At 63.5% G+C, this 49,984-nt stretch carries 46 protein-coding genes and 1 pseudogene; 39 read left to right on the top strand and 8 right to left on the bottom strand.

Annotation, left to right across the window (positions count from 1 at the left end):
* Nucleotides 1–223 (top strand): hypothetical protein (locus UNPF46_RS38115; protein ID WP_210248337.1); only part of this gene is annotated, 223 nt, incomplete at its 5' end.
* 145 nt (nt 224–368) lie between these two features.
* Here UNPF46_RS38115 and UNPF46_RS15690 read toward each other — a convergent pair.
* Entirely contained in the window at nt 369–917 is a 549-nt protein-coding gene (locus tag UNPF46_RS15690) for a PaaI family thioesterase (protein WP_181769950.1), read from the bottom strand.
* Nucleotides 918–1,454: 537 nt separating this feature from the next.
* Here UNPF46_RS15690 and UNPF46_RS15685 point away from each other — a divergent pair.
* From UNPF46_RS15685 to UNPF46_RS15655, 7 genes are all read left to right on the top strand, one after another.
* Entirely contained in the window at nt 1,455–1,874 is a 420-nt protein-coding gene (locus UNPF46_RS15685) for a tripartite tricarboxylate transporter TctB family protein (protein WP_210248336.1), read from the top strand.
* Nucleotides 1,874–3,394 (top strand): tripartite tricarboxylate transporter permease, encoded by a 1,521-nt coding sequence (locus tag UNPF46_RS15680; protein WP_142250595.1) that lies wholly within the window; start codon nt 1,874–1,876, stop codon nt 3,392–3,394. The genes UNPF46_RS15685 and UNPF46_RS15680 overlap by 1 nt, the downstream gene beginning before the upstream one ends.
* Nucleotides 3,395–3,473: 79 nt before the next feature.
* Entirely contained in the window at nt 3,474–4,112 is a 639-nt protein-coding gene (gstA, locus tag UNPF46_RS15675; RefSeq protein ID WP_142250594.1) for a glutathione transferase GstA, read from the top strand.
* An 80-nt stretch (nt 4,113–4,192) separates the two neighbouring features.
* A complete protein-coding gene (locus UNPF46_RS15670; protein ID WP_181769949.1) occupies nt 4,193–5,152 on the top strand; it encodes a Bug family tripartite tricarboxylate transporter substrate binding protein in 960 nt (319 codons plus the stop codon).
* A gap of 111 nt (nt 5,153–5,263) precedes the next feature.
* The gene (locus UNPF46_RS15665) at nt 5,264–6,301 is read left to right on the top strand and encodes a WD40/YVTN/BNR-like repeat-containing protein (RefSeq protein WP_142250592.1); all 1,038 of its coding nucleotides are present in this window, start codon (nt 5,264–5,266) and stop codon (nt 6,299–6,301) included.
* Nucleotides 6,302–6,313: 12 nt separating this feature from the next.
* Nucleotides 6,314–6,934 carry an amino acid synthesis family protein gene (locus tag UNPF46_RS15660; protein ID WP_142250591.1) on the top strand — a complete coding sequence of 207 codons (621 nt, stop codon included), beginning with the start codon at nt 6,314–6,316 and terminating at the stop codon, nt 6,932–6,934.
* Nucleotides 6,934–7,827 (top strand): alpha/beta fold hydrolase, encoded by an 894-nt coding sequence (locus tag UNPF46_RS15655; RefSeq protein ID WP_142250590.1) that lies wholly within the window; start codon nt 6,934–6,936, stop codon nt 7,825–7,827. Before UNPF46_RS15660 ends, UNPF46_RS15655 begins: the two co-directional genes overlap by 1 nt.
* Nucleotides 7,828–7,891: 64 nt before the next feature.
* On the opposite strand, the gene UNPF46_RS15650 is transcribed toward UNPF46_RS15655, so the two are convergent.
* The gene (locus UNPF46_RS15650) at nt 7,892–8,860 is read right to left on the bottom strand and encodes a Bug family tripartite tricarboxylate transporter substrate binding protein (protein ID WP_142250602.1); all 969 of its coding nucleotides are present in this window, start codon (nt 8,858–8,860) and stop codon (nt 7,892–7,894) included.
* A 94-nt stretch (nt 8,861–8,954) separates the two neighbouring features.
* Between UNPF46_RS15650 and UNPF46_RS15645 the strand changes: the two genes are divergently transcribed.
* The 6 genes from UNPF46_RS15645 to UNPF46_RS15620 all read left to right on the top strand — a co-directional run bounded on the left by UNPF46_RS15645 (nt 8,955) and on the right by UNPF46_RS15620 (nt 15,347).
* Nucleotides 8,955–9,986, top strand: a complete 1,032-nt coding sequence (locus tag UNPF46_RS15645; protein WP_142250589.1) for a Bug family tripartite tricarboxylate transporter substrate binding protein — start codon at nt 8,955–8,957, stop codon at nt 9,984–9,986.
* Nucleotides 9,987–10,022: 36 nt separating this feature from the next.
* Nucleotides 10,023–10,646, top strand: coding sequence for a glutathione transferase GstA (gene gstA, locus UNPF46_RS15640; RefSeq protein WP_142250588.1), 624 nt, complete (start codon nt 10,023–10,025; stop codon nt 10,644–10,646).
* 22 nt (nt 10,647–10,668) lie between these two features.
* On the top strand, nt 10,669–11,718 hold the full coding sequence (locus UNPF46_RS15635; RefSeq protein WP_349628172.1) for a cyclase family protein: 1,050 nt from the start codon (nt 10,669–10,671) through the stop codon (nt 11,716–11,718).
* 28 nt (nt 11,719–11,746) lie between these two features.
* The gene (locus tag UNPF46_RS15630) at nt 11,747–13,291 is read left to right on the top strand and encodes an acetolactate synthase large subunit (RefSeq protein ID WP_142250586.1); all 1,545 of its coding nucleotides are present in this window, start codon (nt 11,747–11,749) and stop codon (nt 13,289–13,291) included.
* Between the two features lie 64 nt (nt 13,292–13,355).
* On the top strand, nt 13,356–14,423 hold the full coding sequence (locus tag UNPF46_RS15625) for a Bug family tripartite tricarboxylate transporter substrate binding protein (RefSeq protein ID WP_142250585.1): 1,068 nt from the start codon (nt 13,356–13,358) through the stop codon (nt 14,421–14,423).
* Between the two features lie 87 nt (nt 14,424–14,510).
* Nucleotides 14,511–15,347, top strand: a complete 837-nt coding sequence (locus UNPF46_RS15620) for an IclR family transcriptional regulator (protein ID WP_181769948.1) — start codon at nt 14,511–14,513, stop codon at nt 15,345–15,347.
* 281 nt (nt 15,348–15,628) lie between these two features.
* On the opposite strand, the gene UNPF46_RS15615 is transcribed toward UNPF46_RS15620, so the two are convergent.
* Nucleotides 15,629–15,841 carry a hypothetical protein gene (locus UNPF46_RS15615; protein WP_142250584.1) on the bottom strand — a complete coding sequence of 71 codons (213 nt, stop codon included), beginning with the start codon at nt 15,839–15,841 and terminating at the stop codon, nt 15,629–15,631.
* A gap of 127 nt (nt 15,842–15,968) precedes the next feature.
* On the opposite strand from UNPF46_RS15615, the gene UNPF46_RS15610 reads away from it, so the two are divergent.
* From UNPF46_RS15610 to UNPF46_RS15585, 6 genes are all read left to right on the top strand, one after another.
* Nucleotides 15,969–17,627, top strand: a complete 1,659-nt coding sequence (locus tag UNPF46_RS15610; RefSeq protein WP_142250583.1) for a tetratricopeptide repeat protein — start codon at nt 15,969–15,971, stop codon at nt 17,625–17,627.
* Nucleotides 17,628–17,739: 112 nt separating this feature from the next.
* Nucleotides 17,740–18,780, top strand: a complete 1,041-nt coding sequence (locus UNPF46_RS15605) for a phosphatase PAP2 family protein (protein WP_246668665.1) — start codon at nt 17,740–17,742, stop codon at nt 18,778–18,780.
* Nucleotides 18,781–18,788: 8 nt separating this feature from the next.
* Entirely contained in the window at nt 18,789–20,984 is a 2,196-nt protein-coding gene (locus UNPF46_RS15600) for a S8/S53 family peptidase (RefSeq protein WP_142250582.1), read from the top strand.
* Between the two features lie 202 nt (nt 20,985–21,186).
* Complete coding sequence (locus UNPF46_RS15595) at nt 21,187–23,034, top strand: caspase family protein (RefSeq protein WP_142250581.1); 1,848 nt, start codon at nt 21,187–21,189, stop codon at nt 23,032–23,034.
* A 66-nt stretch (nt 23,035–23,100) separates the two neighbouring features.
* Nucleotides 23,101–23,928 (top strand): hypothetical protein, encoded by an 828-nt coding sequence (locus UNPF46_RS15590; protein WP_142250580.1) that lies wholly within the window; start codon nt 23,101–23,103, stop codon nt 23,926–23,928.
* Between the two features lie 324 nt (nt 23,929–24,252).
* Nucleotides 24,253–25,275, top strand: coding sequence for a hypothetical protein (locus UNPF46_RS15585; protein WP_142250579.1), 1,023 nt, complete (start codon nt 24,253–24,255; stop codon nt 25,273–25,275).
* 909 nt (nt 25,276–26,184) lie between these two features.
* On the opposite strand, the gene UNPF46_RS15580 is transcribed toward UNPF46_RS15585, so the two are convergent.
* The 4 genes from UNPF46_RS15580 to dctP all read right to left on the bottom strand — a co-directional run bounded on the left by UNPF46_RS15580 (nt 26,185) and on the right by dctP (nt 30,669).
* Entirely contained in the window at nt 26,185–27,708 is a 1,524-nt protein-coding gene (locus UNPF46_RS15580; protein WP_246668664.1) for a class I adenylate-forming enzyme family protein, read from the bottom strand.
* A gap of 38 nt (nt 27,709–27,746) precedes the next feature.
* The gene (locus tag UNPF46_RS15575; RefSeq protein ID WP_142250577.1) at nt 27,747–29,030 is read right to left on the bottom strand and encodes a TRAP transporter large permease; all 1,284 of its coding nucleotides are present in this window, start codon (nt 29,028–29,030) and stop codon (nt 27,747–27,749) included.
* A 104-nt stretch (nt 29,031–29,134) separates the two neighbouring features.
* A complete protein-coding gene (locus tag UNPF46_RS15570; protein ID WP_142250576.1) occupies nt 29,135–29,638 on the bottom strand; it encodes a TRAP transporter small permease in 504 nt (167 codons plus the stop codon).
* An 11-nt stretch (nt 29,639–29,649) separates the two neighbouring features.
* Complete coding sequence (dctP, locus tag UNPF46_RS15565; protein WP_142250575.1) at nt 29,650–30,669, bottom strand: TRAP transporter substrate-binding protein DctP; 1,020 nt, start codon at nt 30,667–30,669, stop codon at nt 29,650–29,652.
* Between dctP and UNPF46_RS15560 the strand changes: the two genes are divergently transcribed.
* The 19 genes from UNPF46_RS15560 to UNPF46_RS15470 all read left to right on the top strand — a co-directional run bounded on the left by UNPF46_RS15560 (nt 30,635) and on the right by UNPF46_RS15470 (nt 49,341).
* Nucleotides 30,635–30,877: a hypothetical protein gene (locus UNPF46_RS15560; RefSeq protein ID WP_142250574.1), complete on the top strand. Its 243-nt coding sequence runs from the start codon at nt 30,635–30,637 to the stop codon at nt 30,875–30,877. The genes dctP and UNPF46_RS15560 overlap by 35 nt on opposite strands.
* Nucleotides 30,878–31,059: 182 nt before the next feature.
* The gene (locus tag UNPF46_RS15555; protein ID WP_142250573.1) at nt 31,060–32,244 is read left to right on the top strand and encodes an ABC transporter substrate-binding protein; all 1,185 of its coding nucleotides are present in this window, start codon (nt 31,060–31,062) and stop codon (nt 32,242–32,244) included.
* 10 nt (nt 32,245–32,254) lie between these two features.
* On the top strand, nt 32,255–33,121 hold the full coding sequence (locus UNPF46_RS15550; protein ID WP_142250572.1) for a branched-chain amino acid ABC transporter permease: 867 nt from the start codon (nt 32,255–32,257) through the stop codon (nt 33,119–33,121).
* Between the two features lie 3 nt (nt 33,122–33,124).
* A complete protein-coding gene (locus UNPF46_RS15545; RefSeq protein ID WP_142250571.1) occupies nt 33,125–34,174 on the top strand; it encodes a branched-chain amino acid ABC transporter permease in 1,050 nt (349 codons plus the stop codon).
* Nucleotides 34,171–34,932: an ABC transporter ATP-binding protein gene (locus UNPF46_RS15540; RefSeq protein ID WP_142250570.1), complete on the top strand. Its 762-nt coding sequence runs from the start codon at nt 34,171–34,173 to the stop codon at nt 34,930–34,932. The genes UNPF46_RS15545 and UNPF46_RS15540 overlap by 4 nt, the downstream gene beginning before the upstream one ends.
* Complete coding sequence (locus UNPF46_RS15535; protein WP_246668663.1) at nt 34,929–35,624, top strand: ABC transporter ATP-binding protein; 696 nt, start codon at nt 34,929–34,931, stop codon at nt 35,622–35,624. Before UNPF46_RS15540 ends, UNPF46_RS15535 begins: the two co-directional genes overlap by 4 nt.
* Nucleotides 35,624–37,015 carry an MmgE/PrpD family protein gene (locus UNPF46_RS15530; protein WP_246668662.1) on the top strand — a complete coding sequence of 464 codons (1,392 nt, stop codon included), beginning with the start codon at nt 35,624–35,626 and terminating at the stop codon, nt 37,013–37,015. Before UNPF46_RS15535 ends, UNPF46_RS15530 begins: the two co-directional genes overlap by 1 nt.
* Nucleotides 37,012–37,821, top strand: a complete 810-nt coding sequence (locus tag UNPF46_RS15525; protein WP_142250569.1) for an SDR family NAD(P)-dependent oxidoreductase — start codon at nt 37,012–37,014, stop codon at nt 37,819–37,821. Before UNPF46_RS15530 ends, UNPF46_RS15525 begins: the two co-directional genes overlap by 4 nt.
* Before the next feature lie 28 nt (nt 37,822–37,849).
* Nucleotides 37,850–38,635: an SDR family NAD(P)-dependent oxidoreductase gene (locus UNPF46_RS15520; protein ID WP_142250568.1), complete on the top strand. Its 786-nt coding sequence runs from the start codon at nt 37,850–37,852 to the stop codon at nt 38,633–38,635.
* 58 nt (nt 38,636–38,693) lie between these two features.
* On the top strand, nt 38,694–39,860 hold the full coding sequence (locus tag UNPF46_RS15515) for a CaiB/BaiF CoA transferase family protein (protein ID WP_142250567.1): 1,167 nt from the start codon (nt 38,694–38,696) through the stop codon (nt 39,858–39,860).
* Complete coding sequence (locus UNPF46_RS15510) at nt 39,850–40,644, top strand: enoyl-CoA hydratase/isomerase family protein (RefSeq protein ID WP_142250566.1); 795 nt, start codon at nt 39,850–39,852, stop codon at nt 40,642–40,644. Before UNPF46_RS15515 ends, UNPF46_RS15510 begins: the two co-directional genes overlap by 11 nt.
* Before the next feature lie 13 nt (nt 40,645–40,657).
* On the top strand, nt 40,658–41,593 hold the full coding sequence (locus tag UNPF46_RS15505) for a hydroxymethylglutaryl-CoA lyase (RefSeq protein ID WP_142250565.1): 936 nt from the start codon (nt 40,658–40,660) through the stop codon (nt 41,591–41,593).
* 11 nt (nt 41,594–41,604) lie between these two features.
* Complete coding sequence (locus UNPF46_RS15500; protein ID WP_142250564.1) at nt 41,605–42,807, top strand: acyl-CoA dehydrogenase family protein; 1,203 nt, start codon at nt 41,605–41,607, stop codon at nt 42,805–42,807.
* A 10-nt stretch (nt 42,808–42,817) separates the two neighbouring features.
* Nucleotides 42,818–44,191 carry an MmgE/PrpD family protein gene (locus UNPF46_RS15495; protein ID WP_142250563.1) on the top strand — a complete coding sequence of 458 codons (1,374 nt, stop codon included), beginning with the start codon at nt 42,818–42,820 and terminating at the stop codon, nt 44,189–44,191.
* The gene (locus tag UNPF46_RS15490) at nt 44,188–45,012 is read left to right on the top strand and encodes an aspartate/glutamate racemase family protein (RefSeq protein ID WP_142250562.1); all 825 of its coding nucleotides are present in this window, start codon (nt 44,188–44,190) and stop codon (nt 45,010–45,012) included. Before UNPF46_RS15495 ends, UNPF46_RS15490 begins: the two co-directional genes overlap by 4 nt.
* The gene (locus UNPF46_RS15485; protein WP_142250561.1) at nt 45,009–45,896 is read left to right on the top strand and encodes an MBL fold metallo-hydrolase; all 888 of its coding nucleotides are present in this window, start codon (nt 45,009–45,011) and stop codon (nt 45,894–45,896) included. The genes UNPF46_RS15490 and UNPF46_RS15485 overlap by 4 nt, the downstream gene beginning before the upstream one ends.
* A 117-nt stretch (nt 45,897–46,013) precedes the next feature.
* Complete coding sequence (locus tag UNPF46_RS15480; protein WP_142250560.1) at nt 46,014–47,051, top strand: LacI family DNA-binding transcriptional regulator; 1,038 nt, start codon at nt 46,014–46,016, stop codon at nt 47,049–47,051.
* A 27-nt stretch (nt 47,052–47,078) separates the two neighbouring features.
* Nucleotides 47,079–48,275, top strand: coding sequence for an NADH:flavin oxidoreductase/NADH oxidase (locus UNPF46_RS15475; protein WP_142250559.1), 1,197 nt, complete (start codon nt 47,079–47,081; stop codon nt 48,273–48,275).
* A gap of 73 nt (nt 48,276–48,348) precedes the next feature.
* Entirely contained in the window at nt 48,349–49,341 is a 993-nt protein-coding gene (locus UNPF46_RS15470) for a Bug family tripartite tricarboxylate transporter substrate binding protein (protein WP_181769947.1), read from the top strand.
* A gap of 560 nt (nt 49,342–49,901) precedes the next feature.
* On the opposite strand, the pseudogene UNPF46_RS38285 reads toward UNPF46_RS15470, so the two are convergent.
* Nucleotides 49,902–49,984, bottom strand: a pseudogene (locus UNPF46_RS38285) (3-oxoacyl-ACP reductase); the annotation flags it as partial.

The following is a 49,984-nucleotide window of genomic DNA, read 5'->3' as shown; positions in this document are numbered from 1 at the left end:
CCGCTCCGACATCAAACTTCCGACCAAGGTCCAACCCAAACGCCAATCAGCAACGAATTTGCCGGTTTTTCAGCAGACTGCTAGCGGTGACGGCGCGGCATATTCGGCAACATGGATGACCGTTTCACTGTTCGAATCCGGGATGGACCCCCTCGTTTACTGCTATCAGACGGGGGCAACGCCGTGCCGACTCACATTTGGGGACAGGCAGCTTTCGTCATAGTTTGTAGGCGCTGCTGCGCGCTAGATCTTTGTTGGCCAGAGCGAAGTGTGCATGATCGGCATCCTCTGCCGAACCCTCGCGGTCCGCAGCGGCTGCACGATTGCTGATATCGCCGAGCTTTTGAGTCGGCACAGCTCGATACGAGCTAAGTTGCGGTGGATGCGGTGTGGTTCTTGATCCGGACCGCTGCGGTTGAACTTGCTCGCGCAATGAGCTTACCCTGCGCATCCAGGAGTTCCGCCTCCATGAAGCCGATGCTGCGACCGCGGCGGATGACCGTCCCGTAGGAGCGATACCGGCCTGGATGAGCCGGCAGCAGGAATGTGACCTTGATCTCCAAGCTGGCAACCGTGGTGTCCTCCATGCCGTCGACCAGGCAGGCCGTCGCCATCGCGACGTCGAGCCAGCCCGTCACGATTCCACCCTGGACGATCCCGCCCTTGGGATGGCCTGCAATCGAATGGCAGTGACGCTGTTCGGCGTTCAAGTCGATCGCGACGCGGTTGGCAGTCTCCTCGTAGGCGATGACCCCGATGCCGAGCAGCGTCCAGGCCGGCGACCGGTTGGCATTGAATGTCTTGATGCGTTCCGAAGGGGTCATGTCTTTGCACCGCTCAATCGAGATTTGCTCGAAGCATGCGATGATCTCCTCACGCTTCGCAGATTGTTCAGCACGTGTTTCGAAGCTCTGCAACCCGGCCACGCGCAACGACAGTGCGGCCTGGCCGGGAGATGTCCCGTCCTGCCGTGCGACACTTGTCGAGAACTGTCGGGGCCGGGGGCTTGGGATCACCCGGAGGCGCCGTCGCGCTGAACGAAGATCACGGCGTCCGTCGTCGGATCGGGTGCGAGAGGACATCCTTTTGCTGCCGCGAAGGGCAGCAGAAAGCCCGCAAAATGAGCCTTGACATAAGAAAATTATTACATTCTGATAAAAATATAATTCATGGCGGATGTCAGACATCGCTGAAGGAGGGACTTTCCGGACGGGCCGAAGCTCGTTGTCTGCCTGCTCTCGTCGATCCGTCACCCGATGATTGCGTCGTTGGTCTGCGCGAACGCGGACAGACGCGGATGGATTTCCGCAGCGCCGCCTTGTTCACTCGACGTCCGTGACGCGCTCTCTCGGCGAGTTGCGATCAAATGCGACACCCCGACGGAACGGCTGCACGCCGCGCTTGCTGCGTGCTTCCGGTTCGCCGACTGATTTCTCATGCCTGGAGAGGCCGCCTTGAATAGAAATCTGGTCCGTGCACTGCTTCTTGCCGGACTCGCCCTCGGTTTCGGGGCGGGTTCGTTCCGCTATTCGATCGGCGATCTCAGCGATGCGGGCCCCGGCCTGTTTCCGCTGATGATCAGCACGCTGCTCCTGATCGTCTCGATTATGATGATCGTCCGGTCGCGCTACGATGCCGCGGTGCCGTTGCAGATCGGCTGGCGGCGTATCTCGCTGGTGCTGGGCGGGTTGGTCGGCTTCGTGCTGGTGTCGAAAGCCCTCGGCGTACTCGCCGGCATCGTCGCGCTGGTCTTCATCACCGGGCTGGCCGGCACGTCCTACTCCTGGCGGCGCAATCTCCAGGTTTCGCTCGCGCTGATCGCGGTCGCCTTTGCCATGCAGTCCCTGCTCGGCCTCAACATCGGGCTCTACTGATGGACGTCCTACAAAACCTGCTGATGGGTTTCGAGCACGCGCTCACCCTGCAAAACCTGATGTACTGCGCCATCGGCTGCGTGGTCGGCACGCTCGTCGGGCTGCTGCCGGGACTCGGACCGCTGGCCACGATCAGCCTGCTCCTCCCGCTCACCTATTCTATCCCGGTCAACGGCGCGCTGATCATGCTCGCCGGGATCTATTACGGCGCACAATATGGCGACAGCGTCAGCGCCATCACCATGAAGATCCCGCACGCGAGCAGCATCGTCACCTGCATCGATGGCTATCAGCTCACACTCAAGCGCCAGACCGGTCTTGCGCTGTTCACGGCGGGCATATCGAGCTTCATCGGCGGCACCGTCGCGATCGTGGTGCTGGCCTGGCTGACCCCTCTGCTCGGCCGGGTCGCGTTCATGCTCGGACCTGCTGACTACTGCATGCTCATGCTGTTCGGCTTCATGTGTGTGAGCGTTGTGACGACCGGAAGCGTCCTCAACGGGCTTGCGATGTGCTTCGTCGGCGTGCTGCTGGCCCAGGTCGGGACGGACGTCCAGTCCGGCGTCCAGCGCTTCACGTTCAACCTCGACACGCTCTACGACGGCATCAATCTGGTGAGCGTCGCACTCGGATGCTTCGGCATCGCCGAGATCACCAAGAATCTCGACGAGGGAGAGGAACGATCCCCCTTCAACGGCGAGATTCATCTCATTCCGAGCTGGGCCAACTTCAAGCGGATCATGCCGAGCGCGCTGCGCGGCAGCGTGGTCGGGTCGATCCTGGGTGTGCTGCCCGGTGGCGGAGCGACCGTCGCCCAGTTCGTGTCCTACGCGTTCGAGAAGAAGGTGAGCAAGTACAGACGGGAGATCGGCAGCGGCGCCATCGAAGGGGTGGCCGGTCCTGCTGCTGCCGACGAGGCGGCCGCCCGCACCAGCTTCATCCCGCTGATGAGCATCGGCATTCCCGAGAATGCGGTCACCGCATTGATGATGGCCGCATTCATCATCAAGGGCGTCCAGCCGGGACCGAACATGATCGAGAAGAACCCCGATCTGTTCTGGGGACTGGTCGCGAGCATGTGGATCGGCAACTGCTTCCTGCTGCTTCTCAACGTGCCCCTGGTGCGGATCTGGCTGTCGGTGTTCAAAATTCCTTACGGCGTGCTCTTCCCCAGCATCCTCTTTTTCTGCTGCATCGGGACGTTCAGCATCAATAATAATCTGAACGACATCTTCGTCACGGTGGCGTTCGGTTTTGCCGGCTACATCCTGATGCGGCTGTCGCTGGACCCGTCCCCGCTGATGCTTGGGTTCATCCTGGGGCCCATGCTCGAGGAGAATTTCCGCCGGGCCATGCTGCTGAGCCGCGGCAGTTTCGAGGTCTTCGTGACGCGTCCGATCAGCGCAACCTTGCTGGCTCTGGTCGTCGGATTGACGACGCTCGGTGTGGTCAACGCCTTGAGATCCGGCCGGCGTAGCGGGCTTGCCGAGGAGGGGCCTGCCGCCATGGTGCAGCCGTGATGCAGGCAACGCCCACCTCGGCCATCGCACGACACAGGGCAGCGACGGCCATCCAACACGCAGTCATCGAGGATTCCGCATGAAGCTCTATCACGAAGTCAGAGGTTGTTCCCTCGCGGTCGACATCGTCCGGCGCGAACTGGACATTCCGCTCGAACTGATCTGGGTCGACGTCCCGCGCAAGCTGCTGCCGGACGGGACCGACTACTACAAGGTCAATCCCAAGGGGCAAGTGCCGTCGCTCGAATTGCCGAACGGCGAATTCCTGTCCGAAGGTGCCGTCATCATGCAGTACCTGGCGGACATGCGGCCGAACAGCGACCTCTGCGCCCCGGCCGGGACGCTGGCCAGATACCGCATCATGGAGTGGATGAGCTTCGTTGCGTCCGATCTTCACAAGGGTGGATTCATGCCGCTGATCAAGAAGGTCACGCCGGATGACTACCGGCCGATTGCGCGGCAACTCGTGCTGGCCCGCCTGAAATGGCTGAACGATCATCTGGCCGACCGGAAGTATCTAACCGGACCCACGTTCACGATTGCCGACGCGCATTGCTACACGATCGTGATGTGGACTGAATATCAGCACATCGACGTGTCGCCATGGCCGCATCTGCAGGCCTATCTGCAGCGCATCAGCCGGCGCGAGAGCGTGATCGCGGCGAAAGCCGCGGAGCGCGCGGAGGCGGAACGGGCGTTGAAGGCCAGCGCCTCGTAGTTCCAGCGTCGCCGGAGTTCCGGCCATTCACCTGCTTGTCGTTCCAACACCCACGTCGAAGTCTCACATCGGAGGTTCTCTTGTCGTTCATCCGCGTTGTCCTCGCATTGTGCATCGGCATCGGAGCGGCGCATGCCGAGGCGCCGTATCCCACCAAGCCGATCGTGCTGGTCGCCGCCTTCGCCCCCGGCGGTGTCACCGACATTTCCGCGCGCCTCGTCGCCAAAGGACTGTCGGAAGAATTGGGCCAGCCTGTCGTCGTGGAGAACCGGGCCGGGGCGGGTGGTGCCATCGGCGCCACTTTCGTCGCGAAAGCTCCGCCCGATGGATACACGCTCCTGTTGGGGACGGTGTCGGAATTGACCGTGCTGCCCGTGGTCAAGATCACGCCGCCCTACGACACGATGAAGGATTTCGAGCCGATCGCGCGGGTGGGCACAGTTGCCTTCGTGCTCGCCGCGCATCCCTCCGTGCCCGCCAACAACGTCGCCGAACTGATTGCGCTCGCGAAGGCCGAGCCGGGCAAGCTGTCCTTCTCCTCCTTTGGCGTCGGATCGCAAAATCAGCTTCTCGCCGAACTCTTCATGAGCAAGTCGGGCACCAAGCTGCTGCATGTGCCGTACAAGGGGAGTGCCTCCGCAGTAACGGATCTGATCGGAGGTGCCGTCCAGCTCACCTTCGACACGACCACGGTCGTCATGCCGCTCGTGCAAGGCGGCAAGCTGAAGGCGTTGGCGGTGCTGTCGTCATCACGGTCCGACGCAGCGCCCGGCGTTCCGACCCTTGCGGAAAGCGGCGTACCTCTCGAGACCGTCGGCTGGACCGGCGTTGTGGGACCGCGCGGCATGCCGCCTGCGGTCGTCGTGCGGCTCAATGCGGCCATCAACAAGGTGCTGGCGAACCCGTCGATCAAGGCGGAGTTCGGCCGCAGGGACATCACCGTCGGCGAGACCACGCCGGACGAGTTCCGCGCCTTCATGCAGGCCGACATCGATCGCTGGTCGCAGGTGGTGAAGGCGTCCGGGATCAAGATCGAATAGTCGCCCGGCGGCAAACGGGGCCAACGATGGCCAGCCCGCCTTTCCGGCTACTTTACAACCACGTAGCCTGTGGTAATTATCATAATATGAGAAAACAAACAGGATAAGCTCATGGACTCCACGATCATCGTTGCAACCGCCGGCCAGGGAATGTTGCGCAGCAACGACCAGGGCAAGAGCTGGCATCGTCTGGGTTTGGGCGGGCCGATCGAATTCGACGGCATCGTCCGCTCGCTCGCCGTGGATCCGGCGCGCCCGGAGCGCGTCTATGCCGGCGCCGATTGCGGTGTGTGTCTCAGCGACGATGCGGGTGCGCATTGGCGGCAGTCCCGCGGCGCGATCGCAGGAAAAACGGTGTGGTCGCTCGCCGTCGACCCGAACAATCCGTCCGTGATCTACGCCGGAACAGGAGCGCCGTCGCGTGCCGGCTTCTACAAGTCCACCGACTCGGGCGAGACGTTCAGCCAGATCGTCGAGGACTTTCCGGAGTTCTGTGCAGGCGTGAACCGTCCGCGGCTGCTGACGGCCTGCGTCGATCCCGACGACAGCAACCAGGTCTGGTTCGGGCTCGAAGAGGGCGGGGTGTGGCGAAGCCGCGACGCCGGCGGCAGCTGGGAGCGTCTCGACGGCGAGGACCGCACGATCCGTCACTCGGACATTCACTCGATCTCCATCATGCCGGCAACGCCGTCGTCGCCGAAGACGACATTCGTGCTGACGGTGAACACCGTCTACCGCAGCGTGGACGACGGCAAAACGTGGACGGGCAAGCCGTCGAAGGAGCGCTTCGACGGGATGTACTACACACGGACGGTCCTGCCCGTTCCGGGCGATGAGAACGCCCTGCTGCTCGCCATCGGCGACGGCACGCCCGGCATCAAGACGCGCATCTACAGGTCGAACGACCGGGGCGAGACCTGGAGGACGGCGGAGCTGAAGCAGACGCCGAATTCGACCGTGTGGGCCTTCGGCGCCCATCCGGCTGATCCGCAACTGATCTACGCCGGCACCAAATACGGCCATCTGTTCACCTCGAAGGACGCCGGCAAGAGCTGGGACAAGGAGTGGCGCGATTTCAGCGAGATCACGGCCGTCGCCTGGACGCCGGTGGCCGCGCCGCTCAAGGCGCATGCGAAGTCGGACGTATGAGAGGACTGGATCTTGAGTAAGCAAGCCTCGGGCAAAGCGGCCAATCTTGCCGGATTCCACATCCGCAAATGGTACACCCAAATCGATGAAAGTCTCGCCAACGAGAGCGGCCAACTCGCGGATGGTCCGCCGCTGCGGAAGTACGTGCTCGCGGCCGCCATCGCCAACCCCTACGCGGGTCAGTTCAGCCAGACGATGGATCTGATCGTCCCCAATTCGGTCGCGCTCGGACATGAGTTCGCCCGGCGCGTAGCGGCGCTTGTCGGCGAGGACGGCATCCAAAGTTACGGCAAGGCGGCGGTCGTCGGTTCGGCCGGCGAATACGAGCACGGCAACGCGTTCCTCACCAGCATCTTCGCCGATCCGGTCCGCGACGCCGTGGGCGGCGGCAAGTCGTGGATTCCCTCCAGCGGCAAGCGCGGCGGTCCGGGGACGTCGATCGACATCCCGCTCGCGCACAAGGACGCGCTCTACGTGCGATCTCACTACGACACCGTAACCACCTTGTTCGCGGACGCGCCGTCCCCGGACGAGGTCGTCATTGCGTTTGCGTTCGCAAGCCGGGGACGCCTGCATGCGCGGCTCGGCGGGCTGCGGGCCGAGGACATCAAGGGCGAAGACGGGTTGCATTGATGCCCTCCTCCGCAAAGCCGATGTCCTCGTCGCCGGCCGAGGGATGGTTCGCCAGCGACGGCCTCAATCTGCGTTTCGTGGAATGGGGCTCTCCGGAGAAGCCAGCCATCGTCATGCTGCACGGGCTGCGCAGCTACGCCCATACGTGGGAGCCGGTGGCGCTCCCGTTGCTCGATCACTGGCGCATCGTCGCGCTCGACCAGCGCGGCCGCGGCCGGAGCGATTGGGATCCGAAGGGCGATTATTACACGGAAGATTACGTCCGCGATCTCGAAGCGCTGGCGGACCATCTGGCGCTGCGACGTTTCGTGCTGCTGGGACATTCCATGGGCGGCGCCAATGCGTTCGTCTACGCCGCGCGTCATTCCGACCGCGTGGCGGCGCTCGTCGTGGAAGACATGGGGCCGGGGGCGTCGGCAAGCTCAGGCGGGGCCGATCGCATCCGGCGCGAACTGAACGAAACGCCGTCCTCGTTCGCGACCTGGGACGAAGCTGCCGCGTTCTGGCGGCGCATCAGGCCCGACATCTCGGAAGAGGCGTTGCAATCGCGTGTCACGCATTCCCTCAAGCAGGGCGCCGACGGCACGGTGACCTGGTGTCACGATGCAGCCGGCATCGCCAGGTCGCGGCTGTCTGCTGCCCCTGGCAAGATCGTCGATCTGTGGCCGCATGTCGAGGCGCTGCAGATGCCGACGCTGCTGATCCGCGGTGCGAAGTCCGACTTCCTGTCGGCGGCCACCGCCGACGAGATGTGCCGCCGCAATGCCCGCATCCGACGCGCCGACGTGGAGGGCGCCACCCACTACGTCCACGACGATAATCTGGCGGGATTCAATACCGTGCTGCAGGATTTCCTGACGCAGCAACGTGGACTATCGACGTCCTGGTCCTGACGCCGGCGGAGCCTTCGCCGGTGTGGTTGCCGGGACGGATCTTTCCGTCCCGGCCCCTTCCATCTCATTCGATCTTGATGTCCGCGGCACGGGCGATCTCGCCCCATTTGGCGACGTCCGCCTGCATGAAGGCGCCGAATTCGGCCGGCGTGCTTGCCACCACCTTCACGCCACGCTGTTGCAGCGTCTCGACGTTCGCGGGAATCCGCAAGACTTTCACCAGCGCCGCGTGGAGCCGCTCGACGATCGCCGAGGGTGTGCCGCGCGGCGCGAGCACGCCGAGCCACCCCTCGAAGGTGAAATCGGGAAGGCCGCTTTCGGCCATGGTCGGCAATTCAGGCGCCAGGGGCGTGCGCTCCGGAGACAGGGTCGCGAGCCCCTTCAGGCTGCCGCTGCGGATCAGCGGGATCATCACCGAAGCCGTGTCGAAGGCGAGCTGGACCTGTCCTGCGAGCAGGTCGGTCACCGCCGCAGCGCTTCCCTTGTAGGGCACATGAACGAGCGAGAGATGATTCTTCCGGGCGAAGGCTTCGCCAATCAGGTGGTTGGTCGAACCGATGCCGAACGACGCGAAATTGAGCTTGCCGGGATTGGCGCGCGCATAGGCGATCAACTCGCCAACGCTCGTCGTGTTCAACGAGGGGCTTGCCGCGAGCACAAAGGAGACGGTGCCGACCTCGGTGATAGGAGTGAAATCCTTCAGGGGATCATACGGCGCCTTGACCTTGACGGCGGTCAGGACGTCGAGCTCGGAGCCGGAGCCGAACAGCAGCGTGTAGCCGTCGGCCGCAGCACGCGTCACACCCACGGCGCCGATCGCGCCTCCCGCACCGGGCCGGTTCTCGACGATGACAGGTTGCCCAAGTTCGGTCGCGAGGTCCTTTGCAACGAGCCGTGCTGCGGTGTCGGTGCCTCCGCCGGGCGCAAATGCGACGACGAGCGTGATCGGCTTCGAGGGATAATTTGACTCAGCATGCGCGTTTGAAGCGAGCAACGCGGTCACCAGCAGCGCAGTCCATCCGAGTTTCCGCATCATAATCGCTCCTGTCATCACGATGACGATTGACACCTGAACTATTTCTCATAATGTAATAAAATTCATAGTCGGTCAATGGATCGGATGGGTCATGCGGATGAAAGCGTTGCGCGGCAATCAGGCGAGCGATCGTAACCGTCGAAACCTGCTGGCAATCGGCCCGTTGCAATTCCTCGCCGTCGTGCTCGTCGGTCTTGGTCTGTCGTCACGGCCGGCCGGTGCCGCCGGCACCTACCCCAGTCGGCCGATCACGATCATCGTCGCGTTCGAGCCCGGTGGCTCATCGGACATTTCGGCACGTCTGGTCGCGCAGGAGTTGACCGGCATTCTCGGTCAGCAGGTCATCATCGAGAACCGTCCCGGCGCAGGTGGCCGCCCCGGAACGCGGCGGCTCGCCGAGGCGGCGCCGGACGGCTATACGCTGCTGTGGGGCAGTGGCAGCACGCTCACGGTCTCCCCCGTGCTCTATGCGGACCAGAAATATGTCCACAGCCTCACGCCGATCAGCCTCGGCGTGACGCAACCCTTCATCTTCGTCGCCTCCACCGGCATCGGCGTGAAGTCGGTCGGCGATTTCGTGGCGCTGGCGAAGCAGCAGCCGCGCAAGCTCAACTTTGCCTCCGCCGGCGTGGGCTCCAGCAATCATCTGCTCGGCGAGATCTTCCAGGCCTCGACCGACACGCAACTCACCCATGTGCCCTACCGGGGCGGAGCGTCGGCGCGCGACGCGGTCACCAAGAACGAAGCCCAGTTGATGGACGAGGTCCTCTCGCCCCTGGTCGGCGCGATCCAGGCTCACCAGCTCCAGCCGCTCTTCGTCACCAGCGACACCCGTCATCCCCTGTTTCCCGAGGTGCCGACGGCGAACGAAGTCGGATTGCCGGACCTCGCCATCGTCGGCTTCTTTGCCCTGCTCGGCCCGGCGCGGCTGCCGCCGGACATCGTCGCGACTCTCAATGCCGCGATGAAGAAGGCTCTGGAGTCCAAGGAATTGCGCGCCTCGCTCGATCTGCGCGGATTCGATGCGGCCTACAGCACGCCGGAGGATCTGGCGCGGCTCATCGAAAAGGGCCGCAAGCAGTATGGCGACATCGTCGCGCGTCGCAACATCAAGATCGACTGATCGCCGTCAATCATCCCGTCACGAACTGGAAGAACAATGAAACTCTATCTCACCCCCCACGCCTGCTCGCTCGCCGTCGACATCGTTGCCCGTGAGCTGGACATCCCGCTTGCGCTCGAGTGGATCGATGTGCGCGCCAAGAAGCTTCAGGACGGCAGCGACTACTTCAAGATCAATCCGAAAGGGCAGGTTCCGACGCTCGGCCTCGATGACGGCCAGTTTCTGACGGAAGGCACCGTGATCGTGCAGTGCCTCGCGGATTCGAAGCCCGGCAACAAGCTTCTTCCGTCCGGGGCGAACATCGCCCGCTACCGTGTGCTGGAATGGCTCAGCTTCATCAGCTCGGAGCTACACAAGGGCTTCACGCCGCTGTTCAGGCCGACCACGCCGCCGGCCTATCGCGACATCGCGATCGAGAATCTGGCGAAGCGGTTCGCCTGGTTGAACGAGGAGCTTGCGAGTCGGCCGTTCCTGGCCGGCAACGAGTTCACGGTCGCCGATGCCTACGGGTACACGATCATCACCTGGAGCCGCATCCACAAGCTCGACCTGTCGCCCTGGCCGCATTTGGTCGCATACATCGATCGGATCGAGAGCCGGCCGAGCGTCAAGGCGGCTCGCGCTGCGGAGGCGGAAGAACTTCGCCGTCGCGGCAGCTGAACGGGCGAGGTGGATGATGTCGATGCGATGGAAGAAGCGGCCTGCCGGCTCGAACTGGGGCGCATTCGGCGCCGACGATCAGCTGGGCGCCATGAACCTTGTGGGTCCCGAGCAGGTCAGGAAGGGACTCGCCGAGGTCCGCCACGGCCGCACCTTCTGTCTGTCGCTGCCGCTCGACTATCCGGGCGGCACCGCGCTGCATCCGCGGCGGCACCCGCCGCGCCGCTTCGCGACGCTGCGGGGCGGCAAGAACGAGGGGGCGCAGTGTTTCTGTCATGCCGCTTCGCGCGACAACCCGCTCTATTGCGACGTGTTCAGCGACGACGTCGCCCTGATCCATACGCAATATTCGACCCAATGGGACGGCCTTGCGCATGTGGGCGCCGAGTTCGACGCAGATGACGATGGAACGGAGGAGATCGTCTTCTACAACGGTTTTCGCGCCGGCACCGACATCAAGCCGGCGCCCGCGGCAACGGGCCCGATCCAGTGGGACAGCTACGAGGGTCCCAGCGCGGAGGCGCTTGGCATCGAAAATCTCGCGCAGCACGGCGTCCAGGGCCGCGCCGTCATGGTCGACCTCCACAAGCATTATGGTCAGGACAACCACGCCGTGACCTTCGCCGACCTGATGACCATCCTGAAGCAGGATGGCGTGGTGATCGAACGGGGCGACATGGTGTGTCTCTACACCGGTCTCGACACGCTCATCCTCGGCATGAAAAAGCAGCCGGTCGGCGAGGTCCTGCTGAATTCGTGTGCGGGGCTGGACGGCGGCGACGAGCAATTGCTGAACTGGATCAGCGAGACGGGAATAGCGGCGCTGATATCGGACAATTTCGCCGTCGAACTGATGCCGAAATCCTCGCGCTCGAGCGGCCGACACGCGATGCTGCCGCTGCATCATCACTGCCTGTTCAAGAACGGCATCCACCTCGGCGAGCTCTGGCGGCTCAACGAACTCGCACTGTGGCTGAGGACCGAAGGACGCAGCCGCTTCCTGCTAACCGCACCGCCGCTGGCGCTTCCGGGCGCCGTCGGATCGCCGGTGAGCCCGATCGCGACGGTATGACATGCAGCCGCCAGCAGAAAGAACAGTCATGAACGGCGCCGATGCCATTGTCGCCGCAATGGCGAAGAACCAGATCGACATCTGCTTCGCCAATCCGGGTACAACGGAACTCGCGCTGGTCGATGCGCTCGACCGCGCCAGCGGGATCCGGAGTGTGCTCGGTCTTTTCGAGGGTGTCTGCACCGGCGCGGCCGACGGCTACGCGCGCATGCTGGGGCGGCCGGCTGCGACCCTGCTGCATCTCGGACCCGGCTTCGCCAACGGCATCGCCAATCTGCACAACGCGCGCCGCGCCCGCTCGCCCATGCTCAACCTGATCGGCGATCACGCGACCTGGCATCTGCCATTCGATGCGCCGCTGGCCAGCGACATCAAATCATTGGCGACGCCGGTGTCAGGTCACTACACCTATCTGGGGACGCCGCAGCTTTGTATCGACGAGACCGTGACGGCGATTGGCGCGACGAAGAGCGGATTGATCAGCACTGTCGTCATCCCGACCGACGTGCAGGAACATGTGTTCGACGAACGGCCCGGGATTCCGGCGCTGTCGCCGCGAAAGATCGAGGCGTGCGATGGCGAGCGGATCGAAGCTGCCGCGCGCGTGCTCAGGAGCCGGAAGGCGGTGATCATTCTGCTTGGTGCAGGGGCGATGACATCGGCGGGGCAGAGAGCTGCCGCGTCCATTGCCGCCACGACCAGAGCCCGCGTCTTCGCCGAGACTTTCCCGGCCCGTTGGGATCGCGGCGGCGATACGCCGGTGATTCCCCGCTTCCCCTATTTCCCCGAGATGGGAATCGAAACGCTGAAGGATGCCGAATGCGTGCTGCTCGTCGGCGCCCGGGCGCCGATTGCCTATTTTGGCAAGACGGGTCTTCCCAGCGAACTGGTGCGTCCGGGCACGAGCGTCGAGACGCTCGCTGATCCCGGCGGCGATGCGGAGGGGGCGATCGTGGCGCTGGCGCAGGCACTCGGTGTTGAGCCGATACCTCCATTCGCCATATCGGTCCCCTCGCTTCCCGAGCACGGTCTGCGCCTCGATCCATCCGTGATGGCGCAGACCGTCGCGGAGCTGATGCCGGAGAGGGCCATCGTGGCGGTGGAAGGCGCGACCACGACGCCGTTCTTCTTCACGACGGCAGCCGCGGCGAGGCCGCATACGGTGCTCACCAACACCGGGGGCGCAATCGGTCAGGGCATGCCCGTCGCGACGGGGGCCGCGCTGGCCTGTCCCGATCGGCAAGTCATCAATCTCCAGGGTGACGGAAGCGCGGCATACACCGTGCAGGCCTTGTGGACGCAGGCGCGCGAGAGACTGAACGTCGTCACGATCCTCTGCGCCAACAAGAACTACGGCGTGTTGCGTGTCGAACTCGGACGGGCCGGGATGAATCCCGATGCGCCGGTGCCGCACCGCTTGACCAGTCTGGAGGACCCCGCGCTCGACTGGGTCGGACTGGCCCGGGGTTTCGGCGTCCCGGCAGCCCGCGCGCACACCGCTGGCGATCTTGCCGAACTGACCCGCACGGCATTGTCGCAAGGCGGTCCCTTTCTGATCGAGGCGGTGATGTGATGATGGCGAGGCCGAAACCGCACGACGCCGCAGGGCCAAGGCCTGCGCTGCAGGGAGAGTCAAGATGAAGCCGTCCACCGGATTGCCTTTGCCGACGTCGCCGGCGCAGCAATATCCCTGCACAGGGTACGCGCGGCGGATGAGCCGGCGCTGCGGCCTTGTGATCATGGCGCTCGCCACGCTCATGTCGTGGAGCCTTCCGGGACAGGCGCATGCTCAGGCCGCCGCGCCCGGCTTTGCACCGAGCCGTCCGGTCACTCTGGTCGTGCCGTTTGCAGCTGGCGGCGGTACGGACGTTCTCGCCCGCCTCGTCGCCGACAAGCTCGGCACAGCGGTGAAGCAGACGGTCCTCATCGACAACAGGCCCGGCGCCAATGGATTGGTGGCCAGCCAGTTCGTCGAGAAAGCCAAGCCGGATGGCCAAATCCTGATGCTCGGGAGCAACTCGACCCACGTCATCGCACCCCTGCTGCTGCCCGACCGTGCGGCCGCGGACGCGATGAGGAGCAAGTTCAAGCTGGTGGCGATCCTCGCCGGCACGCCGCTGGTTCTCGCCGTGAACGCAACCTCGGAGTACAAGACGCTCGAGCAGTTCCTGAACAGGAAGGACGTCGAACTGACCTTCGGCACGTTCGGCGTTCATTCGTCTCCGCATCTGATGGGTGCGTTGCTTGCGTCCCGCACCGGGGTGCGGCTCGTCCATGTCCCCTACAAGGGCTCCGCGCCCGCCGTTACGGATCTGCTCGGTGGCACCATCAACAGCGTGTTTCTGACAGTGGCCGGCATCAGCAGCTTCGTCGAAGGAAAGCAGCTTCGCGCGCTTGCGATCACGGGCAAGGAGCGCCTCGCCAGTCTGCCCGATGTCCCGACCTTCCAGGAGAGGGGAATCGCCGGGCTCGAGAACTCCGGCTGGTTCGCCATCTTCGCGCCGGCCGGCTTGCCGGATGGCGTCACCGCGGATCTGCGCGAGAAGATCGGCGCCATCATGCGTCAACCGGAGATGCGCGACAAGCTGCGCGAACTCGGCCTTCAGGAGATGACGATCGCTCCGGGGCAGGAAACGGAGGTCTGGAACGAGTCCTGGATCAACACCAGCGAGATACTGAAGCAGACCGGACTCCACCTGAACTGAGCCTCGTTGCGCGAGGTTCTTCGAGCGCGGCACGGCGTCTCGACACAACCTGCAATTTGGGTTACCCCCGGGCGCGGGAGGTTGAGCATGATCAGCAAGAAGGCGAGGAAGGCGTCTGGAGCCCGGAGCCAGGCCAAAACTCGCAAGCCGGCCGCGAAGTACAGCAAAGTCAGCAAGCGTGACGACGGCGGATCGAGTCTGTCCCGCATGTTGGGGACTCTCCAGTTTTTCAGTCGTGCCCAGCCCGTGTTGTCGGCCGAGGCGATTGCGGAGCGGGCCGGCGTGCCCACCAGCACGGCCTACCGTTACGTCAAGCAGCTCACGAATGCTGGTCTCCTCATCCGCTGGAAGGGCGGATTTGCCTTGGGGCCGCGGATCATGGAGCTCGACCTACAGATCAGGGAATGCGATCCCGTGATCGTGGCCGCGGCTGAGCCGATGGCCGAGCTCTCCAGGCAGACCGGGCTCGAGGTTCTCCTCAGCAAGCTGTATGGACGAGCGATCATCACCGTCCATATTGAGACCGGCGGCTTTGGCCGAACGCTGAAATTCGGGCGTGGCCGACCGCTTCCCCTATTTCGTGGCTCCAGCTCCAAGTCGATCGTCGCCTTCCTCCCCGCGGCGAGGTTGAGAAAGCTCCATGAGGAGGCGCGGGCGAATGGCGACAAGGATGCGCTCGCACAGGACTGGCAGACGTTCTACGAGGCGATGCTGAGCATCCGTAAGGCCGGCTACAGCCTGACCAAGGGTGAGTTGAACAGCGGCATCGAGGGCATCTCGGCGCCGATCTTCGGCGGAGATCGCGACGTGATCGGCAGTCTGACGTTAATCGGTGATCTAAGGCGTATGGCAATGTTGCGCGAAGAGGCGTTGATTGAGGTCGTCCAAAAGACCACTAACGCGATCAGCGAGTCCCTGAAGTAATCGGGATCGTGTCAAGGACGGGGGCCGCCATGAAGCGACCCGGGACAATTTGGTCGGCGACGAATGGCGTTCCTATCGCGCATACCGACTAGAGGGGAGTTCGCCAACTCACAGGCTTTCTAACAAAGCGGAGTCAGTTCACGATTGATAAGCTTTGGTCGCAAAGCTTATCAGTTGATCTCTTCGAGCATCGGGCCAGCTGAGGGGCGGGATGGATTACACTAGTTTTCATGTGCTCGTGTGGATACTTCGCGACACCGAGTCTTCGTTGAGCTTTTCACTCACGTCTGAAGATCGTGCTTCCCGATGCGGTCGGCAAGCAGGATCAGCCAGCCAAGCACTTCCCGTTCCGACGAAGAGAGATCGGATCGGCTCGCGAGCCGGGTGACAAAAGGGCGATATTCGCTCCAGCGATGGTAGAACTCGATCAGATCGCGCGGGGGCGAGCATCGCTCGTCCCGACCGGTTGGCCTTTGGTCTTCTTCGTCGATCATGACTTTGGAAGCTAGTGCAGGTTTGCTCACCAATGGTGTGAAATAAACGTGAACTCGCTTGGACTTCGTCGGGCGCAGTGCTAGCTTGATGCAGTTTTAGGTTGATTAATTTTCGAGGGTTTCCTTTGTGTCGACCAAGCGCATTGAGATCAATCTCTTCGGGGCCTGTGTAGTACGGTCCGCGCAGCCCGGCGGCTTCGAGATCACGGGTGCCAAGCACCGGGCACTGTTTGCTCTTCTTGCGACCGCACCTTTCGGTCGCCGCACGCGGGCGTTCCTGCAGGAGACGTTGTGGGGCACGGCCTGCTATGACACCGGCCGGCAAAGCTTGAGGCGGGCCTTATCCGATCTCAGGCAAATCATGGGCGATTGTTTTGCAAAGGTTCTCAGCAGCAGCAACGCCGATCTTGCGCTCGACCTGTCGCAAGTCTCTTTCATCGGTCGGCCGGGCGCGGGCCAGTTCCTCGAAGGAATCAACCTGCGAGAAGAAGGCTTCAATCGCTGGCTGACGGCAGTACGTCTCGATCCCCAGCAGGTCTATTCGCTCTACAGCACACGCTCACAACCGCCGAGCGCACCGATGCTCCCGTTGATCGCCGTGCTGCCGTTCCGCGCCATCAATGCCGGTTCAATCGAAGCAACGGCCGGCGATGTCACCTTGGGAGACTGGCTCGCCGAGGAAGTGTGCCGTTCGCTTTGCCGTTCCAACCTCATCGCGGTGATCTCGCATTGGTCGAGCCGGGCGCTCGACCACCGGACCGTGGATGTGGCAACCGTGCGGTCTCGACTGGCAGTCGACTATTGCGTGGCGGGAACGATGCGTGTCAATCGCAGCGAAATCATCCTCGACGCCGATTTTGTCGACACCGTATCAGGCCGCATTCTGTGGACACGGCAGTTCGCCGGGCCGACGAGCGATTACCTCGGCCGCTGCTCGGAAGGCGTCGTGGAAATTGTGCGCACCATCGGTAGCACGCTCGCCGAAGATGCGATCAAACATATCGCCGGTCAAGGCCTCTCCGACCTCGAGGATCATCGGTTGTTGGTGGCCGGGGTCGGTCTCATGCATCGCCCGGGACTGCGCGACTTCGCGCGGTCTCGCGAGTTGATCGCGGAGGCACTGCGAAGAGCGCCCAACGCGGCAGAAGCACATGCCTGGTTCGCGAAATGGCATGTGCTAAGTGTGTTCAATCGATGGAGCAGCGATCCTGCAAGGGATACGCGGACTGCGATCGACAGCACGGCGCGCGCCCTCGATATCAATCCGGAGAGCGCGTTCTGTCTCACCATCGACGGATTTGCTCAGAACAACCTGCTGCGGCGCATGGACGTCGCCGGTGAGCGCTATGACGCCGCGCTGCGATCCAATCCCAACGAGTCGCTGGCCTGGCTTCTGAAGGGTGCGCTGCATGCGTTCAGCGACGAGGCGGATGCGGCGGTGGCGGCGGCTGAGAAGGCGCGGCGTCTGTCGCCGATTGATCCGTTCCAGTACTACTACGAGTCGTTGAGTGCGACCGCTCTGGTGACCGCCGGCCGTTACGACGAAGCCCTCGTTTTTGCGGACCGTTCACTGGCGCGCCACGATCGTCACTCCTCGACGCTCCGCACCAGACTGACGGCGCTCCATCATCTCGGCCGCGATGCCGAGGCGCGCGCGGTCGCACGCGAGATCCTGCGCAGGCAGCCCGGATTTACAATCGACAGCTATCTGCGCCAACACCCGGCCGGCGATCATGAGATCGGCCGCCGCGTTGCCGCCGCGCTGCGCGCGGCCGGTATTCCTTAAGAAACACAACGGAGCAACGTCGATGTCGGGAACGGGCGGACTTGGGGGACTTGGTGGGCTCGGCGGATTGGGAGGATTGGGGGGCCTCGGAGGGTTGGGAGGTCTCGGAGGATTGGGAGGCCTCGGCAACCTCACCGTGACCGGTCTCGGCTTATTCGTCGGCGCCGGTGCGGACCCCGTCTACGATCCGCTGATGGTGCAGGGCTTGGAGATCACCGAGCAGACGATCAGCCATGTCGCCAACGCGCCTTCGGCGGGCAGCGCGCCTGGAGAATTGACGTTCTCGGCGCCCGGCAACATGGCCCTGTGGGCGGACTGGGTTCGGGCGTCGTTGTATCTGAGCGACTACCTGGGGGACCTGAAATGGAAGGCGTGCGATGAGGACCGGCGCGTGACACTGAGCTATGGCGGCAGCGGTCATTTCTACAACGTGCAGAAGCCGCCGATCGAGTGCTTCCAGCATCAGCTCCCGCTGATGCGAGCCTATATGGACCAGCGCCCGGACCGCTCGCCGGAAATCCTGACCCAGCTCGGCTTCCCGACGCCCTATTTCGTCATGCTGCTCGGCCTCCAGGGCGGGCCGAACCGCTATACGTTCGAATTGATCGCGATCACCCAGGTGCTGGCCGCGCATACCGCAATGGTGGTCAAGCATCACCTGGCCTGCCGCCGTCCCGATCGAATCGGCGCCCAGATCATGCCGATGATCCCGACGCCCGCGCATGCGAGCTTCCCAAGCGCGCACGCTACCGAGGCGTTCGCGGTCGCGGAAGTGCTGAACGCGCTGGTCGAGTCCAGGAGCGACAACTACGCCGATTTCAAGAAGCGGCAAGCGCTGATAAGCAAGCTCGCCGAGCGCATCGCGGTCAACCGGACCGTCGCAGGGCTGCATTTCCCGATCGACAGCTGGGCAGGCGCGATCCTGGGACGCGCGGTCGGACAGATCATCCTTTCCAAATGTGGCCAGCGCGAAGGCGTGCAGGGCTACAGGTATTGTGCGAACGGCAAGCTCGATTTTTTTCTTAGTGAGTTTTCCAAGGACAGTAACCCGAAATACGGTGTTGAGAAGGAAGGCTGCTGCGCAGTCGGCCCAAGCGACTTGTTCAACTGGCTCTGGGAGCAGGCCAGCAACGAGTTTGAACTCTCGCGGTGAGCACGATCATGTCCAATGGCGAAACGCACGACGATCCGCCTCCCCATGACGAGCCCATTCCGATCTATCTGGGTCCCTACGAAACCTGGAATTTCGGCGACGGTAGGGCTTATGCCTTTCCGGCGCTGCGCGAGCACGTTGAGTTCATTACGGCGCTTGCGGAAATCAAGTTTGATAAGACGGTCGATGCCGCTGCGGCAGCGGGTGGCGGAACGACCGGGATCGGGACAACACAACGGCTCGCCTGGAATCCAACGCTATGGAACCCCCAATATCTGCATTTTCGGCCATTTGTCGTCTACAATCCGTCCGGTCGTATCGACGGACTCGAAAGCCTTCGGCTACTCCTTGGTACGGGTCTCAAGCAACTGCTCAATCCGCTGCTGGTGGACATCGAGCAATCGCGCGCGCGCATCGCGTTTCCGATACCGCGGCGGGCCATGCATCCCGACCAGGGACGGGATCCGGAAGAGCCGGATTGGTGTCCGGACGAAGGTCTCCGCGGGCGTATCGGCGACCGGCGCATCACGATCTTCGCCGTCATCGACGACGGACTGCCGTTTGCGCATCGCAATTTTCGCGATGCAAGCGGAGCGCGGACGCGCGTGGAGTTCTGCTGGTTGCAGGCAGCCACGATCTGCGACAAGCAGCACAGCGTGCTGTTCGGCCGCGAATACACCCGCGAGAGAATTGAAGAATTGATCGATCAATTCGGCGGCGATGAAGATGAGCTCTACCGCGAGGCTGGCGCGACAACGGACCGGGACGACCTGGGGAGCCTGATCAATCGCCACGCCACTCATGGCGCGCATGTCATGGATTTGGGTACGGGATATGCAGAGGAGCGGGGGGAGACGCCGCCGGAAGAAATCCGTGTCATCGCGGTGCAATTGCCGAACACGATCGCCTGGGATACGTCGGGCTTCGGCAAGGACATGTATATGCTCTCGGCATTCCACTACATCTTTGACCGCGCCGACCGGATCGCAAAGGGATACTGCATCGAGAACGTCCGGCTTGTAATCAATTTCAGCTACGGGTTTTCCGGGGGGCGGCACGACGGCGGCACCGAGCTGGAAGCCGCGATCAACGAGATGGTCCAACTGCGCCGCAAATCCGGCAGTCCGACAGCGCTGGTGCTGCCCTCAGGCAACAACTTTCTCGACGCCATGCATGCGAGGATCAGCGAGGCCGATTTCAAGGACAATCGTGCGGAGTTGTATTGGCGGATTCAGCCAAACGATCGGACCTCGAGCTATCTCGAGCTATGGTTTGCCAAGGGTATCGATCCGTCAAAATACGTCGTCGAATTACACGATCCGTTCGGGCAAGTGCGGCAGACGATCAGCGTCACTCCCGATCCGATATACAAAGGTCAGCCCGGTGATCCCAGGCGTACGAGCGGCCTGCAGAACCAGAGCGGGCAGTCGGCGGGTGAGCTCAGCGCCGATTGTCATCGCGGGGATTGCTGGCGCGTTCTTGTCGTCATGGCGCCGACCGAGCCGGACGATGCCTCGTTGCCGGCGATGGAAGCCGGCAGATGGACTGTCGTCGTGACTCGCGGCGATGCGGCAGGGCCGCTCAAGCTGCCAATTCAGTGCTGGATCCAGCGGGCAGACGATCCCGAAAGCCTTCGTTCGGGAAGCCGGCAGAGCTATTTCGACCATGCAGACAACGTCCACTACACGCCGCAAGGCGATTTGAAGGAGACCGATACGTTCGAATCGGAGGTGAAGCGCTTCGGGAGTCTGAGCGGCCTTGCGACCGGTCAGACCTCATTGATCGTTGGTGGATACAGGTTGGGTGCCGGAGTGGGATCCTCCCTGAAATACGCGCGCCCGGCGTCCTATAGTTCCGCGGGCACGCGCGGCGAGACCGGACTGTCGGCGCAGGTCGCGTGCGCTTCAATGTCGGATCGCTCCAGGGTGCTGAGCGGGACCTGGGCGGCCGGCAATCGCAGCGGCTCGCTGTCGCTTGTGCAGGGTACCAGCGCCGCGGCACCTTTCGTGGCACGACAGCTTGCGACCGCCTTCGTCACGGCCGATGACGCCAGTGTGGCCCAGGCCGAGACGCAGAATTATCGCGATCTGCTGCGGGGGTACGACGGCGATGCCGACGAGCCGACAACGGCGAGACTGGGCGCCATACGCGTTCCACCGCACTGGCAGCCGGGTCTGGACCTCACCTTGCTCGACGAAAACTGAACGCGAGTCTCGCGGCAAGGCCGAGAAGCCACCGCTTTCGCTCGTATGTCGCCATGCGCGACCGTTCATCCAAGAGACCTCGAAGACGTCAAGGCGCGAGTTGCAATTCACGTTTAACTCACGCAACGAAAGCTGCTGCAAGGGGTAGTGTTGTCCCGGACATCATCGCAACGGAAGTGACCGCAGCGAGGAGGGAGAACCGATGACCCAGGCAGCCGAAAATCCGACCAAGCCAAAAGGGCTGGTAACGTCCTCCCAGGCGCTCACCAATGGCTCGAAGCCCGCCGCGAGAAGAAAGGCGTTGATTGTCGGTATCGACAACTATCCCCCGCCCAATGCTCTTCCAAGCTGCGTGGCCGATGCCCACGCGATGGCGTCGCTATTGAAGGCCGGGTTCGGGTTCGAGGACCAGGTGGTGCTCGTTAACGAGGACGCCACCAAGGCGAACCTGGTCGGTGCGCTGACATCACTCGTCGCCGATTGCGACGCTTCCGACCGCCTCGTGTTCTTCTTCTCCGGACATGGCTACCGGCCCGTGCGCAACGGCGTGCTCGAAAGTGCGCTGGTGAGCCAAGACGCCCAGTTCTTCGAGGACAGCGAGCTGGCCAGCCTGATGAAGGGCGTGCCGCCGGGCGTCCTCACCATCATCACGGATGCCTGCTTCTCGGGCGGTATGGAGAAGTTGTTCGTTAGGGCCAACGGGCAGATTGAAGTCGGCAAGCTGAAGCGTTGGATTTCGCTCGATCCGCGCGAGGTGGAGTCTCACCGCGACGACGTCGCCGCGGCGACTGCTTTCTGCCCGTTCGGCTATCTCACGCCGGCACCCGCGGCCGCGCTGCAGGACAATCTGAGCATGGCCAAGGGCGCAGCATTCCAGATCGCGCAACTGCGCCAGACCGACAGCAAGGCGATCCTGGTATCGGCCTGTCTCGAGGACGAGACGGCTGCCGCTTCCACCTCACAGACCCGGGGAATGTCAGCGTTCACCTACGCGCTGACCAGCACGATCGGCTCGCTCGGAGCGGCGCCGTCGTCGCAGGCCGTGATCGAGGCGGCAGGAAAGCGGCTGCGCGAGATCGCGATCAAGCAGACCCCGATGCTGAAATGCCCGCCACAGCCGGCTGCACTGGCGGGTCAGGAATTCATTCTGCACAACGAGGCACAAGGAGGCACAGCGTCAGTACAAGACCGGACTATTGCGTCGACCCACACCGACCAGCGCGATAGCGAACAACAAGCCGTCGCACGGGTCATTGCAACATTTCTATTGATGACAGGAGGATTACAAGTGCCATCCGATATCCAACAGAAAGATCTGAGTGACATCATTCGCATCGCCGTGCCCTTGATCAGCATGCTGCAAAGCCGCGGCGCCGGCAGCTCTGCGCCCGACAAGGGCTTCGACATCGGCCAGATCGCGTCCACGGTGCTGCCGATCGTCATGAGCCTGCAAAGCAAGGGCGCCGTCGCCAACGGCAATGGCGCAGCGAACAAGGACTTCCTCGACGACGTCGGCCGTATCGTGAACATTGCGACCACGGTGGCACCGATCATCGCGGGCCTACAAAGCAAGGGCGCCGTCGCCAACGGCAATGGCGCGGCGAACAAGGACTTCCTCGACGACGTCGGCCGTGTCGCAAACATTGCGGCCACGGTGATACCGATCATCGCGGGCCTGCAAAGCAAGGGTGCCGTCGCCAACGGCACAACGGACAAAGACTTCCTCAACGACGTCGCTCGGGTTGTCGATATCGCGGGCAAGGTTGTTCCGCTCGTCACCGGACAGACCAAGGGCGCCGTCACCAGCGGCAACGGCGCGACCAACAAGGACTTTATCGATGACGTCGGCCGTGTTGCAGGTATCGTGGTGCCGATCATCGCGAGCCTACAGGCCAAGGGTGGCAACGGCGCGGCCAGCAAGAGCTTGTTCGATGATTTCGGGCCTGACCGGGTCACCAATCGCTTTGGCCTCCCCCGGACCGACACCTTTGCCGACAAGGGTCTCTTCGATATCGCCCGCGTGGTCGTCCCGATCGTCGCGGCGATGTGAAACCAACCTCCCAGACTGGCCAGGGCCGGTGACGGCCCTGGCATCTTTGCAACGAGGATCAGGACCATGCAGGGCATCAGCATCTTCAATATCTCGACCGTGCTCACGGATGACGAAGTGATCCGTGCCGCGCGCGACCTGCAGACCCAGATCAGCCGCGACTTCGCGCCAGTGTGGGCCATGGATGCGAATCTGCAATTCCGTTCCAAGGTTGACGGCATTCCGAGCGACGGATCCTGGTGGCTGGTTTTTCTTGACGATGCCGACCAGGCCAACGCCGTCGGCTACCACGACCTGACGCCGGACGGATTGCCGCTCGGCAAGGTGTTCGCCCGGACAGACGCCGAAAGTGGCCATCGATGGACCGTCACGGCGAGCCACGAGCTGCTGGAGATGCTGGCGGATCCCTGGATGGACCGCTGCTGCGTCAGCGTTCAGAATGGACACTCGCAGATCCTCGCCTACGAGGTGTGCGATGCCTGCGAGGATGACGGCTACGGATATACGATCGGCGATTCCCTGGTCTCCGACTTCGTGTTCCCCGCCTGGTTCCACCCCAACTCGACCGCCGCCCGCTACGATTTCTGCAATCACCTGCAAGCTCCACTGCAGCTTTTGCCCGGCGGCTATATCGGCGTCTACGATCTCATCACCGGATGGAGCCAGCTCAGCGCGCCGAACCTCTCCAAGCAGTTCGACACCGGCATGACCACACCGCGCCAGTTCAAGCTGCCATTCGGGGCGCGCCGCGAAAAGCGCCTGCGACGGGGGATTGGCGCGCCGCTCCTGCGCAGCGGCGAGCCGCTCGACATCCCGTCAATGCCATCCGGATCGTTGCTCGATGCCGGCTTCACCGTTCAGAGCGCAATTGTGGGCGGTGAGGTGCGTCCATGATGGCGGCCATGCAAGACCAGTGGTACGTCCGCGGCAGCATCGCCGTCATGCTGTGTGGCGTCGTGTTTTGCCGGAGCTACTGCACCGACGTTTTCGGTCAGAGAATCGCCGCCGCGCGGGATTCCCTGATTTCTCGGGAGAAACGAGCAACGCGAAGTGAACCGCGGAGTGAGCAAGCCGGACGGCGATGTGCCGCGAAAGGGAGATGGAGCCTTGCAAGCTGCGGACGTCGCTGACTCCATCGATGCACGCCAACCCCTTCGAAGGCCTGCGTGTGGGCCGCACGGCATTGCTGCGGGATGGCTCCAATGAAAGGGTAGTCAAATGGACAAAGTCATTGACGGGTTCGTTCAGGTCCTAAGCTTCGTGCTCGCTTCGTCCTCGACGGTGGCGCTCTTGGCCGTCGGGCTGATCCTGCTGCTCATCACGAGCGTCTTTGCGTATATCGCGATCAAGTCGAAGCCGGAGGAGGTGACCTCGTTTTTCAAGGTGGCATTCTTCGTCTGCCTGGTCGGTGGCCTGATTTTCTCTGCGGCCGGTCCGTCGCTTGCGTTGTTTTACGTATCCCAGGACCCCATTCGAAAGAAGCCGAGCAATGAGGCCATCGACGATCTCGCAGAGAACAAACGTGTCCGCTACGTCATTCGCCTGATATCGCGTAGTCCGGCGGATGACGCCCTGGGTATCGATGCGCTGACGCAACTGGGGCCGCCGAAGCAGAAATATTCCTTTGTTGCTGACTACGATGAGTTGAAGGGCTATACCGTAAAGGAAGCGCTCGATCTGTTCGGCATCGGATTGATCGGCGGCTATCGCGTATCGGCGGTCATCTTTCCCCTGCAGGTCGGCCTGTATCCCGCCAATGCACGCGGTCTTCTGCAAGTAGTCAGCAAGGTCGAAGCCGGTGTCGCGCCGGATGATCGGTTTCTCAAGCCTGGCAAGCTGAATCAGGACGAACTTAGGGAATTCGGCGATACGGGTATTCCGTCGTACCGTCTCGATAACTTTAAGCGCTTCTATCCCCACTACTGTGAATTGGCGCAGACTTTCTTCTGCGGTCAATACGCTGCCAAGGACCTCGTCGGCGGGCTTTACCGTGATTGGCACCCGCTGGGCTTTTCACAGAAGAATCCTCCCGCGCAACCCTGTGCAATTTCGACGGAGAACTTTTGCGCATTCTCCGACTGGGGCAAGGTGCGGCAAGAATTCAAGGGCCACTTTGGCGTCCGAGCATTTCTGATCGAAAATCTCGAAATCAGAAAGATTCCAGGGCGCATGTTGTTCGACTTCCAAGATCCACTGAGAGACAGGATACCCGAGCTGGGCCTTGGGCCGCCGTCGGACTGACTGGTGCTTTCCGCGGAAAATTTTCCGTGTATGTAGGGGGCACGAGCGCGAAGGCTGTTGGATTTTGGCGCTCAGGAGCTGGCCGCCTCCTGGCTTTTGGTTTGAGAGCTTCTCTCGGCGTGCTCCTTCGCCATTGGGCACAAGATATCTCGCGGACCGAGACGTCATCATGAGGAGCTCACCAAGAAGCGGATGTCTCGAAAAGAATAGCGTAAAGAGACTGTCCACCAGCTTTCCTAAGTTTTGGTCGTGCTGCAAGCGAAGTTGGCGCGCCTCACGCCGTTTTCACGAGCTCTACAGCAGGTTCGTCGCGCCAATGCCATAGATCGCGCACGCGCGCTTGTTCCTGTCCTGCTTCGCGATCAACCTTCGCAGAAATCACTCTGTTCCCAGACTGATAAAATTTCATACGAAATGGAGTCAGTCAGCGGACTGATAAGGTTTCTAACAAAACGGAGTCAGTTGGTCGACTGATAAGGAAAGACGTAAAAGCTTATCAGTTCGAATGCGGCTCAAGAGCCGAGTACAGCCTGCGAGTGAAGAGTGCGCTCTCGTCGCGGTCTGACCTGTGCACTGAGAATCTCAAGACCCGATTTCTGCGTCCAATTCATGCACATGCGACCCTGGAAAAGCCTAGCCGCAGAAGCTCAGTTGGTCCAATGATGGATTGGAGCGAGAGTTCAATTTTTTCAAATAGTTGGTGGGGCACGTGTGCACGACGTGTGCACCGGGAGGTCAACAAGAATCTAACGAAGACCACCTTGGAGTTGCCTCAGCAGAGCTGAGCATTCGGCCGATCGCCAAGAGACTCAAGAACAACGGTGACGGTGTCGGGAGTTTGAGTGGCTCCACTGACTATTTCCAGGACGGATGTGCGAAGTTGCCAATGAACGAAAGGTGCACACTATCCTATTCGCGTGGCTCGAGCCGTGGTCGCGGGCCACCGGTTATCCTGAAGCGAGAGAGCAGATCAGCGCGGATGGCTCCGCGAAGAACCTTGCCAATTCCATTTCGAGGAAGCTCGTCAAGCGCGATCATGAGGCGAGGGCGTTTGTAGTCCGTCATGGTCTTTGCTACGGCCTGGAGACGTTCCTCCCAGTCAGCAGGAGGATTCTCGACGGCGGCAAGAATGACCTCGCCCCAATAGTCCGATGGAATCCCGACCACGGCAACGTCGGACGGCTGGAGCGCCGGCGCAAGCAGTCGCTCGACCTCGTCCGGCGCTACTTTGTAGCCGCCGGACTTGATGACGTCGGCCATGCGGCCGGTGAGATGCAGCCGACCATCTGCATCGAAATATCCGAGATCGCCGGTGTCGTGAAATTCGTCGGGCGCAAGCGGATTGAAGCCCGCTTCGGTGCGGTATCCGATCATGAGGTGCTGCGCCCGGATCAGGATTTCGCCGCTCTCTCCGGGCGCAACGAATTCGCCGGCCTCGTTGCGAATGACGATCTCGACGCCGGAGGCTGGCCAGCCGACACAGGCATCATCGCCGCCGGACGCATACCAGCTCTCGGTCTCGTTGGCCTCGAGCACGGCGATCGGATTGAAAACCTCGCTCTTGCCGTAGGTCACGCGCACCACCGGGCCGAACATCTCCCTGGCGCGCGCGTAGAGCGTCGGCTTCAGCACCGCCGTGCCGCAAAAGATCGTGCGCAGCGACGAGAATTTGCGCTCGCCGGCGGCCGCGACGATCTTCGCGAGCACGGTCGGCGGCGCAAACATCGCGTCGCATTCGCCACGTTCAAGGATGCCGAGGACGGTCGGCGGATCGACGCCGTCGAGCAGCGTGACGGAAGCGCCCGACGATAAATAGGCGTGCGTCATCAGCGAGGAGCCGTGCGAGAACGGCGTCATCAGCAGCACATTGCTGCCGGCGCCGGGCTGGAACGGCAAATTCGCCCGCAGCAGGATGTTCGCCGTCCAGCGGCCGATCTGGCTGTGGACCGCCCCCTTCGGGCGGCCGGTGGTGCCGGAGGTGAACACGACGCGCGCCGGCGCGCCGCTCGCGACGCGCTGGAAGACGGCCGGATCGATCGCGACCTGCTTGATGCTGTCGATCGTCAGCACCGCGGGCCCGTCGGCGCCGATGTCCTTGGCCAGTCCCGCGCCACTGACCAGCAGGCGGACGTCGGCGACGCCAAAACAATAGCTGCGTTCGGCCGCGCTGAGCGCCGGATTGATCGGGACTTCGACGGCACCGGCCATCATCACGCCGAAGGTCGCCGCGACGGCGTCGGCGCCGTTGCGGAACAGCGTTGCCACGGCGTTGCCCGGACCGATGCCGGCGCCCGTCAGCGCATGTGCGACGCCGGCGGCTTTCGCAAACAGGTCCGCGTAAGTGGTCATGCCCTCAACGTCGATCACCGCCGGCCGTTCGCCGTAGCGGAGCGCGAGCGTGGAAAACTCCGAGGCCCAGTGGATCGATGTCATCTTTTGCTCCATGTCCGGATCGCGCGCGACGAGCGGCGCTAGCCCGGCCCGTAGACCAGGTTGGGCAGCCAAAGCGACAGCTGCGGCACGTAGGTGATGATCGCCAGGCACAGCAGCAGCAGGCCGAGGAACGGCAGGACGCCGCGCACCACTTCGGTGACAGGTGCCGTCGAGATCGTCGCCAGCACATAGAGGTTCAGGCCGACCGGGGGATGAACCAGTGCGATCTCCATGTTGTGGGTGAAGACGATCGCGAAATGGACGGGATCGATGCCGAGCGGCTTCAGTGCCGGCGCCAGGATCGGCATCACCACCAGCAGCGTGGCGGCGACTTCCAGGAAGCAGCCCAGCACCAGCAGCAGCGCGTTGATGGCGAGGAGGAATTGCCAGGGGTGAAGCTGGTTGTCGAGCGTGAACTTCACCAGCGATGCGGGGATACCCGAATCCGTCATCCAGTGGCCGAAAGCCAATGCGGTCGCGACGATGATCATGATCGTGGCCGCGCTCTTGATCGCCTCGGCGATGACGTCGAGCGTCTGGTTGAACTGAAAGCCGCGGTAGAAGAACAGGCTGACGAGAAGCGCCACGGTGGCAGAGATGGCGGCCGCTTCCGTCACCGTCATCAGCCCGCCGTAGATTCCGACCATCACGATGAACGGGACGCAGAGCGCGGGCAGTGCATTGAGGGTCATGCTTATCAGCTTGGCGCGCGCCACGGCCGGCTCGCGCGGCAGTTCGTATCTGTAGGAATAATAGAACACCCATCCGAAGAACATGACGGCCTGAAGCAGGCCCGGCAGGATCCCGGCCAGGAACAGGCGCGGAACGGATTGCTCCGCGATCAGCCCGTAGAGGATCAGCGACAAGCTGGGCGGAATGACGATGCCGATCGTGCCGGAGGCGCCGACCACGCCGAGCGCGAAGTGACGGGGATAGCCGCGTTCGATCATTGCCGGCACCAGGATGGTGCCCATGGCAAGGGCGGTCGCGACCGACGATCCGCAGATGGCGGCGAACAGCGTGCAGGACACCACGGTGACGAGGCCGAGCGCGCCGCGCAATTGTCCGAACCAGGCGATGGCGACGTCGACCAATGCCTTCGCGACGCCGCCGCGACGCATGAAGGCGGCCGCCATGACGAACAGCGGCAAGGCCATCAAGGTGCTGGAATTCATCTCGTCGGCGATCTTCTGTGCGATCGCCACCATGGGCTGGCCGCTGAAGCCGAACAGGACTGCTGCGCAGAGGCCGAGCACGAGAAAGATCGGCATTCCGGCGCAGAGCAGCCCGAAGAACATCAGCAGGAAGAGCAGGGTCCACATCGCGTCGGTTCTCGCTGGAACTGGCGGCATCCCGGTCCGGGCCGCGGCAGTCGGTTGACGATTTCAAATTGGCCGCAGGCAGGCCTGCAAGCGTCGCCGTCCGCTCAGTGATCGTGAACGGCGATGACCATGGTGGCGGGATCGAAGCGGAAGACGAGGTGGTAGAGCTTGATGACGTAGCGCAGCAGCATCAGGACGGCGCCGGTCAGGATCGCCGAATAGTAGATCCACATCGGGAATTCGAGGCCGGTGATGCTGCGTTCGTCGAGGCTGCGGGCGACGTCGGCGACCTCGAAGCCGCAATAGGCGAGGCCGGCGCAGAATGCGATCGCGACGCAGCAGTTGAGCGCTTCGACCCATCTTTGTCCCTGCGGCGGCAGCAGCCGCAGGACGACGTCAGGCCGGACATGGCCGTCGGTCCGGACCAACTGGCTCGACGCCAGGAATACGGCCCAGACCGTCAGGTAGACGACGACCTCCTCGCCGTAGATGAACGCAAAGTTCTTGTTCACGTAGCGGCCGATGACCTGAAAGGTGCCGACCGTCAGCGCGAGCGCGCCCAGAACCCCGATCAGGAGGAGTTCGATCCTGTTCCAGACCTTCATCATGGGGCTACGGATCAATGCCCGGCGGTCACGATATCCGACTTCACCTGCTGGAGCAGGGCAGGCGAAATCCGCAATTCCTTGGCGACGCCGTCCTGCGACGGCAGCATCTTCAACCGAACGTCCGCAAGAGCGTTTTCGGTCGGCGACACGAAGACGATGCCGTTCCTCTCCAGCGTCTGCCGCGCCTCGCTCTGCGCCGCCTCCATGCTGCGGCGGTAGGCTGGAATGTTTTCGCGCCAGACGTCGATGACCATCGCCTGCAGATCCGGCGGCAGCTTCTTGTAGAAGCTCTCGCTGATCATCGGCACGTAGAACCCGACGAACGAGTGATCCTCGAATCCGTACTTGACGCCGGATTCCCACAGCTTGGCGCTGGCGAGACTCTCGTCGGTGGAGCTCAGGCCGTCGAACGTACCTTGCGAGAGCGCCAGCGGCACATCAGGCCATGCCGTCACGTTCGGCGATGCGTTGAAGAATTTGGCGCGGGCCGATTGTCCGGCGCCGCCGGAGTTGCGGATCTTCATGCCGGCCTGATCGGCAAAGTCGCGGATCGGTTTGCTGGTGCTGTAGGTGTTCTGATAGCCGAGCTGCAGCCAGGGACCGAGCAGCCGGACATCGAGCTTGCTTTCCAGCTGCTTGTTGATGATCTCGCCGATCTTGCCGTCGGCGGCGGCGTAGACGACCGGGTAGGGCTGGCCGTAGAACGCCGGCAACTGGAAGACATCGGCGTCGGGCACGAATGCGGTCAGCACCCAGGTGCCGGGGACCGCGAGCTCGACGGCGCCCTGACGCAGCGCCTTCACCACGTCGCGGTCGCGAAACAATTGCCCGCTGTGGAACAGTTCGGTTTCGATCCTGCCGCCGGATTTTTCCTGCAGCTTCTTCAGATAATCGCCGACGGCCACCGTCCGCCCGTGTGTCGCCGACGTGTCGAGCGACGCTCGCAGCTTGAATTGTGCTTCGGCTGCAGCTCCCTGGCTGTACTGGACGGCAAACATGGCAAGCACTGCCATCACGGCGCGTCGCATCATCGATTTTCTCCCCGAGCGTTTATTTTTTTGTGCAGCAGGCCCGAACGGTAGCGGGACCGCCCGACCATTTCAAGTGAAACGTTTCATATATTTGCCAAGGTTCGCCGTCGGAGGATCGTTTGAGGAATGGGGGGCAAATGCTGACATGATCGAACGCGAGTTTGTGCGCGGCAAAAATGCGCAATTCTGCAGCGAAAAGTTTGACTGACTTATTCTTGGCATTGGGGCCGCGCGCTCATTTTCAATGAAACGTTTCATTGACAGCCGCATTTTCTCCGCCTAGCTTGCGCCGCGCTGAGTGGAGCGACGGATGGTCTCGAAGGCCATCGTGCGAGCTTTCGTTCGGAAAAACGCGGCGAAACAGCCGCAGAAAATCAGGTGGGGAACGTCATGAGGATCACGCGTAGAGACCTGCTGTTGTCCGGCGCGGCCGCTGGTGCAGTGCTTGCCGGTTCGAACGGCTTGGCGATTGCCGCTGAACAGGAATTGACGCTGGGGGTGGTTGGCGTTCTGTCGGGCCCCGCTGCGCAGTGGGGCCTCGCCTTGCGAGGCGCGGTCGAATTCGTCGCCGCGGAGGCCAACAGGGACGGTCTGATCAAGATCGGCGGCGCGCCGTGCAAGGTCAACGTCGTTGCCATCGACAGCAAGTATACCGCCGAAGGTGCCGCCGCTGCGGCCAACGCCCTGGCCGGGCAGGGTGTCAAGTTCATCCTCGGTCCGATCGGCTCGCCTGAACTCACCGGCGTGAAGCCGATTGCCAAGCGCAATTCGATGCTGGTGATGGGCAACGGCTACGCCAAGGATGCGCTGTCGCCGCAATTGCCGCTGGTGTTCCACGTCGGTCCTGGCCCCTCGGGCTGGGCCGACCCGATCATCAAGATCGCCAAGCAGAAATTCGGCATCAAGAGCGTCGTGCTCGTCGCGCCGAACGACCAGGGCGGCACGGACATCGCAAGCGTCGATGCCGATGCCTACAAGAAGAACGGAATTGCCGCGACCGAGGAATACTATCAGCGCGGCACCACCAATTTCGGGCCGATCGTCACCCGCGTCATGAATGCCAAGCCCGAGGCCGTCGATCTCGCTTCATCGCCGCCCGGCGATGCGGGCATCCTGGTCAAGCAATTGCGCCAGGCCGGCTTTGAGGGGCCGATCGGACGCCTTGGAGGGCCGGGTTACGGCGAAATCTCCCGTGTCGCAGGCGGTGACGATGTCCTGAAGGACTTCTACTGGTACGAGCCGGTCGTCATCGACGAAAAGACGCTGCAGATCGCGGAGGATTACAAGAAGCTGATGGGCAGCGAGCGGCCCGAGAACAATCTGTTCTTCCAGTGGGTGTCGGGCGCTCGCATGGTGGTCAAGGCCATCGCCAAGGCGGGAACGACCGATACGGCGAAGGTTGCCGAGGCGCTGCGCGCATTGCCGGTGAGCGATCCGAATCTCGGAGCCGGTCACTGGATCGGGCAGGAGTTCTTCGGCATTAACCAGGAACTGTCGTTCCCCTTTGGCGTCGGCCTTGTGACGAATGGCAAGCTGCAGCCGACGATGAGGGTCGAAGCGGCCGGCGGCAAGTAGCGGATTTCCAGTGCAGGGCTTCGTCGCCACCGGCCTCATCGGCATCAGCCTGGGCGCGCAGTATGCGCTGCTCGCCCTCGGCTTCACCCTGATTTTCGGCATCCTCGGCGTCGTCAACTTCGCGCATGGCGGCTTCTACGTTCTTGGAGGTTATCTCGCATATTCGCTGGTGACCTACCTCGGCGTGCCCTACGGACTGGCGGTGGTCGGTGCGGCGCTGGGCACGACGGCGCTCGGATATCTGTTCGAGCGTTTCGTGCTGGACCGTCTGATCGACGATCATCTGGCGACGCTGATGCTCACACTCGGGCTCTACATGATGATGTCGAGCGGCATCCTCGTGATGTTCGGGCCGCAATCGCCCTCCTTCAGCTTTCCCCTGACCGGCGTCATTCGCGGGGGCGGCTTCTATCTGCCGATCGAAAATCTGGTGGTGCTCGGGGTCTGCGTCGTCGCGATCCTCTCCGTCTACGGCCTGATCTATCACACCGACTTCGGTCGTGCGCTGCGCGCGCTCGCGGATGATCGCGCCGTTGCAACGGCGCAAGGGTTGCGTCCCACGGTCCTGTTCCCAGCGGCCTTCGCGCTCGCCACGGGGCTCGCCGGACTCACGGGGGCGTTGGTCACGCCGATTCTGTCGCTCGCGCCGCATATCGGCGATCCCGTGCTGGCAACATCCTTCCTCATCGTCATTCTCGGCGGCCTTGGCAGCGTCGGCGGTGCGACTGTCGCGGCCTTCCTCGTCGGCATGGTGGAGGCCTTCTCGGCCGTCTATCTCGGCGGTTCGAAAGGTGCGCTGGCGCTTTTCGTGCTCGTGCTGATCATGCTGGTGGTCAAGCCGTCGGGGCTGTTCGGCCACCGGGTCCGGGGAGCCTGAACCATGATCCAGCTCGCACGAGCCAAGCTACGCGGCGGAGGCGCCGCCGAGATGGCGGGGGTTCTCGTCATCGCATCCGTGTTCGTGGTCCCGTGGATCACTGAGAATCCGATGGTCTATTCGCTGGCCAATCAGATGCTGATCGCAATCACGGCGGCCTTCAGCGTCTACATCATGCTGCGCATGAACCTGATGACCTTCGCGGTGCCGACCTTCATGGCGATCGGCGGCTATACGGTGGCGATCCTCGGGCTTCGCCATGGCGTGACCGACGTCATCCTACTCGGCCTCGCCAGCTTCATCGTACCGGCGCTGTTTGCGTTGCCACTCGGTGCACTGGTGCTGCGGCTGACCGGCGTCTACTTCGTTCTCGTCACCTTCGTCATTACCGAGATCACGCAACTTGTCCTGTTCGAAACGCCGGGATGGACCGGCGGCGCCAACGGCCTCGTCGGCATGCCCGCCGTGACGTTCTTCGGCATCGAGCTCGGCGACAACCGGGCGGTGCTGCTGGTGACCATCGGTCTGGCGCTCGCCGGCGCAGTCGTCACGGCGTCGGTGACGCGCGGTCTGCGCCAGCATTTCGCGGCCATCGATGAAAACGAGCTGCTTGCCCAGAGCCTCGGGCTCGTCGTCTGGCATTACAAGGCGTTTGGCTTCGCCATCGCGGCCGGTGTGTCGGGCCTCGCGGGCTTCGCGCTGGTCAACATGCTGTTGACAGCGCATCCAACGTCGTTCAGCGCGCTGTCGTCGGTGAACTACATCGCCTATGCGATCATCGGCGGAAAGAGCAGCATGCTTGGTCCGATCGTCGGCGGCGCATTGCTGATCTGGGCGGGGGACATCTTCGCCTTGCGCGGGGAGTATTCCCAGTTCCTGTTTGGCTTCCTGATCGTCGTGGTAGTGCTGGTGGCACGCGACGGCATCGTCGGGACGATCTATCGCCTCGGCGTCCGTCTGGTCTCACCGGCACCGTCGTCCCCGTCTTCGTCCTACTCTCCGAAGTCCTCTCCAACGCTGAGCGTGCCCAATGCGATGGAGCCACTGCAATGACGCTCCAACCCGTGGATCTCACGCGTGGCGGCGCGCGCCTCGAAGTCGTTTCGATCTCCAAGCGCTTTGGCGGGCTGCATGTGTTCAACGGCATCAGCTTTACCATCGCGCCCGGTGAAGTGCTTGGCGTCATTGGACCAAACGGCGCCGGCAAGACCACGCTGATCAACGTCATTTGCGGGATGCTGCCACCAACAACTGGAAATGTCCGGCTGGACGGCAAGGAGATGACGGGCAAGCCCCTTCATGCCGTCAGCCGCATGGGAATCGTCCGCAGCTTCCAGCAGACGAATACCTTCCGGACGGCAACGGTCCGCGAAAACATCTCGCGCGCCGTGCGTTTCAGCGGCGGCGGCGAACGGGTCTGGAAGACGATCGCACCGTTGATCGACGAGTTCGAGCTCGGGCCGCAGCTCGACGAGCAGAGCGACAAGCTGCCTTACGGGCTGCAGAAGATGCTGGGTCTCATTCTCGCCTGCGCGGTCCGTCCCAAGGTGCTGTTGCTGGACGAGCCGGCGGCCGGTCTCGAGCGGCGGGAACGCCTCCGGGTCGATGCCTTCGTTCGACATGTGAGGACAGAGCTCGGCTGCGGCGTGCTGATTGTCGAGCACGACATGGATCTCGTGCGCCGCCTCTGCCCGAAGATCATGGTGCTCGATTCCGGCCGTGTGCTGGCCGAAGGAGCTCCCGTCGAGGTGCTGGCGCGCAAGGACGTGATCGATGCCTATCTCGGCGCGGTGGACGAGGATGCGGCATGATGCTGGCGGTGGAAGACCTCGAAGTCCGCTACGGCGGCATCACGGCGATCCGCGGCGTCTCGATCGACGTTGCTGAAGGCGAGACGGTCCTGCTGGTCGGCGCCAACGGCGCCGGCAAGTCGAGCCTGATCAATGCCGTGATCGGGCTGGTACCGGCGTCGCGCGGCAGCGTGCGCTTCTCGGGCGCGGATATCAGCGCCGTGTCGTGCGATGGGCGTGCTCGCGCCGGAATGGGCTACTCGCCCGAAGGCCGCCGCGTCTTCGCGACCATGTCGGTCGCCGACAATGTTCTGAGCGGTGCCTGCGGGCGCGGCCGTGCGGCCCAGCGCGAGGCATGGAGCTGGCTCTGCGGCATCTTTCCGATCCTGCAGGAGCGTGCCGACCAGCCGGCCGGGCAATTGTCCGGCGGCCAGCAACAGATCGTCGCTCTGGCGCGCGCGATGAGTTCGTTTCCCAAGCTGCTGCTGCTGGACGAGCCTTTCCTGGGGCTTGCACCGGTCTGGATCGCACAGATCAGCGAGGCGATCCGGCACATGCAGAAGCGTGGCACGACCATTCTCGTCACCGAGCAGATGGCCCGCCCGGCGTTGAAGCTGGCAACGCGAGGCTATGTCATGCGCGGCGGCGAAATCCGGCGCAGCGGCACCGCCGACGAAATTCGCGACGTGGCACTGGCCGAGGAGTATCTCTGATGGCGGCCATGAATGCCACCGCCCGCTTGGGCGCATTTGCCGCGACGGCGGCGACCACCAGGCTTGCTCCTGACGTCGCGACGAAGGCCGCCATCTGCCTGCTCGATTCGCTGGGACTTGCGGTTGCCGCACGTGCCGAGCCGACGGCCGTCGCCGCACGGTCGATGACCACACAGGTTCCGAAGGGGCCACGAACCGCGCGCATCTGGGCCGACGGCAGGCACGCGGCCTTGTCGGAGGCGGTGCTCGCCAACGGCGTCGCCGTCCATGCGCATTTCCAGGACGATACCGATCACGATTCCTGGACCCATCCGGGATCCCTGATCTCGCCGGTCGCGGTGTCGCTGGGCGAGACGCTGGATGCGCCGCTGAGCACCGTGCTGAAGGCGCTCACCACCGGCTATGCCGCGCTGAAATGGCTCGGCGCCGGCGAAGCCGTTGCCCGTGGTCTCATCGGCCGCGGCGTGCGCACAAGTCCGACCTTCGGCACCATCGGCGCGGCAGCGGCGGGCGCCGTCCTGCTCGGGCTCGATGCTGCAAAGGCCACGAATGCGATCGCGATCGCGGCCTGCACGACCGGTGGCACGCTCGAGCCGGTGCGTTGCGGCTCGGACGAATGGCGCGTGCAGAACGGTCGCGCCGCCCATGGAGGCCTCATCGCGGCCGAACTCGCGGCACATAGCGTCCAGGGCGCGCCCGATGCGCTGGAAGGCCCGAAGGGCCTGTTGCGTTCGCTGGCCGGCCTCGAGCACGCGCCCGTCCAATGGCGCGAGGCTCCCGACGCCGCGACGATGATCGGCATCATGGCAAAACCCTTTGCCACCCTCGGCGACAACATGTCCGCCGTGCTGGCGGCCCACGCGGTCCACCGCGACCGCATCGATCTGTCCCTGGTGAAGCGGATCACGGTCGCGATCTGGCGTCCCTATACGGAATATCCCGGCACGTCGTTCAAGGGTCCTTTCACGAGGACCGTGCAGACCCAGGCCAGCACTGCCTTCGCGGTCGCTGCCATGCTGCGCTACGGGCGGCTGAACTACGACATGGGCGTCGAGCACCGCCAGGACCCGGAGATCATGGCGCTCGTCGCGAAGACGACGGTCGAGCCCGACGATATCGGCACGCATCTCGATGCGAGCGTGGAGATCGAGCTGCAGGATGGCACGCGCCATCGCCGCAACTCGCGCGAGGCGCCGCAGGTTCTCGTGTTCCAGGACGAAGCACGGGCCGCCGATGTGTTCGAGAACCGCATGTCTGGCGCGGGAATGCCGGCGGCCGAGGCAAGAAGCCTCGCCGTGGACGTCCTTGCCGCGGCCGGCAATGGCGGATCGATGCCGATCCGCACCTTGCTCGACCGGCTGACCGGATCAACCAAAGAGACCAGGACATGAAGCTCGGACTTGAAGGCAAGACGGCCATCGTCACCGGCGGCAGCAAGGGCATCGGTCTCGAGACCGTGCGTTTGCTGGCGGAGGAGGGCGTCAAGGTCCTGGTCTGTTCGCGGCGCGAGGACGCGCTGGCCGAATGCCGCGAGGACGTCGAGAGGACGACCGGGGTCAAGGTCGAGACCTTCTCCCTCGACGTCACCGACCTCAAGCAGATCGAGCGACTGCCGCAGGTCGCGCGCGACCGTCTCGGCCGTATCGATATCCTCGTCAACAATGCGGGCACCGGCACGTACAAGCCGTTCCTGGAGGTGACCGACGAGGAACTGCAATATGGCATGGCGATCAATTTCTTCGCCCAGTTCCGGATCTGCCAGCGCATCGTTCCGATCATGGTCGCTCAGAACGGCGGCAGCATCGTCAATGTCTCGGGCGAGACCGGGATCATGGTGACGATGCCACCGTTCCTGTCGTCGTGCACCGGGCCGGCCAAATCGGCCGAGATTCGCTTCTCGAAGATTCTCGCCAACGAATTCGGGCCGCATAACATCCGCGTCAACTGCGTCGTCCCCGGCTTCGTCAACACACCGGAGCGCTTCGCGAAATGGGAGCGCGAGCTCGCCAAGAGAAATCTGGGCCCGGAGGAAGCGGAAGCCGAGCGGAAGCGCTGGTCGGAAAGCAACTCGATGCGCAACACGCGCTGGGGGACGCCGGAAGAGCTCGCCAATCTGATCGTCTTCGCGTTGTCCGACCGTGCGAGCTTCGTCAACGGCGCGGTGCTGGTTGCCGACAACGCGCAGGACAAGTCGTGAGCCGGATATGCGCGAGGCGATGAACCGAATGACCGAAGACAAGGCGTCAAAGCCGTTGGAGCAGTTCCTGGTCCGGGGAAAGTGCGCGGTCGTGACGGGCGGCGGCGACGGGATCGGGCGCGCTGCGGCGCTGCTGCTTGCGGCGGCCGGCGCGTCGGTGGCTGTGCTCGACCACGATGCGGCAAAGGCCGAAGCCGTCCGGGCGCAGATTGTTGATGCCGACGGCAAGGCGATGGCCGTGACCGCCGATGTCTCCGACGAGGCGGCGGTCGAAGCGGCGTTCTCCCGCGTGGTCGGTACGCTCGGGCCGGTCGATATCCTGGTGAACAATGCCGGTCTCGCCGTACGCGAAGCGGCCGATACGCTGTCCGTCGACAGCTGGAATCGCGTTCTCGCCGTGAACCTGACGGGCATGTTCCTCTGCGCGAGGGTCGCGGCTCGCACCATGCGCGGCCGCTCCGGAGCCATCGTCAATACGGCATCGATCATGGGATTGTCGGGCGGACTGTATCCCAACGTGGCCTATCAGACGACCAAGGGCGGCGTCGTCAACATGACGCGCGCGCTTGCCCTCGAATGGGTCGGCGACGGCATCCGCGTCAATGCGGTTGCGCCGACCTTTGTCAGGACGAATTTCATCGCCGGCATGATGGCCGATCCCGTCAAGGCGGCTCATGTCATCGAGGCGACACCCATGCATCGGTTGGCCGAGCCTGAGGAAGTTGCCGCAGCCATTCTGTTCCTGTCCAGCCCAGCCGCAAGCATGATTACCGGCGTCACACTGCCGGTCGACGGAGGATTTCTCGCAAGATGAGCGTTGTTTTGATGATGACCGGCATGGCTGCGGCCGTGTCGTCCGCCGGGAGGATCTGATGGCCGACGTCGACAAGCCCCTCGCAGGCATTACCGTGATCGAGCTGGGTCACAGCGTCGCCGCGCCCTATGCGGGTCTCATTCTGGCCGATCTCGGCGCACATGTGATCAAGGTCGAAAATCCCAAGAGCGGCGATTACGCGCGCGGCTGGGGACCGCCGTTCTGGAATGGGACTGCGAGCGTGTTCCACAGTCTCAATCGCGGGAAGGAGGGAATCGCAATCGACTTCGGCGATCCCGACGACTGCGAGAGACTGAGATCGCTGATCTTGAAAGAGGCGGATGCGGTCATCCAGAATCTGCGGCCCGGGATATTGGATAAGTTCGGTCTGACGGCCGACGCGCTGCGCGCAAGCAAGCCGTCGTTGATCTGGTGCGACATCGGCGCGTTCGGCGCCACGGGGCCGCTCGCCAGCAAGCCGGGATACGACCCGCTCGCGCAGGCGAGCACGGGCATCATGAGCGTGACCGGCGAAGGCGATCGTCCGCCCGTGCGGGTCGGCGTTTCCCTCGTCGACATGGGCTCCGGCATGTGGGCGGTGATTGGAATGCTCGCGGCCCTGGTCGCGCGCAACAAGAACGGCGAGGGCCGCAGCGTCGCGACCTCGCTTTATGAGACGGGTCTTGCATGGATGACGGTGCCGCTGGCCGGCTACGCGGCGTCCGGCGAAGTCCGCAAGCCCTACGGGTCGGGCACGGCGGAAATCGCACCCTATCAGGCCTTCGAGGCGTCCGACGGCTGGCTGATGATCGCCGCCGGCAATGACAATCTGTTCCGCAAGCTGTGCAGCGCGTTGAAGCTCGAGACACTCGCTTCCGATCCCGACTTCGCGACCAATGCGGCGCGGGTCGTCAACCGCGAGCGGCTGATCCCGCAGATCCAGTCGACCGTGCGCCGCCATTCGGCCGATGCGCTCGGGAAGATTCTGGATGCGGCCGGCGTTCCGAACGCCCCGCTCCTGACAACCGATCAGGTGGCCCGGCATCCGCAAACCCGGGCGCTCGACATGATGGTGCGCTGCTCGGACGACGATATCGAGCTCGTGGGCATCCCGCTCGCCTTCGACGGCGCGCGGCCCCGCGCGCGGACCGCGGCACCGGCGCTCGGTCAGCACAACGCCGTCCATCGGATACCCGCCAGCAAGGGAACGAACAATGCAAAGTGATTTCCAGACCATCAAAGTCGAACGCCGCGACGGCAACATCCTGCTGGTGACGCTGCACCGGCCGGAGGCGTCCAATGCCATGAACACCCAGATGGGCCTCGATCTGGTCGCGCTGTTCGAGGGCTTCTCGACCGACATCGAGGGGCTGCGGGCCGTGATCCTCACCGGGCACGGCGACAAGGCGTTCTGCGCCGGCGGCGACTTGAAGCAGCGCAATGGCATGACGGACGACGCCTGGCAGGCGCAGCACCTCGTGTTCGAGCGCATGCTGCGCGCGTTGCTGGGCTGCCCGATTCCAGTGATCGGGGCGATCAACGGCGCGGCTTACGGCGGCGGCTGCGAGATCGCGGCGGCGCTCGACTTCGTCTATGCCTCGACCAATGCCCGCTTTGCGCTGACCGAAGTGACACTCGGCATCATGCCGGGCGGGGGCGGCACGCAAAATCTGGCGCGCGCCGTCGGTGAGCGTCGCGCCAAGGAACTGATCCTCTCCGGGATGCCGTTTTCCGCCGCCGAGGCCGAGCAATGGGGCTTGGTCAACCGCGTGCTGCCGCCGGGAGAATTGCTGGAGGCGACCTTCGCGATCGCCCATCGCATTGCCGCCAATGGCCCGATCTCGGTGCGCCAGGCCAAGCAGGCGATCCATCGCGGTCTGCAGATGTCGCTCTCCGACGGCCTTGCCTTCGAGATCGAGGCCTACAACCGGCTGGTTCCGACGGCGGACCGGCGCGAGGGCGTGCTCGCCTTCAACGAGCGCCGCAAGCCGAACTTCCAGGGCAAATAGAGGAGACCGCAAGATGCGCGAGAAAGCCCATGTCCGCGAAGTCGGACCACGAGACGGCATCCAGATGGTCAAGAGCATCCTGCCGACTGCCCGCAAGCTCGCCTGGTGCCGGGGCGCCTTGGAAGCCGGGATACGCGAAATCGAAGTGACGTCGTTCGTGCCGGCCAAGGTCATTCCGCAATTTGCCGATGCGGAGGAGGTCGCGCGCGGCGCGCTGGAGATGACTGGGTTGCGGCCGTCGGTCCTTGTGCCGAACCTGAAGGGTGCGGAGCGGGCCTTCGCGCTTGGCGTGCCGATGGTGAACTACGTGCTGTCGGCGAGCGAGGAGCACAATCAAGCCAATGTTCGCCGCAGTACCGAAGAGTCCCTGATCGACTTCGAGCGTATCGCGGCAGCGCGCGACCAGCGTCCGGGCGCGCGGATCGGGCTTGGCGCGGGAATCGCGACTGCGTTCGGCTGCACCATTTCGGGGGCGGTCTCGGAAGCACGGGTGATCGGGATCGCCGAGCGGCTCGCCGGGATGGGAGCCGATGAGATCATCGTCGCCGATACCGTCGGCTATGGTGATCCCGGCCAGGTCCGCAGGCTGATGGCGGCCGTGATCGCAGCCGTCCGTCCGTTGCCGGTCGCTTGCCATTTTCACGACACGCGCGGTCTCGGCCTCGCCAACGTGACGGCTGCGCTTGAAGCCGGCGTGCGTGCGTTCGACGCTTCGCTCGCCGGGCTCGGCGGATGCCCGTTTGCGCCGGGTGCCACCGGCAACATCGACACCGAGGACACCGTGTTCCTGCTCGAACAGCTCGGCTTCGATACCGGAGCCGACGTCGAAAAGCTCGTTACCTTGCGACGGGAGGTCGAGAGCTGGCTGCCGGGCGAGCGATTCTCCGGCGCGATCGCGCGCGCCGGATTGCCCAAAACGTACCGCGTCTCGGCCAGCGCCGCCGCTTGAAAGGATACAACATGAACTATCACGATGCATCTCACGCGGCGGACATGGAAGTCACCGTTGCACTAGGTGAGGATTTTTCCGATCTGCGAAACTCGGTGCGGCAGATCTGCAAGGGCTTTCCCGGCGAATACTGGCGGAAGCTGGATGACCGGAGTGGCTATCCCACCGAATTCGTTGTGGCTCTGACGGAGGCGGGCTTCCTCGGCGCGCTGATTCCGGAGGAATATGGCGGCTCGGGTCTGCCGCTGCGGGCAGCGGCGGTGATCCTCGAGGAGATCAACGCCAACGGCTGCAGCGCCGCCCCGGCGCATGCGCAAATGTACATCATGGGGACGTTGCTTCGTCATGGCAGCGAGCTGCAGAAGCGGACCTATCTGCCGGAGATCGCGGCGGGGCGGTTGCGGCTCCAGGCCTTCGGCGTGACTGAGCCCAACACGGGTTCGGACACGACCCAGCTCAAGACACGTGCCGAGCGTCAGGGAGATGTCTACGTCGTCAACGGCCAGAAGGTCTGGACGTCGCGCGCGCTGCATTCCGATCTCATGCTCCTGCTGGCGCGCACCACGCCGATCGACCAGGTGAGGGGGCGCACCGAAGGGCTCTCTGTTTTCCTGGTGGACCTGCGTGAGGCCAAGGGTAACGGCATCGAAATCCGCCCCATCAAGGCGATGGTCAACCACAACACCACCGAAGTGTTCATCGAGAATCTGAAGGTGCCGGCTGCCAACCTCATCGGCGAGGAAGGCAAGGGATTCCGCTACATCCTCGACGGCATGAACGCCGAGCGCATCCTGGTGGCATCCGAATGCGTCGGCGACGGACGCTGGCTTCTGAACAAGGGCGTCGCCTATGCCAACGAACGGCGTGTCTTCGGCCGCTCTATTGGCCAGAACCAGGGCATCCAGTTCCCGCTGGCGCGCGCCTACGCCGAACTCGAGGCTGCCGACATGATGTGTCGGCGCGCCGCTGCGCTGTTCCAGGCGGGACAGCCTTGCGGTGCGGACGCCAATATCGCCAAGCTGCTCGCTTCCGAAGCCACCTGGAAGGCGGCCGACACGACCTTCCAGACTCACGGTGGATTCGCGTTCGCGCAGGAATACGACGTCGAGCGCAAGTGGCGCGAGGTGCGCCTGTATCAGACCGCCCCGATCTCGACCAACATGGTGCTGGCCTATGTCGCGCAGCACGTGCTCGGTCTGCCCCGTTCCTACTGAGGAGACGACCATGCCCGATATCACTCGTCAGACCGCCGACTTCGTCGCGGGCCTCGTATCCTCCGATCTGCCCGACAGGTGCCGCGAGGCCGCGCGGACCGGCATCATCGATTGCGTCGGCGTCATGATCGCCGGCGCGCGGGAACAACCGGTCCGCATCGTATCGGCGATGCTTGCCACCTCGACGCAAAACGACGGGGCGCCGGAAATTCCGGCGGGCCGGAATCTGGCGGCCCCCGACGCCGCGCTGGTCAACGGCGTCGCGGCGCATGTGCTCGACTATGATGACGTCGCGATCGCCGGTCATCCGAGCGCGGTGCTTGTGCCCGCGATCCTGGCGGAGGGCTGGTCGCTGGGCGCGAACGGCAGCGACGCGCTTGCGGCCTATGTCGCGGGATACGAGCTGTGGGCGCAGGTCCTCGCGCTGGAGCCGGGTCATTTGCACGAGCGCGGTTTCCATCCGACGGCGATCATGGGCACGCTCGCCACCGCCGCGGCCTGCGCGCGTCTGCGCAAGCTCGATCGCGAGAAGACGGCACATGCCATTGCCATCGCTGCTTCGCTCGCGGCCGGCCTCGTCGCCAATTTCGGCACCATGACCAAGTCGCTGCATGCCGGCCGGACCGCGCAGTCGGGCGTGCTCGCGGCGCGCCTGGCCGACCAGGGGTTCACCGGGTCTCTCGACGTTCTGGAACACCGGACCGGCTTTCTTCGCGCGCATTCGCCGTCGGGCGCTCCCAATATCGAGAATGGGACGATCGATATCGGCAAGAACTGGCGTCTGGCGGAGCTCGGCGTCTGCGTGAAGCGGTATCCGACCTGTTATGCGACCCATCGTTCGATCGATGCGATGCTGGGTCTGGTGAACCGGCACAAGCTGAAGCCGGATGACGTGCGCGAAATTCGCGTCCACACCGGTACCACGCAGAAGCTGATGCTTCGCAACACCAATCCGCAGACCGGCCTCGAGGCCAAATTCAGCATGGAATTCGCCATGGCTTCGGCGCTGATCGCCGGACGGGTCAGCCTCTCCGAGCTGACGGACGAGTTCGTGTCGCGGCCGGATGTCGGTGCAACATTTGCGAAAGTCCGCTGCACGACGACCGATGAGATCATGGTCGGGGATCAGCCCTTTGCCCCGTCCGACCAGGTCAGCGTCGTGCTCGCGTCCGGCGAGGTGTTGCAGCATGACCCCGTGGTGTACGCCAAGGGTAGCTGGCAGCGGCCGCTCTCGCGCGAGGAACTGAAGGAAAAGTTCATGGATTGCGCGACGCGGGTTTTCGAGCGCGGGCAAGCCGCTGATCTGTTCGAGCAGCTCTGGAATCTGGAGGAGCTCGACTCGATCCGCTCGCTGCGCCTGACGGCCGACCGGGTCGTCGCATGACGGACGCGACGGCGAACAAGGGCGCAGTGCCGCGCATCTGGCATCAGTCGGTCAACGAGCTCGATTACTTCGATGTCTACAAGCGGGCGCTGGAAGCCCATGCGGCGGAGGTCCTTGGCGATGACGCAAAGGTCGTCGTCCACGGGCTTCCGGCCGGCGCGTATGGTGGTGCCTCGGCGACGGCGGTGCTGGGCAATGCCTTTGCCTATCACCGCATTCTCGATCGGGTCATCGACTATGCAATCACGGCCGAGAAGCAGGGCTACGATGCCTTCGTCATCGGCTCGTTCAGCGAGCCGTTCCTGCGCGAGATCCGCTCCGCGGTCGATATCCCCGTCGCCTCGCTCACAGAGAGCGGGTTGCTGGTCGGCTGCTCGCTCGGCAGCTACGTGGCGCTGGTCTCCAATGCACCCGCCGTGCAGTGGATGACGAAGGTCGCGGTCGACAAGCACAAGCTCGCCGCCCGCGTGCTCGAGGTCGCGTCGATGGACCCGGCGCTGGACGAGCCGGCGCTGGCGCGCGCCTACGCCGATCCGGCCCCGGTCATCGCCAACTTCACGGCCGTGGCCGCGCGCCTGGTGGCGCGCGGAGCCGACGTGATCATTCCGGCCGAGGGCGTGCTGGCCGAACTCCTTGTCCGCCACGGTGTCCGCGAGATCGCCGGCGCACCGGTGATGGACGTCTTCGCGGCCACCTGGGCCTACGCGCTGATGCAGATCAGGCTCTGGTCGAAGACCGGCCTTCGCGTCGGCCGCAGCTGGCACCATCGGCGCGACGATCCCGCGCTCGTTGCAAGATTTTTTCAAGAGGAAGCCCGATGAGCAATCTGTTCGCGACCCAGGTTCCAGGCGTCTATCATCGCCGGCTCGGCGACGTGCTGGTCACCGGCCTCAGCGATGGCTACGTCGACATGGGGTATACGATCTTCCGAAATATTCCCGAAGACGAGACCAAGGCCATCCTGGCGCGGGATCATCGCACCTCGCCGCCGCGCATTTCGGTCAACGCCTTTGCCTTGCGCGTCGGCGGCCGCACCTATCTCGTCGACTGCGGCTCTGCCGACCTGATGGGGCCGACCTGCGGTCGGCTGCCGGCCAATCTCGCCTCCGCCGGCATCGACCCGGACTCGGTGGACGCGGTGCTCCTGACCCATGTTCATCCCGACCATTCCAACGGCCTGACGGACGTGGCGACGGGACAGCGGCTGTTCCGGAATGCCGAAGTCATCGTGCACGAAAACGAGATCAATCACTGGTTCAACGACGAGGCGATGGCCAAGGCGGCCGAGCGTCCCCGCCGCCGATATTTCGAAGCCGGACGTACCCAGATCAAGCCCTACATGGCGGCCGACCGCGTCCGTACCTTCAAGAAGGGCGAAGTGCTGCCCGGCGTGACCGCGATCCCGATCGCCGGCCACACGCCCGGCCACACCGCCTATGTCGTCTCGTCGGGCGGCAGCTCGATGGTGATCTGGGGCGATACGGTCCATGTGCCCGAAATCCAGGTGGCGCGCCCCGAAGTGACGATGGAGTTCGACACCGACCCCGAAGCCGCCGCGGTGGCGCGGCAGATGATATTCGACATGGTGGTGACCGACGACATGCTGGTCGGCGGCATGCACCTGCATTTTCCGGGCTTCGGCCACATGCGACGCGAGGCGGGAAAGTACAGCCTGGTTGCGGAGCAATGGGCCTTCGAGGTCTGAACCGCGACCCCGTCATAGCCTAGACCTTCAGATCACCATCCGGGATTCAATTCCGTGTATCATACGCCAGAATCGAACAACGATGGTCAACGACAGGCGATCAATGGCGGACGGCGGATGACAAGTCGCGGAAGCAAGCTGACGATCCACGACGTGGCGACCGCTGCCGGGGTTTCCACCGGCACGGTGTCGCGCGTCCTCAATGGCAACGCCACCGTTCGCCCGGAAATTCGTCGCAAAGTCCAGAAGGCGATCGACGATCTCGGCTATTCGCCGAACGCGGTGGCTCGCAGCATGCGCATGGGGTCGACCCATACGATCGGCTGCATCCTGCGCGAGATCAACATCCCGCAGCTCGCGGGGTTCGTCAAAGCCGCCCATGACGTGCTCGACGAAGTCGGCTTCTCACTCGTCATCTCCAATTCGGAAGGCCGCATGGAGCGCGAGCGGGAGTTGCTCAGCCGTCTGTCGCGGCGGCAGGCCGACGGCGTGATGATGGGGCCGTACACGGCCATCTCCGGTGATTTCGAAGCTTTCCTTCGCGACCTCGACATTCCCATCGTATTGATCGATCGCGATCAGACAACCTGGGCGGATGCCGTGATGGCCGATCACGCTGAAGGCATGCGTCTTGCCGTCAGCCATTTGCTGGATCTCGGGCACCGTCGCATCGCCCTGATCACCGGCGAGCGCGGTCTTTATCCCGCGCGCGAACGCGTCCGCGGCTACCGGGAGGCCTATGCCGCGCGGGGCCTGGAGCCTGATCCGTCGCTGCTTCATGTCGGAAGCTTTCTGCCCGGCGCGGGATTCCGTTTCACCTCGGCGATGCTCGGCCAGCGCAATCCGCCGACGGCCATCATCTCGGGCGGCCTCGACATGTTGTCGGGCGTGCTGCGTGCGATACGGGGACGCAATCTGAGGATACCGGAAGACGTCTCGGTGGTCGCGTCGGGCCATTCCGAACTGGCCGAGTTGTTCTCGCCGCCGATCGCCGTGATCGGGTGGGATCAGGCGGAGGTCGGCCGGATTGCCGCCGGCATGCTGCTCGACCGGATTCGAAACGGTAACTCGCATGAAGCGCGCAGCGTTCTCGTGCCGAATGAATTCATCCCGCGTGCATCGGTGGGACCGCCGAAACGCGACAACAACAAGTAGGAATACGGTTTGCAGGGAGGCATTGGAATGACTGACGGAGTGACCAACGGCGGCGGCGCGGCTCGGCCGTTGCTGTTCCAGCCCTTTTCGATCCGCGGGCTGACGCTGAAGAATCGCCTCGTGGTGCCCCCGATGGTCCACTACCGCAGCGAGCCCGGCCATACCTGCGGCGCGTTTCATCTCGTCCATCTCGGCCGCTACGCGCTGGGCGGCTTCGGCCTCGTCTTTGTCGAGGTGACGGCGGTCGAGGAAGCCGGGTTGAACAACGAGAACGACCTCGGCATCTGGAACGACGACCAGGCCGAGAGCTTCAAGCCGCTGATTGCGTTCATGAAGCGCCAGGGCACGGCGATCGGCATCCAGATCGGTCACGCCGGCCGCAAGGCCTCGATTCAGAGCGCCATGCAGGGCATGGGACCGCTGACCGAGGAGAATCTGAAAGCCGGCGCCAAGAGCTGGCAGCCTGTCGGGCCGACGGCCGAGCCGGTCGCCAAGGGATGGCTGACTCCGCGGGCACTGACCACGGCCGAGTGCAAGAAAATGGTCGGCACGTGGGCGGCTGCGGCAAGGCGGGCGGTTGCTGCCGGGTTCGACACCATCGAAATCCACACCGCGCACGGTTATCTGCTGGCCTCGTTCCTGTCGCCGGTCTCCAACACGCGCACTGACGAATATGGCGGCGACCGGGCCGGGCGGATACGCCTGCCGCTCGAGATCGTCGAGGCCGTGCGCCGCGAAATGCCGGATACGATGCCGCTGTTCGTTCGCGTCTCATCTGTCGACGGGACCGTCGAGGGCTGGAACATGGACGACACCGTCGTCTTCGCACGCGAACTGAAGCAGCGGGGTGTTGACGTGGTCGATTGCTCCTCGGGCGGTATCTCCGGAGCCGCCACCGCAGCCCAAGTGCCGCGCAGCCTCGGATTCCAGGTCCCATTTGCCGAGCGGGTCCGAAAGGAAGCCGACATTCCCACCATGGCGGTCGGCATCATCCTCGAGGCTCAGCAGGCCGAGGCGATCCTGGCAAAGGGTCAGGCAGATCTCATTGCCGTTGGCCGGCAGTCTCAGTTCAATCCAAACATCGCCCATCATTGGGCACATGACCTCGGCATCAATGCTCGCTTCGAGGATTGGTCGCCCGAGTTCGGCTGGTGGCTGGAGAAACGGATCAGGACCCTGGACGGATTTGCCACGCCGACGGGCGTGGTCACGCGCCGCCAGTAAAATTTGTCGCGGCGCTTGAGGCGCGAGCCTCGTGCGAATGACATTCCTGAGGAAACGGGAAGGAGGAAGCGATATGAATCGCCGTGAATGGCTGTTGAGTTTTGGGGCTGCTGCATTGGCCGCAGGACCGGCTGCCGCACTGGATTATCCCGATCGTCCAGTCACCATCCTGAATGGATACTCCCCGGGCGGCTCGACCGATATCGCCGCGCGCCTCGTCGGCGAAGGAATGTCGAGGCAGCTTGGCGGCAAGGCTTTCGTTGTCGAAAACCGTCCGGGTGCCAGCGGTACCGTTGCGGCAACGTGGATGAAGCGGCAGAACCCCGATGGCTACACGCTGCTTCTGTCGGAATCGTCGTCCTTTGCAATCTGGCCGGCGATGTACACCGAAGGTGTGAAATATGATCCGCTAAACGATTTCGACTGGGTCGCGACGATCTGCATCTCACCGATGGCTTTCATCGTCAGCCCCGACTTTCCGGCGAGGAGTTGTCCCGAGGCTCTGGAGCTGCTGGGCTCGGAGAAATCAAGGGATCTGAACTACTCCAGTTCGGGGCCGGGTTCGATTCCCCATATCGCAGCCGAACTATTGCGCACCAGGATCGGGCCAACGAATGCCTCCCGCCACATTCCCTATCGCGGCGGAGCGCCGGCGGTCCAAAGCATTTCGAAGGGCGAGACCGCGTGGGGAGTCGCGTCGCTGGGCTCAGCGGCCGGAATGATCCAGGGCGGGCTCGTTCGCGCGTTGGCCGTAACGAGCCTTTCGCGCTTCCCCACCTATCCCGATATCCCAACCTTCGGCGAATTGGGCCTGAGGGACGTTGGACTGAATATCTCCTATCTCCTCCATGCGCCCGCCGGATTGCCGGGTGGTATCCTTGATCTGCTCAACAAGTCGAGCGTGACGGCCCTAGTTGAAGCGACCACCCGCGAGCGGTTTCTCAACGCAGGCATGCAGGTGTGGGATCGAGAAAATACGAGTGCGAGCACCAAAACGATCGTCGCGAACGAGCTTGCCTGGTTCAAAGACGTGGCTGCGCGGACTGGCATTCGCATCTTGGGATAAGTCCGTTTGTTATAACGGCTCAAGCCGCAACAAAGCGGCCATCTCGCTCTCGGCGATGGATGACCTCTCGGTTTGACTCAGGCGCCGTCCGCGAACGCAGATATTAAGAAGGCAAGCCGCTGCAGACCTCGGTCGCCTGCATCGCTGACGTCAGCGCGCCTGACACGCCATTGTTAGAGCCAAAATCCCATTTTTTGCACGGAGCTTAAACAGTAGGGTTCTGTTCCAGCAAAGCCGAAATCCCTGATGTTTCGATAAGGATTGACCGACACTGTCTCCCCACCCGAGCGCCGTCTGGCTCGTAGATTTGGATGCGCGGATGTTAGACTTGAGTGGCTTCCGCTGGCTGGAGCTAGCTCAAACTTCCTAATGATGGATTGGAGCGAGAGTTCAATTGTTTCAATGCGCTAAAGGACGGCGTGTGCACGACGTGTGCACCGGGAGATCAAGAAAAATCTCACAGCAATTGCCAAGCAATGCGGTCGCCTAAGCTTTAGCTTAATTTTCGCCGGGAATCCCGGAGGACGCCCAGCGATCTCAAAGTCCAGAATCAGTAGGTCTTAGATGGTCTGTCCGCCGGATACTTCGATGCGTTGAGCCGTCATCCACCGGTTGTCAGGACCGAGCAGGCTCGCGATCATCG

This window comes from Bradyrhizobium sp. UNPF46 (assembly GCF_006658625.1).
Lineage (GTDB): Bacteria > Pseudomonadota > Alphaproteobacteria > Rhizobiales > Xanthobacteraceae > Bradyrhizobium > Bradyrhizobium nitroreducens.
The sequence above is the reverse complement of the archived record's forward strand: the minus strand, read 5'-3'. Positions and strand labels throughout refer to the sequence as shown.

Bases quoted from the DNA above. Each gene is read 5' to 3' on its own strand.
- UNPF46_RS15535 (WP_246668663.1), top strand. From the start codon at position 34,929: ATGATGCTGGCGGTGGAAGACCTCGAAGTCCGCTACGGCGGCATCACG.
- UNPF46_RS15650 (WP_142250602.1), bottom strand. From the start codon at position 8,860: ATGCGGAAACTCGGATGGACTGCGCTGCTGGTGACCGCGTTGCTCGCT.
- UNPF46_RS15600 (WP_142250582.1), top strand. From the start codon at position 18,789: ATGTCCAATGGCGAAACGCACGACGATCCGCCTCCCCATGACGAGCCC.
- UNPF46_RS15510 (WP_142250566.1), top strand. From the start codon at position 39,850: ATGCAAAGTGATTTCCAGACCATCAAAGTCGAACGCCGCGACGGCAAC.
- UNPF46_RS15615 (WP_142250584.1), bottom strand. From the start codon at position 15,841: ATGATCGACGAAGAAGACCAAAGGCCAACCGGTCGGGACGAGCGATGC.
- UNPF46_RS15680 (WP_142250595.1), top strand. From the start codon at position 1,874: ATGGACGTCCTACAAAACCTGCTGATGGGTTTCGAGCACGCGCTCACC.
- UNPF46_RS15515 (WP_142250567.1), top strand. From the start codon at position 38,694: ATGGCCGACGTCGACAAGCCCCTCGCAGGCATTACCGTGATCGAGCTG.
- UNPF46_RS15540 (WP_142250570.1), top strand. From the start codon at position 34,171: ATGACGCTCCAACCCGTGGATCTCACGCGTGGCGGCGCGCGCCTCGAA.
- UNPF46_RS15485 (WP_142250561.1), top strand. From the start codon at position 45,009: ATGAGCAATCTGTTCGCGACCCAGGTTCCAGGCGTCTATCATCGCCGG.
- UNPF46_RS15495 (WP_142250563.1), top strand. From the start codon at position 42,818: ATGCCCGATATCACTCGTCAGACCGCCGACTTCGTCGCGGGCCTCGTA.
- UNPF46_RS15525 (WP_142250569.1), top strand. From the start codon at position 37,012: ATGAAGCTCGGACTTGAAGGCAAGACGGCCATCGTCACCGGCGGCAGC.
- UNPF46_RS15505 (WP_142250565.1), top strand. From the start codon at position 40,658: ATGCGCGAGAAAGCCCATGTCCGCGAAGTCGGACCACGAGACGGCATC.
- UNPF46_RS15475 (WP_142250559.1), top strand. From the start codon at position 47,079: ATGACTGACGGAGTGACCAACGGCGGCGGCGCGGCTCGGCCGTTGCTG.
- UNPF46_RS15560 (WP_142250574.1), top strand. From the start codon at position 30,635: ATGGCAAGCACTGCCATCACGGCGCGTCGCATCATCGATTTTCTCCCC.
- UNPF46_RS15555 (WP_142250573.1), top strand. From the start codon at position 31,060: ATGAGGATCACGCGTAGAGACCTGCTGTTGTCCGGCGCGGCCGCTGGT.
- UNPF46_RS15665 (WP_142250592.1), top strand. From the start codon at position 5,264: ATGGACTCCACGATCATCGTTGCAACCGCCGGCCAGGGAATGTTGCGC.
- gstA (WP_142250588.1), top strand. From the start codon at position 10,023: ATGAAACTCTATCTCACCCCCCACGCCTGCTCGCTCGCCGTCGACATC.
- UNPF46_RS15500 (WP_142250564.1), top strand. From the start codon at position 41,605: ATGAACTATCACGATGCATCTCACGCGGCGGACATGGAAGTCACCGTT.
- UNPF46_RS15655 (WP_142250590.1), top strand. From the start codon at position 6,934: ATGCCCTCCTCCGCAAAGCCGATGTCCTCGTCGCCGGCCGAGGGATGG.
- UNPF46_RS15545 (WP_142250571.1), top strand. From the start codon at position 33,125: ATGATCCAGCTCGCACGAGCCAAGCTACGCGGCGGAGGCGCCGCCGAG.
- UNPF46_RS15590 (WP_142250580.1), top strand. From the start codon at position 23,101: ATGCAGGGCATCAGCATCTTCAATATCTCGACCGTGCTCACGGATGAC.
- UNPF46_RS15635 (WP_349628172.1), top strand. From the start codon at position 10,669: ATGCGATGGAAGAAGCGGCCTGCCGGCTCGAACTGGGGCGCATTCGGC.
- UNPF46_RS15630 (WP_142250586.1), top strand. From the start codon at position 11,747: ATGAACGGCGCCGATGCCATTGTCGCCGCAATGGCGAAGAACCAGATC.
- UNPF46_RS15480 (WP_142250560.1), top strand. From the start codon at position 46,014: ATGACAAGTCGCGGAAGCAAGCTGACGATCCACGACGTGGCGACCGCT.
- UNPF46_RS15595 (WP_142250581.1), top strand. From the start codon at position 21,187: ATGACCCAGGCAGCCGAAAATCCGACCAAGCCAAAAGGGCTGGTAACG.
- gstA (WP_142250594.1), top strand. From the start codon at position 3,474: ATGAAGCTCTATCACGAAGTCAGAGGTTGTTCCCTCGCGGTCGACATC.
- UNPF46_RS15645 (WP_142250589.1), top strand. From the start codon at position 8,955: ATGCGGATGAAAGCGTTGCGCGGCAATCAGGCGAGCGATCGTAACCGT.
- UNPF46_RS15490 (WP_142250562.1), top strand. From the start codon at position 44,188: ATGACGGACGCGACGGCGAACAAGGGCGCAGTGCCGCGCATCTGGCAT.
- UNPF46_RS15570 (WP_142250576.1), bottom strand. From the start codon at position 29,638: ATGATGAAGGTCTGGAACAGGATCGAACTCCTCCTGATCGGGGTTCTG.
- UNPF46_RS15625 (WP_142250585.1), top strand. From the start codon at position 13,356: ATGAAGCCGTCCACCGGATTGCCTTTGCCGACGTCGCCGGCGCAGCAA.
- UNPF46_RS15620 (WP_181769948.1), top strand. From the start codon at position 14,511: ATGATCAGCAAGAAGGCGAGGAAGGCGTCTGGAGCCCGGAGCCAGGCC.
- UNPF46_RS15580 (WP_246668664.1), bottom strand. From the start codon at position 27,708: ATGACATCGATCCACTGGGCCTCGGAGTTTTCCACGCTCGCGCTCCGC.
- dctP (WP_142250575.1), bottom strand. From the start codon at position 30,669: ATGATGCGACGCGCCGTGATGGCAGTGCTTGCCATGTTTGCCGTCCAG.
- UNPF46_RS15470 (WP_181769947.1), top strand. From the start codon at position 48,349: ATGAATCGCCGTGAATGGCTGTTGAGTTTTGGGGCTGCTGCATTGGCC.
- UNPF46_RS15575 (WP_142250577.1), bottom strand. From the start codon at position 29,030: ATGTGGACCCTGCTCTTCCTGCTGATGTTCTTCGGGCTGCTCTGCGCC.
- UNPF46_RS15530 (WP_246668662.1), top strand. From the start codon at position 35,624: ATGGCGGCCATGAATGCCACCGCCCGCTTGGGCGCATTTGCCGCGACG.
- UNPF46_RS15585 (WP_142250579.1), top strand. From the start codon at position 24,253: ATGGACAAAGTCATTGACGGGTTCGTTCAGGTCCTAAGCTTCGTGCTC.
- UNPF46_RS15520 (WP_142250568.1), top strand. From the start codon at position 37,850: ATGACCGAAGACAAGGCGTCAAAGCCGTTGGAGCAGTTCCTGGTCCGG.